Annotated in this window: 50 protein-coding genes, 2 tRNA genes, 3 rRNA genes, 1 pseudogene and 2 riboswitches (2 of these 58 only partly in view); of the genes and pseudogenes, 12 read left to right on the plus strand and 44 right to left on the minus strand. The window is 44.4% G+C overall.

Annotated features, from left to right (window positions below; all coding sequences use genetic code 11):
- The 20 genes from purF to mneS form a co-directional block, all read right to left on the minus strand.
- Positions 1-1035, minus strand: partial view of an amidophosphoribosyltransferase gene (gene purF / locus NST16_RS14655; protein WP_010333249.1) — the 5' portion only. Its footprint begins 396 nt before the window's first position; only the first 1035 of its 1431 coding nucleotides appear in the window; it begins with the start codon at positions 1033-1035; the stop codon falls past the left edge of the window.
- Positions 1011-3239 (minus strand): phosphoribosylformylglycinamidine synthase subunit PurL, encoded by a 2229-nt coding sequence (purL, locus tag NST16_RS14660; RefSeq protein WP_340887296.1) that lies wholly within the window; start codon positions 3237-3239, stop codon positions 1011-1013. Before purL ends, purF begins: the two co-directional genes overlap by 25 nt.
- Positions 3223-3906: a phosphoribosylformylglycinamidine synthase subunit PurQ gene (gene purQ / locus NST16_RS14665; protein WP_168747096.1), complete on the minus strand. Its 684-nt coding sequence runs from the start codon at positions 3904-3906 to the stop codon at positions 3223-3225. Before purQ ends, purL begins: the two co-directional genes overlap by 17 nt.
- Entirely contained in the window at positions 3903-4157 is a 255-nt protein-coding gene (gene purS / locus NST16_RS14670) for a phosphoribosylformylglycinamidine synthase subunit PurS (protein WP_010333246.1), read from the minus strand. The genes purQ and purS overlap by 4 nt, the downstream gene beginning before the upstream one ends.
- Complete coding sequence (purC, locus tag NST16_RS14675) at positions 4150-4875, minus strand: phosphoribosylaminoimidazolesuccinocarboxamide synthase (RefSeq protein WP_026014673.1); 726 nt, start codon at positions 4873-4875, stop codon at positions 4150-4152. The genes purS and purC overlap by 8 nt, the downstream gene beginning before the upstream one ends.
- A 73-nt stretch (positions 4876-4948) precedes the next feature.
- The gene (gene purB, locus NST16_RS14680; RefSeq protein WP_010333244.1) at positions 4949-6244 is read right to left on the minus strand and encodes an adenylosuccinate lyase; all 1296 of its coding nucleotides are present in this window, start codon (positions 6242-6244) and stop codon (positions 4949-4951) included.
- Positions 6241-7383, minus strand: a complete 1143-nt coding sequence (gene purK, locus NST16_RS14685; RefSeq protein ID WP_340887298.1) for a 5-(carboxyamino)imidazole ribonucleotide synthase — start codon at positions 7381-7383, stop codon at positions 6241-6243. The genes purB and purK overlap by 4 nt, the downstream gene beginning before the upstream one ends.
- Positions 7376-7864, minus strand: coding sequence for a 5-(carboxyamino)imidazole ribonucleotide mutase (purE, locus tag NST16_RS14690; protein WP_010333242.1), 489 nt, complete (start codon positions 7862-7864; stop codon positions 7376-7378). Before purE ends, purK begins: the two co-directional genes overlap by 8 nt.
- Before the next feature lie 140 nt (positions 7865-8004).
- Positions 8005-8106: riboswitch (purine riboswitch) on the minus strand.
- A 79-nt stretch (positions 8107-8185) separates the two neighbouring features.
- Complete coding sequence (locus tag NST16_RS14695) at positions 8186-8383, minus strand: NETI motif-containing protein (protein ID WP_010333241.1); 198 nt, start codon at positions 8381-8383, stop codon at positions 8186-8188.
- Entirely contained in the window at positions 8383-8937 is a 555-nt protein-coding gene (locus tag NST16_RS14700; RefSeq protein WP_010333240.1) for a DUF2179 domain-containing protein, read from the minus strand. Before NST16_RS14700 ends, NST16_RS14695 begins: the two co-directional genes overlap by 1 nt.
- 214 nt (positions 8938-9151) lie before the next feature.
- The gene (locus tag NST16_RS14705; RefSeq protein WP_340887302.1) at positions 9152-9319 is read right to left on the minus strand and encodes a Fur-regulated basic protein FbpA; all 168 of its coding nucleotides are present in this window, start codon (positions 9317-9319) and stop codon (positions 9152-9154) included.
- 128 nt (positions 9320-9447) lie between these two features.
- Positions 9448-10245 carry a hypothetical protein gene (locus NST16_RS14710; protein WP_326330283.1) on the minus strand — a complete coding sequence of 266 codons (798 nt, stop codon included), beginning with the start codon at positions 10243-10245 and terminating at the stop codon, positions 9448-9450.
- A 216-nt stretch (positions 10246-10461) separates the two neighbouring features.
- A complete protein-coding gene (gene pbuG, locus NST16_RS14715; protein ID WP_024120435.1) occupies positions 10462-11784 on the minus strand; it encodes a hypoxanthine/guanine permease PbuG in 1323 nt (440 codons plus the stop codon).
- 135 nt (positions 11785-11919) lie between these two features.
- A riboswitch (purine riboswitch) is annotated at positions 11920-12021 on the minus strand.
- Positions 12022-12143: 122 nt separating this feature from the next.
- Positions 12144-13634, minus strand: a complete 1491-nt coding sequence (locus NST16_RS14720; RefSeq protein WP_340887304.1) for a DUF4179 domain-containing protein — start codon at positions 13632-13634, stop codon at positions 12144-12146.
- Positions 13616-14149 carry a sigma-70 family RNA polymerase sigma factor gene (locus NST16_RS14725; RefSeq protein WP_340887305.1) on the minus strand — a complete coding sequence of 178 codons (534 nt, stop codon included), beginning with the start codon at positions 14147-14149 and terminating at the stop codon, positions 13616-13618. The genes NST16_RS14720 and NST16_RS14725 overlap by 19 nt, the downstream gene beginning before the upstream one ends.
- Before the next feature lie 107 nt (positions 14150-14256).
- On the minus strand, positions 14257-15798 hold the full coding sequence (gene guaA, locus NST16_RS14730) for a glutamine-hydrolyzing GMP synthase (RefSeq protein ID WP_168747092.1): 1542 nt from the start codon (positions 15796-15798) through the stop codon (positions 14257-14259).
- Between the two features lie 162 nt (positions 15799-15960).
- Positions 15961-18165 carry a DUF4129 domain-containing transglutaminase family protein gene (locus tag NST16_RS14735; protein WP_340887307.1) on the minus strand — a complete coding sequence of 735 codons (2205 nt, stop codon included), beginning with the start codon at positions 18163-18165 and terminating at the stop codon, positions 15961-15963.
- A gap of 20 nt (positions 18166-18185) precedes the next feature.
- Complete coding sequence (locus tag NST16_RS14740) at positions 18186-19385, minus strand: DUF58 domain-containing protein (RefSeq protein WP_340887309.1); 1200 nt, start codon at positions 19383-19385, stop codon at positions 18186-18188.
- The gene (locus NST16_RS14745; protein ID WP_340887310.1) at positions 19382-20347 is read right to left on the minus strand and encodes an AAA family ATPase; all 966 of its coding nucleotides are present in this window, start codon (positions 20345-20347) and stop codon (positions 19382-19384) included. The genes NST16_RS14740 and NST16_RS14745 overlap by 4 nt, the downstream gene beginning before the upstream one ends.
- 157 nt (positions 20348-20504) lie before the next feature.
- On the minus strand, positions 20505-21377 hold the full coding sequence (gene mneS / locus NST16_RS14750) for a manganese transporter MneS (RefSeq protein WP_268446509.1): 873 nt from the start codon (positions 21375-21377) through the stop codon (positions 20505-20507).
- A 413-nt stretch (positions 21378-21790) separates the two neighbouring features.
- On the opposite strand from mneS, the gene gabP reads away from it, so the two are divergent.
- The 6 genes from gabP (at position 21791) to NST16_RS14780 (ending at position 27383) form a co-directional block, all read left to right on the plus strand.
- Complete coding sequence (gene gabP, locus NST16_RS14755; RefSeq protein ID WP_010333231.1) at positions 21791-23200, plus strand: GABA permease; 1410 nt, start codon at positions 21791-21793, stop codon at positions 23198-23200.
- A gap of 86 nt (positions 23201-23286) precedes the next feature.
- Positions 23287-24828, plus strand: a complete 1542-nt coding sequence (gene cotA / locus NST16_RS14760; protein WP_340887312.1) for an outer spore coat copper-dependent laccase CotA — start codon at positions 23287-23289, stop codon at positions 24826-24828.
- A 103-nt stretch (positions 24829-24931) separates the two neighbouring features.
- Positions 24932-25918 carry a DUF4003 domain-containing protein gene (locus NST16_RS14765; RefSeq protein ID WP_340887314.1) on the plus strand — a complete coding sequence of 329 codons (987 nt, stop codon included), beginning with the start codon at positions 24932-24934 and terminating at the stop codon, positions 25916-25918.
- Between the two features lie 13 nt (positions 25919-25931).
- Positions 25932-26747 (plus strand): alpha/beta fold hydrolase, encoded by an 816-nt coding sequence (locus NST16_RS14770; protein WP_010333228.1) that lies wholly within the window; start codon positions 25932-25934, stop codon positions 26745-26747.
- Positions 26748-26828: 81 nt separating this feature from the next.
- Complete coding sequence (locus tag NST16_RS14775; RefSeq protein WP_010333227.1) at positions 26829-27038, plus strand: cold-shock protein; 210 nt, start codon at positions 26829-26831, stop codon at positions 27036-27038.
- A 186-nt stretch (positions 27039-27224) separates the two neighbouring features.
- Positions 27225-27383, plus strand: a complete 159-nt coding sequence (locus NST16_RS14780) for a hypothetical protein (RefSeq protein WP_268449313.1) — start codon at positions 27225-27227, stop codon at positions 27381-27383.
- 33 nt (positions 27384-27416) lie between these two features.
- Here the strand turns inward: NST16_RS14780 and NST16_RS14785 are convergent, their stop codons facing one another.
- Together NST16_RS14785 and walM are read right to left on the minus strand one after the other, a co-directional pair.
- A complete protein-coding gene (locus NST16_RS14785; RefSeq protein WP_268449312.1) occupies positions 27417-28463 on the minus strand; it encodes a hypothetical protein in 1047 nt (348 codons plus the stop codon).
- Positions 28464-28528: 65 nt separating this feature from the next.
- Complete coding sequence (walM, locus tag NST16_RS14790) at positions 28529-28900, minus strand: cell wall metabolism protein WalM (protein WP_081720753.1); 372 nt, start codon at positions 28898-28900, stop codon at positions 28529-28531.
- 441 nt (positions 28901-29341) lie between these two features.
- Here walM and bdhA point away from each other — a divergent pair, with 441 nt between their 5' ends.
- Complete coding sequence (gene bdhA, locus NST16_RS14795; protein ID WP_010333223.1) at positions 29342-30382, plus strand: (R,R)-butanediol dehydrogenase; 1041 nt, start codon at positions 29342-29344, stop codon at positions 30380-30382.
- A 48-nt stretch (positions 30383-30430) separates the two neighbouring features.
- Here the strand turns inward: bdhA and NST16_RS14800 are convergent, their stop codons facing one another.
- The gene (locus NST16_RS14800) at positions 30431-31852 is read right to left on the minus strand and encodes a sugar porter family MFS transporter (RefSeq protein WP_340887317.1); all 1422 of its coding nucleotides are present in this window, start codon (positions 31850-31852) and stop codon (positions 30431-30433) included.
- Between the two features lie 615 nt (positions 31853-32467).
- On the opposite strand from NST16_RS14800, the gene NST16_RS14805 reads away from it, so the two are divergent.
- Positions 32468-33463: a potassium channel family protein gene (locus tag NST16_RS14805; RefSeq protein ID WP_229148714.1), complete on the plus strand. Its 996-nt coding sequence runs from the start codon at positions 32468-32470 to the stop codon at positions 33461-33463.
- Between the two features lie 59 nt (positions 33464-33522).
- Here the strand turns inward: NST16_RS14805 and NST16_RS14810 are convergent, their stop codons facing one another.
- From NST16_RS14810 to gutB, 3 genes are all read right to left on the minus strand, one after another.
- A complete protein-coding gene (locus tag NST16_RS14810) occupies positions 33523-34485 on the minus strand; it encodes a carbohydrate kinase family protein (protein WP_340887320.1) in 963 nt (320 codons plus the stop codon).
- Between the two features lie 102 nt (positions 34486-34587).
- The gene (locus tag NST16_RS14815) at positions 34588-35979 is read right to left on the minus strand and encodes a glycoside-pentoside-hexuronide (GPH):cation symporter (protein ID WP_326204359.1); all 1392 of its coding nucleotides are present in this window, start codon (positions 35977-35979) and stop codon (positions 34588-34590) included.
- An 83-nt stretch (positions 35980-36062) separates the two neighbouring features.
- Positions 36063-37124 (minus strand): sorbitol dehydrogenase, encoded by a 1062-nt coding sequence (gutB, locus tag NST16_RS14820; RefSeq protein ID WP_340887321.1) that lies wholly within the window; start codon positions 37122-37124, stop codon positions 36063-36065.
- A 234-nt stretch (positions 37125-37358) separates the two neighbouring features.
- Here gutB and NST16_RS14825 point away from each other — a divergent pair, with 234 nt between their 5' ends.
- Entirely contained in the window at positions 37359-39857 is a 2499-nt protein-coding gene (locus NST16_RS14825; RefSeq protein WP_340887323.1) for a tetratricopeptide repeat protein, read from the plus strand.
- Between the two features lie 94 nt (positions 39858-39951).
- On the opposite strand, the gene NST16_RS14830 is transcribed toward NST16_RS14825, so the two are convergent.
- The 4 genes and pseudogenes from NST16_RS14830 to groES form a co-directional block, all read right to left on the minus strand.
- Entirely contained in the window at positions 39952-40641 is a 690-nt protein-coding gene (locus NST16_RS14830) for an alpha/beta hydrolase family protein (RefSeq protein WP_340888378.1), read from the minus strand.
- A 144-nt stretch (positions 40642-40785) separates the two neighbouring features.
- A pseudogene (locus NST16_RS14835) lies at positions 40786-41070 on the minus strand (abhydrolase domain-containing 18); the annotation flags it as partial.
- A 657-nt stretch (positions 41071-41727) separates the two neighbouring features.
- A complete protein-coding gene (gene groL, locus NST16_RS14840) occupies positions 41728-43362 on the minus strand; it encodes a chaperonin GroEL (RefSeq protein WP_010333214.1) in 1635 nt (544 codons plus the stop codon).
- Between the two features lie 46 nt (positions 43363-43408).
- Positions 43409-43693, minus strand: coding sequence for a co-chaperone GroES (gene groES / locus NST16_RS14845; protein ID WP_003155970.1), 285 nt, complete (start codon positions 43691-43693; stop codon positions 43409-43411).
- Between the two features lie 237 nt (positions 43694-43930).
- On the opposite strand from groES, the gene NST16_RS14850 reads away from it, so the two are divergent.
- Entirely contained in the window at positions 43931-44665 is a 735-nt protein-coding gene (locus NST16_RS14850) for a CPBP family intramembrane glutamic endopeptidase (protein ID WP_268446499.1), read from the plus strand.
- The gene (locus NST16_RS14855) at positions 44662-44853 is read left to right on the plus strand and encodes a YdiK family protein (protein WP_010333212.1); all 192 of its coding nucleotides are present in this window, start codon (positions 44662-44664) and stop codon (positions 44851-44853) included. Before NST16_RS14850 ends, NST16_RS14855 begins: the two co-directional genes overlap by 4 nt.
- A 45-nt stretch (positions 44854-44898) precedes the next feature.
- On the opposite strand, the gene tatC is transcribed toward NST16_RS14855, so the two are convergent.
- The 4 genes from tatC to moaC are packed head-to-tail and all read right to left on the minus strand — an operon-like array spanning position 44899 to position 47015.
- Positions 44899-45657, minus strand: coding sequence for a twin-arginine translocase subunit TatC (gene tatC, locus NST16_RS14860; protein ID WP_254518079.1), 759 nt, complete (start codon positions 45655-45657; stop codon positions 44899-44901).
- Positions 45658-45663: 6 nt separating this feature from the next.
- A complete protein-coding gene (tatAY, locus tag NST16_RS14865) occupies positions 45664-45837 on the minus strand; it encodes a sec-independent protein translocase protein TatAY (RefSeq protein ID WP_010333210.1) in 174 nt (57 codons plus the stop codon).
- Between the two features lie 21 nt (positions 45838-45858).
- Entirely contained in the window at positions 45859-46506 is a 648-nt protein-coding gene (locus tag NST16_RS14870) for a redox-sensing transcriptional repressor Rex (RefSeq protein ID WP_010333209.1), read from the minus strand.
- Positions 46503-47015, minus strand: coding sequence for a cyclic pyranopterin monophosphate synthase MoaC (gene moaC, locus NST16_RS14875; protein WP_010333208.1), 513 nt, complete (start codon positions 47013-47015; stop codon positions 46503-46505). Before moaC ends, NST16_RS14870 begins: the two co-directional genes overlap by 4 nt.
- A gap of 126 nt (positions 47016-47141) precedes the next feature.
- Here moaC and NST16_RS14880 point away from each other — a divergent pair, with 126 nt between their 5' ends.
- Positions 47142-49070, plus strand: a complete 1929-nt coding sequence (locus tag NST16_RS14880; RefSeq protein ID WP_268451000.1) for an ABC-F family ATP-binding cassette domain-containing protein — start codon at positions 47142-47144, stop codon at positions 49068-49070.
- A gap of 226 nt (positions 49071-49296) precedes the next feature.
- Here the strand turns inward: NST16_RS14880 and tsaD are convergent, their stop codons facing one another.
- The 10 genes from tsaD to NST16_RS14930 all read right to left on the minus strand — a co-directional run.
- On the minus strand, positions 49297-50337 hold the full coding sequence (tsaD, locus tag NST16_RS14885; RefSeq protein ID WP_268450997.1) for a tRNA (adenosine(37)-N6)-threonylcarbamoyltransferase complex transferase subunit TsaD: 1041 nt from the start codon (positions 50335-50337) through the stop codon (positions 49297-49299).
- Positions 50330-50785, minus strand: coding sequence for a ribosomal protein S18-alanine N-acetyltransferase (gene rimI / locus NST16_RS14890; RefSeq protein ID WP_268450994.1), 456 nt, complete (start codon positions 50783-50785; stop codon positions 50330-50332). The genes tsaD and rimI overlap by 8 nt, the downstream gene beginning before the upstream one ends.
- A gap of 9 nt (positions 50786-50794) precedes the next feature.
- Complete coding sequence (gene tsaB / locus NST16_RS14895; protein WP_268450991.1) at positions 50795-51484, minus strand: tRNA (adenosine(37)-N6)-threonylcarbamoyltransferase complex dimerization subunit type 1 TsaB; 690 nt, start codon at positions 51482-51484, stop codon at positions 50795-50797.
- Entirely contained in the window at positions 51465-51941 is a 477-nt protein-coding gene (gene tsaE / locus NST16_RS14900; RefSeq protein ID WP_010333203.1) for a tRNA (adenosine(37)-N6)-threonylcarbamoyltransferase complex ATPase subunit type 1 TsaE, read from the minus strand. The genes tsaB and tsaE overlap by 20 nt, the downstream gene beginning before the upstream one ends.
- 14 nt (positions 51942-51955) lie before the next feature.
- Positions 51956-52933 carry a thiamine-phosphate kinase gene (gene thiL, locus NST16_RS14905; protein WP_168747075.1) on the minus strand — a complete coding sequence of 326 codons (978 nt, stop codon included), beginning with the start codon at positions 52931-52933 and terminating at the stop codon, positions 51956-51958.
- Positions 52934-53114: 181 nt separating this feature from the next.
- Positions 53115-53191: transfer RNA gene (locus tag NST16_RS14910), tRNA-Asp, on the minus strand.
- Positions 53192-53246: 55 nt separating this feature from the next.
- Positions 53247-53323: transfer RNA gene (locus NST16_RS14915), tRNA-Met, on the minus strand.
- 22 nt (positions 53324-53345) lie between these two features.
- Positions 53346-53461 (minus strand): 5S ribosomal RNA (gene rrf, locus NST16_RS14920).
- A gap of 53 nt (positions 53462-53514) precedes the next feature.
- Positions 53515-56442 (minus strand): 23S ribosomal RNA (locus NST16_RS14925).
- A 169-nt stretch (positions 56443-56611) separates the two neighbouring features.
- Positions 56612-57671: ribosomal RNA gene (locus NST16_RS14930) — 16S ribosomal RNA — on the minus strand; it runs 490 nt beyond the window's last position.
- The 16S, 23S and 5S rRNA genes sit together here with 2 tRNA genes alongside, the layout of an rRNA operon.

The raw sequence follows: 57671 nt of genomic DNA on the forward strand, positions 1-57671 counted from the left end.
ACCGCGCACCGCAGAAAGCTTCATTCTGACACCCTGCTCACGCAGAGCCTGTGACGGCTGAATAAACGTTCTGCCCACATAACGGTTTTTGATTAACCCAAGCTCGTACGGGATGCCTGTTGCTTCCGCGTAGCCGATAGCCGCTGAAATACTGGAATCCGGAACGCCTGTCACCACATCAGCTTCAACCGCTGATTCCTGAGCAAGCATTTTTCCAAGGTTTTTACGCGCGCTGTGCACGTTAATGCCCTCAATATTGCTGTCAGGCCGTGAGAAATAGATGTATTCCATGCTGCAGATGGAACGGTTGATATTCATGGAGAAGCGCTCTGATTTCATGCCATCATCATTAATAATCAGCATTTCGCCCGGCTCCACCTCGCGAAGATACGTCGCGCCGACGACATCAAATGCACATGTTTCTGAAGCGACAACATAAGCGTCTCCCATCATGCCGATTGACAGCGGTCTAAGTCCGTTCGGGTCAAGCGCGACAATCATTTCTGTTTCAGTCATGATCAGGAACGCGTAGGCGCCTTTCAGCATGGAAAGCGAGTTTTTAATTTGATCCTTCAGCGTGAAGTGGCCGCTTCTTTTGATCAGGTGAGCCAAAACCTCAGTGTCCGAAGACGTCTGGAAGATGCTCCCTTGATTTTCAAGCTGCTGCTTCAGCTGAGTGGCATTCACCAAGTTCCCGTTATGGGCAAGCGCCAGGCTGCCGTTGTTTTGGGAGCGGAAGAGGAGCGGCTGAACATTTTCATATCCGCCGCCGCCGGCTGTTGCATACCGAACGTGCCCAATTGCGCCTTTCCCTTTCACTTTGCTGAGCTCACCGTTTTGAAATACTTCAGTGATCAGCCCTTGGCCTTTATGCGCCGTCAGCTGTTCACCGTCAGTCGCCACAATGCCCGCCCCCTCCTGTCCTCTGTGCTGGAGGCTGTGGAGGCCGTAATACGTAATTTGCGGGGCTTCTTCATGTCCCCAAATCCCAAAAACGCCGCATTCTTCATTTAAGCCTTTGATTTCAGCAAGCATGGGATAGCTCCTTTCCACGCGCGTTCAAGCTCTTTCGTCTGCGCGTGAATCAATTGTTGTCCGTCTTGATTTTGAATGCTCAGAAGTCCGTCAGCTGTTACCTCACCGATATGAACCGCATCTTGTACAGCTGCTTCAAACGCTGCTTGATGTTCTTTTTTCACAGAAACAACGAAGCGGGATTGAGATTCAGAGAATAATAATGCTGCTTCCCCTTCAACAGTCACGCTAGCGCCAAGGTTTTCCGTTGTCATGACACTTTCCGCAATTGCTACGCCTATGCCGCCTTCGGATACATCGTGCGCTGATTGAACATAGCCTTGTTTAATCGCGTCAAGCAGTGCCTTTTGGCGTGCCTGTTCTACATCAAGATCGATTTGCGGCGCTTTGCCGTAAATGCGGCCTTCTGTCATTTTTTGCAGCTCGCTTCCGGCAAACTCAGGTTTTGTTTCGCCGATGACGTACACAAGGTCGCCCGCTTGTTTGAAATGCTGCGTTGTAATGTGATCTGTATCTTCAATTAAACCGACCATGCCGATTACAGGTGTCGGGTAGATCGCCGTGCCGTTTGATTCGTTATAAAGCGATACGTTTCCGCCGATTACAGGTGTGCTAAGAACGTTGCACGCCTCACTGATGCCGTCAGCCGCCTTTTCAATCTGCCAAAAAATTTCCGGTTTTTCCGGGTTTCCGAAGTTCAGGTTATCTGTAACCGCAAGCGGTTCTGCACCGGAGCAAACGATGTTGCGCGCCGCTTCAGCGACAGCAATTTTTCCGCCGACCTCTGGATCAAGGTAGAGATAACGGGCGTTACAGTCAGTTGTCATTGCCAGCGCCTTTTTCGTTCCGCGGATTCTAAGAACACCCGCGTCAGATCCAGGTGCCACAACTGTATTCGTCCGCACCATGTAGTCATATTGATCGTAAACCCACTCTTTGCTTGCGATCGTCGGCTGCTGCAGGAGCGCCTTCAGTGTTTCATTCGCATCGTCAATTTGAGGAGCCGGGACATCCGTCTCTAAAAATTCACGGTAGTAAGCCGGCTCTTGAGAAGGCTTGTGGTAAACCGGCGCTTCTTCTGCCAAGGCATCAACAGGGAGCTCGCATACAACCTCACCTTTATGTGTCAGGCGCAGCATTTTATCATCTGTTACACGTCCGACAGAAACTGCTTCAAGATCATATTTGTCAAAGATATCGATGATTTCCTGTTCACGTCCGCGCTCAATAACAAGCAGCATCCGTTCCTGTGATTCAGAAAGCATCATTTCATAAGCGGTCATGCCTGTTTCACGCTGAGGGATCAAGTCAAGGTTCATTTTAATGCCAGAACCCGCTTTACTTGCCATTTCCGCGCTTGAGCTGGTCAGGCCGGCAGCTCCCATGTCCTGAATGCCGACTAAGGCGTCACATTGAATGACTTCCAGACACGCTTCAAGCAAAAGCTTCTCCATAAACGGATCGCCGACTTGAACCGCGGAGCGCTTTTCTTCAGAAGCATCAGACATTTCTTCAGACGCAAACGTAGCGCCGTGAATTCCGTCTCGCCCTGTTTTTGCGCCGACATACATGACCGTGTTGCCGACACCCTTTGCCTGGCCTTTTTTGATGTCTTCATGATTGATCAGTCCGACGCACATTGCGTTGACAAGCGGATTTCCTTCATAGCTGCTGTCAAATTGCACTTCGCCGCCGACTGTCGGAATTCCGATGCAGTTCCCATATCCGGCGATACCTGCTACTACTTCTTCAAACAAGTACTTCACGCGCGGTGAAGTCAGTTCACCAAATCGAAGAGAGTTTAATACAGCGATAGGACGCGCACCCATTGAAAAGACATCACGGATTATGCCGCCTACGCCAGTCGCAGCGCCTTGGTACGGTTCGATGGCTGATGGATGGTTATGCGATTCAATTTTGAACACAACCGCTTGGTTATCACCGATATCAACGATTCCGGCGCCTTCCCCCGGACCTTGCAGCACACGTTCGCCGCTCGTCGGGAATTTACGCAAAATCGGCTTTGAGTTCTTGTAGCTGCAATGCTCTGACCACATGACAGAAAAAATTCCGATTTCTGTGTAGTTCGGCAATCTTCCAAGAATGGATTCAATCAATGCAAACTCATCATCACTGACACCCATTTGCTGATATATTTTCTCTTCTTTTATTTGTTCTTTACTTGGTTCAAGCAGTAGTGACATGAGTTTCCCTCCAATTTTTCACGATAGACTGAAACAATTTAAGACCGTCGGCGCTTCCAAGCAGTTCATCGACCGCGCGCTCTGGATGAGGCATCATGCCTAACACATTTCCTTTTTCATTTACAACACCGGCAATATCGCTGACACTTCCGTTAATATCGGAACCGTATGTGAAAGCAATTTGATTGTTTTCTTTTAATGAAGCAAGCGTTTCGTCATCACAGTAGAAATTCCCTTCACCGTGGGCAACCGGAATTGTAATCGATTGGCCTTTTTCATAGGAAGAGGTGAATAAAGTTTCGTCGTTCTGCACGATTAATTCAACCGGACGGCAAATGAACTTCAAATCTTTGTTACGTCTCATTGCACCTGGCAAAAGGCCAAGCTCCTGTAAAATCTGAAATCCGTTGCAGACGCCGAGGACAGGTTTTCCTTCAGCCGCTGCCTGTTTTACAGCAGGCATAATATTCGCAAATCGGGCGATGGCGCCGCATCTCAAGTAATCTCCGTAAGAAAAACCTCCCGGGATTAACACACCGTCGAAGCCGTCAAGGCTTGTTTCCTCGTGCCAGACGTATTCCACATCATGGCCGAGTTCATCCTTTACAGCGTGATACATATCGATATCACAGTTAGAGCCGGGTAACACTATCACCGCAAATTTCACTGTGCGACTACCTCCTCAACCTCATATCTGTAATCTTCAATCACTGTATTCGCAAGAAGTTTTTCGCACATTTCTTTCACTAGCACGTCAAGATCACGGTCCGACTTTTCAATTGTTAGCTCCATGTATTTCCCGATGCGCACGTCGGCGACTTCCTTGTAAGACATACTGTGCAAGGCATGCTGGACAGCGCTCCCTTGTGGATCCAGTACACTTTCTTTTAAGCTGACATAAACTTTTACTTTATACATGATGAATGCCTCCCAGTCTTTTGAAAATCTCTTCGTATGCGTCGGTTAAGCTTCCCAGATTGCGTCTGAATAAATCTTTGTCCAGCTTTTCGTTCGTGTCTTTATCCCACAGACGGCATGTATCAGGTGAAATTTCATCCGCCAAAAGCACTTGCCCATCTGCATCTAAACCGAATTCAAGCTTGAAATCTATTAATCTGACATGACAATCGTCAAAAATGCTTTGAAGCTCCTCATTTACTGTTTTTGTAATGGACTTAATGGCTTCTACCTGCTCAGGAGTCGCCGCTTTCAAAAGCCAAATATGATCTTCTGTGATGAGCGGATCACCCAGCGCGTCATCCTTGTAGTAAAACTCGATAATCGGCTGTTCAAGCTCCGTGCCTTCTGGAATGCCGAGACGTTTGGACATGCTTCCTGCCACAACATTTCTGACGACGACTTCAAGCGGCACAATCGTTACCTTTTTAATGAGCTGCTCTGTTTCCGACATCCGCTCGATAAAGTGGTTATTAACTCCTTTTTTATGGAGGTGTTTGAAAATCAGGCTTGAAATCTCATTGTTTAAGCGCCCTTTGCCGCTAATTTCCGCCTTTTTTTCTCCGTTAAAGGCAGTGGCAGAATCTTTATACACCACATACAGCGTGTTTTCGTCATCGGTTTTGTAGATCTTTTTTGCTTTTCCTTCATATAAAAGTTCATTCTTCACAATATTCACAGAAGGCCTCCTAACCCGAATGTTGGGAATTTTCAAACTGTAGCGGCTTAGAAGAAGCCGCTAAAAGCTTCTTCTAAGCTAAACCTAAGCGTTCAAAGATCAGATCCACATTTTTCAGATGGTAATGATAATCAAAGCAGTCAGCAATTTTTTCCGGAGATAGACGGGACGTGATTTTCTCTTCCGCTTCCACAAGCTCACGGAACGGTACTTGCTTCTCCCATGCCTCCATTGCTTTCGGCTGCACTGTGTCATAAGCTTCTTCACGAGTCAGGCCTGTGTCAATCAATGCCAGCAGCACGCGCTGAGAGTAGATCAGCCCCAATGTGCGGTCCATGTTGCGCTTCATGTTTTCCGGGAAGACCGTTAAGTTCTTCACGATATTGGAGAAACGGTTCAGCATGTAATTCAGCGCGGTTGTCGCATCCGGAAGAATAATCCGTTCCGCTGAAGAATGAGAAATATCGCGCTCATGCCATAACGGAACATTTTCGTAAGCTGTCATCATGTAGCCGCGAATGACACGCGCTATACCTGTCATGTTTTCAGAACCGATCGGATTCCGTTTATGCGGCATAGCTGATGACCCTTTTTGCCCTTTCGCAAAAAATTCCTCGACCTCGCGTGTTTCACTTTTTTGCAGTCCGCGAATTTCAACCGCGAATTTCTCAATGCTTGTCGCAATCAAAGCAAGTGTCGCCATATAATCAGCATGGCGGTCACGCTGAAGCGTTTGTGTTGAAATCGGTGCGGCTTTCAGGCCGAGTTTCTCACAAACATATTGCTCAACAAACGGATCAATGTTCGCATATGTGCCGACAGCACCGGAAATCTTCCCAACCTCAATGCCTTCCTTCGCTTGTTTAAAGCGTTCAAGGTTGCGTTTCATTTCTTCGTGCCAAAGCGCAAGTTTTAAACCAAATGTTGTAGGCTCTGCGTGTACGCCGTGTGTACGGCCCATCATGACTGTGTATTTATGTTCTTTCGCTTTTTCTTTTATGATGTCAACAAATCTCTCAAGATCCTTGAGCAGAATGTCATTTGCCTGTTTTAATAAGTAAGAAAGAGCAGTATCTACGACGTCAGTTGACGTTAAGCCGTAATGCACCCATTTTCTTTCTTCGCCCAGTGATTCGGATACAGCGCGCGTAAAAGCAACTACGTCATGGCGCGTGTCCTGTTCGATTTCTAATATGCGGTTGATGTCAAATGACGCGTTTTCGCGCATCAGCTTTACGTCTTCTTTTGGGATAACGCCAAGCTCCGCCCACGCTTCACAGGCAAGAATTTCAACCTCTAACCATGCTTGAAATCTGTTTTCGTCCGTCCAAATCGCGGACATTTCAGGTCTTGAATAACGTTCGATCATTCTGCTTGTCCTCCGTCTCTATTTCTCCATTTATTTGTGATCTCCTGAATCCATTCGTCTTCAGGCTGCTTCATAAAAGTAATATGCCCCATTTTGCGGCCTTTTTTGATTTCATGTTTTCCGTATACATAAAGCTTTGCTTCTTTTAAAAGCTCCGGCTCTTCCTCTGGGATCTTGACTTCATCGCCGAGAAGATTCACCATCATGCCAGGCTTCAGCAGCTCCGTTTTTCCAAGCGGAAGGCCGCAAACCGCTCTGATATGCTGTTCAAACTGGCTTGTCTCGCAAAGATCCAGCGTGTAATGTCCTGAATTGTGCGGTCTTGGCGCCAGTTCATTAACCAAAAGCTCATCGCCCTCTGTCAGGAACATTTCAACAGCAAGCGGTCCGACAAGATTCAGCTCATCTGCGAGCTTAACGGCCAGCTCAGCAGCCTTTGCCTGAATCCTTTCTTCAACCCGTGCAGGCACGATGCTTTGGAACAGAATATTATTGTGGTGAATGTTTTCCGCTGCCGGGAACGTCGAAATTTCTCCGTTTACCGATCTGACAACGATGACCGACAGTTCCATTTTAAAAGAAACCCAGCTTTCGAGAATGCAAGTTCCTTGCTTTAAAAGAGCTGAAGCCTCTTCTATTTGTGACGCTTCCTTGATGACAAATTGGCCTTTGCCGTCATATCCGCCGCGGCATGTTTTCAGCACTGCGGGAAGCCCCAGCGACTGAACCGCCTCTTTCAGCTCATCCTTTGTTTTGACGATGCTGTAAGGGGCAACTTCACAGCCCGCGGATTGAATCGCTTTTTTCTCTGTTTCACGGTTTTGGGTAATGAGCAGCAGCTCACTTCCTTGCGGGAGATACGCATGATCTTTCAGCCAATGCAGCGCATCATAATCGATGTTTTCAAACTCATACGTGATAATATCGCTGATCTCAGCCAATTTCCGAATCGCTTCGCGGTCATTGTAAGAAGCGGTGATTTCGATATCCGCGACCTGCCCGCACGGCGAATCTTTCACCGGATCAACGACCGCGACTTTATACCCCATTTGTTTTGCGGAGACAGCCATCATTTTCCCAAGCTGTCCGCCGCCGATCATGCCGATGACGGCTCCTGGATAGATGATTTGATTAGACAAGCTGATCACTGCTTTCTAACACAGTTTGTTTTGTATTTTCTCTTCTTTCATCTAACGTTCTGGCTAGATCCTCGTCAAAAGCTGACAAAATTTGCGCCGCTAACAGACCTGCGTTCACAGCGCCCGCTTTTCCGATGGCTGTTGTTGCAACCGGAACGCCTCCAGGCATTTGCACGATGGAAAGAAGTGAATCGAGTCCGTTCAGAGCCTTAGACTGAACCGGAACACCGATAACCGGCAGCGTCGTTTTAGCAGCTGTCATCCCCGGCAAGTGCGCGGCTCCACCGGCACCTGCGATAATGACCTTAATGCCTCTTTCTCTGGCTGTTTCAGCGTACTCAAACATGAAATCAGGCGTCCGGTGAGCGGAAACCACCTTCTTTTCGTACGGCACTTCAAGTTCTTCAAGTATGTCGCATGCGTTTTTCATTGTCTCCCAATCGGAAGTGCTTCCCATGATGATTCCTACTAGCGGCTGCATTCTGTTCCCACCTTCTAATGCTTTAGTTTTCAGAAAATAAAAAATACCCGGCTTTGTATTGCATTATGAGGAAGCAATACAAACCGGGCATGGTGCATGTATCGGCAGTCGTTCGCTTCTGCGATATATCCATGTCAGTTTTATCGATCACTTTCCTGCATAGTCCGGCAATTTACGGTTGCCGGGTAGAAACTTATGGGCCATATTCCCAAGATTATATGAGGTCGTGTTTTGATTTCATGTTTATCTTAACAACGGACATGAATAATGTCAACGACATTATCGAACGATATAAAAATTCATTCTGCTAATGTTCGTGTTTTAGATCAATTTCCCTTCAAATACGATTTTTTTTCCGCACGGAACGATCTGAATTGACCCATCTTCCATCTTTTCCTTGAAGATCGGCTCTTCCATTCGACGTACAGGCATATACCCTTCTTCTTTCATTTGCTGAAGCACTGCTTCGATCGTTTGCTGTTCTGTCACTTCAAATTTTTTTTTCTTCGGTTTTGCCATTATTCTTTAATTCTCCTCTTCTTCACCGCTTTGACCCAGAAGCCGCCGTGGATCGTTTTTGGTTCATACGCAATAATAAAAGCTTTTGAATCAAGCGTTTTAATCGTCTCGTACAGCTGCAGCTCATATCTTCTCGGTGTCAAAATCTGCAGAGCTGTGCGGTCGCCTTCAAGTCCGCCGGCCACCCAGTTCGTCACGCCATAGCCTTTTTCACGAAGCTGCTTCGGAAGATCGAGGTCAAGCTCTTTTGTAATCACATTGACCATAATATAGCCAAGCGCCAGTTTTTCTTCGATTTTCATGCCGACAATCACGCCCAGACCATAGCCGAGTGCGTACGCAATCACGTTTTGAATCTGGTCTAAGTTATCGAGCACGAGGCTCAGCCCGGTCACATAAACCAAAATTTCAATCGTGCTGATTCCGGCCGCTAAATACCGCTGGCCTTTCAGTGTTAAAATCATTCTTATCGTAAAAAATGATACATAAACAACATTGATAATCAGAATAATGAGAACCATTGCTAATCCGTTTGATAATAAGGTTTGCATCATTTTATAAAACCCCCTTACTCATTCAACTTACGTAAAGCATTCATATTCTACTAGAGAAATGAACCCTTTACAATCAGCTATGGCCGTTATCGCAGACAAAATTTTTCGACACACTCTCTTCCTCACTCAGCAATAGTTTACCCTCTTTCTATCCTTTTCAAAATCCAAACAAAAAAGCCTGCTTTTCAGCAGACTCACATTTCTTTATTTATTGTCACATCTCTTTTTTCATTTTCCGAAGGGACTCATATTCTTTCTCAAGTTCACTCAGCGTATAATCAGCGAGCTGATCCCCTCTTCCGCGATAAAATTCTGAGAGCATTAATTTGGTTTTTAAAAATTCCTTCTTTTGATAAATCGCCTGACGAAGTAAATGGGCCATGTCCATCATCCTCCACAGCATTTTCCTCATCATACACGGATTAATCCTACAATTCAACTGTGTTTTTTAGATATATTTGTAAAAACTGTGACATCAAAAAACCGGCCTTTCCAGCCGGTTTTTTTACATTAAAGCGGGATAAGCGACGCCGTAAAATATTCAGAAATAAACGGCCATGTCACTGCCGCAAACAGCAGCGCAACGGCTAAAACAGCAAACACACAATAGATGTAGTCAATCGGTGCCTCACTTGCCGTCTGATACAGACGCTGTACATACAGCGCCATCATAAAGAAAAGCGAAAACAGGATTAAGACTGTGAAAAGGACAGTCAGCATCGGTACATTCACAATCGCAAATATCATCCAAATGATTGAAACGGCGATCACCGGTACAAGCAATGAGCCAAAACCAGCCGCAGCTTCCTTGAATGATACCTTTTGCTTCATCATATACCGAGACACGGCCCATATTGAGAAGACCATAACAGCAAAAAAGATGAGCATATACACAAGAACGACAAAAAACCCGTCATAAAACGCGTGATGGCGTTCTCCAAAACCGAGCGGCCTGTTCCAGCTCGCCTTTAACTGAAACCAGTTCCCGATTGAAAAAACGATACTGAATATGAGCATTGAAATAAGACCATATTTATAATGAGAGAAACCATCTGCCACAACCGTTTTCGCCGGAGATTTCAATATTGAAAAAGCAAATCCGCAATATCTGTTAATGGCTGCCCAAACAGAGGCTAGCTTTTCTTTCGCAGACGATTCTACGCGTTCCTTATGTTGTTTCTGCTTTTGTTTCTGCTTCTGCTTGCTTTGGCGGCTGGCCTTTCTCGACATCCGCGAAAGCGGCTCTTCATCTATTCCTTCATTCTGGTTAACTTCTTCTTCCAACGTTTCTTTTCTTTCTTCCGTCATGTTAGCAACTCCTATCAAAAATATACGGCGGAATACCATTCAGCAAGAAAATAAAACACTTATATAAGGTACCGAAGCCTTCCTGAACAGTCAAGTCATTTCCATTTCAGTAAACAATGGCGGCACATCTACATGACGGTATATGATATGAAATGGTTTTGCCTTTCGCAACAAAATAAAAAACCAGCCGCAAAAACTGCAGCTGGTTTTCAATCATTATTTCAAGAAAATAAAGTAAAGAATAAATACAACAAACAGTCCGTACATGATCGGATGAACCTCTTTGGCTTTCCCTTTGCACACCATTGTAATCGGGTAGAAAATAAATCCGATCGCAATTCCAGTCGCAATGCTGTACGTTAGCGGCATCATGATCATTGTAAGGAAAGCGGGAACCGCCACTTCAAACTTATCCCAAGCGATTTTGCCAAGCGGCGCTACCATTAATGCACCGACTATGATCAGTGCCGGAGCTGTTACATTTGACGTAACGACTGATAGAAGCGGCGAGAAAAACATAGCGAGTAAAAAGAGAAACCCAGTTACAATTGCCGCAAATCCGGAACGAGCGCCCGCAGCAACACCCGAGCTTGATTCCACATAAGACGTTGTCGTAGACGTCCCAAGCACGGAGCCGATAACGATGGAAGTTGAGTCAGCTAAAAGCGCACGGCCCGCACGCGGCAATTTGTTTTCCTTCATTAAACCAGCCTGTGTTGCCACAGCAACCAGTGTACCAGCCGTATCAAAAAATCCGACAAACAAGAATGTTAAAATGACGATCAGCATTTGCACAGAGAAAATATCCGGCAAGTGAATCCAAGCTTGTCCAAAGGTCGATTCAAGGCTCGGCACACTTCCGACGATTTGAGACGGAACCGGAACCAAACCGAAAATCATCCCGGCAATCGCCGTTAACAGCATCCCGATAAACACGCCAGCGTTTACGCGAAGCACCATCAAAATAACCGTTACGATGACACCGAAAATCGTTAACAGCACAGGACCGCTGTGAATGTTTCCGATTGTGACAAGGGTTGAAGGATTCGATGCAATAATTCCTGAGCCCTGCAAGCCGACAAATGTAATAAATAGGCCAATCCCTGCTCCGACTGCCAATTTCAGCTCAGGCGGAATGGCGTTAATGATTTTTTCACGAAAACCTGTTAAAGAAAGAGCAACAAAGATAAGTCCTGAAATGAAAACACCAGACAAAGCGGCCTGCCAGGAAATCCCCATACCCAGAACAACAGAAAACGCAAAAAACGCGTTCAGCCCCATACCGGGCGCAATGGCAATCGGATATCTCGCAATTAAGCCCATTAAAATACAGCCTGCTGCTGACGCCAAAGCTGTCGCCGTAAAGACCGCACCTTGATCTATTCTCAATGCTTCCGGAAAATCTTTTACACTTTCCAAAGCTAGCGTAATCGGATTGACGAACAGGATATACGCCATGGATAAAAAGGTCGTTAATCCGCCGATGATTTCGTTGCGATAGCTGGTGCCCAGCTCATCAAACTGAAAAAACTTTTTCAAGCTATTTGACTCCCTTCACTCTTTGCTATTTATCCTGCCCTGAAATCGCCAAATAAAAAACGCCCCAATATATTTTGGGACGCTTGACTACAGACGGATTCCAGTTTGAATAAATAAACGTGTTTTATTTATATCAAACGAAAGAAATGTTTACGTAGTCAAGCCATTTACGGTAGCTTGGTAGAGACTTGCGAGCCATATCCCCGCGATTATACGAATTCATCTTATTTGATTTCTGTGTCTATTGTACCAACTTCGATTTGAAATGACAATATAAATAACGAACATTACTTATTAAAAAAATTGGTTTATTCGTCTATTGACTAAATGGGCAACAATGATAAAAACCGTATGCACGACTACATACGGTTTTTCAACTTTTGATTATTTTTTTCGGCAGGCTGACTCACCTGATGCACTGGTACAGTAAACGAGAATGGCTTTAGTTGAATCAGGTGATTTAAAACACCGTTATCAATATACAGACCGTACTCACTAAACTCAAAATGCTTTAAAGACAGCTTATCATTATAATCATCATCCAGTTCAAAAGTAGATACCATTTCGGCTGTGTTCATATTTTTCACTTTAGCTATATTTGCTTTCAAATAATAACCTTCTTCATAATCACCCACTGGATCAGGCCAAGATTGCATTTTTTTCGTATCACCAAGGCCAATCGTTTCACCTATATTCACTAAATCATTTTCATTCATGCTTGAGGTATCAATTCCAGTGAAGCGGTAATGAACCATTACTTTCCTCCCTTTTGGGTTAATGTTATTGATTTCAATCCCTATGTTTTGATGGTTTGTTTCTGAAACATGAAATGGCATCTCTGCATTTAGCGGGACGATTTCACTGCCCTCTGCCTCAGATTTAATATTTGCTATTAATGTTAGCTTTTTCGCTTTTGGATTGATTGGTGATTCTAACAGTGTTTGTCCTTTTGCTCTTACCGTTCTCTCGTTTATTTTTTTGCGGTCTCCAAGTTCGATGTTTGACGCTGTCATCTCATATGTGTTTCCTAAATCATCTTTGACTTCGTTAATTTCAACCGTATCATGCTTTGCTATGCCTTGATAATCTATTGTAAATTGAAGGACAGAACCGAGCTTTCCGTTCTCTACTTGAATATTGGAAAATTGATAACGATTGTGATGCACTGATACCACTTTTGAGCTTTCTAAATAACTCGCATTCTTTTTGGTAATAGGCAGTTTGAAACTCCAATTCCCCGGTATTTCATTGATATGAGTAATCACAAAAGGCGTGGTATCCCCATTTTTTATTTCGGCTCCTTTTGTATAAAGCCTTAATTGACCAGCGTATTGTTTGTTATTTAATTTTTTGAGCATTAAGGAATCAAGATCGATTGAAAAATTATCGTTAAAACTCGCTTTGCTCACATTATAGCTGAGCTCTTTTTCATCAGACTGGAGGTTATCAACAGTAAAGTTATAGACAAGCTGTCCGGCATCGTAGTATGAACTGTTCACAGATATAGTAATGCCTCGCGACTCCGCTTTTTCATTCAGATTTGTGACCAAATTGCTTTTAAACAATGATAGGCCAACTTTATCTTGAAACTCCTTATAAATTTGGCCGACAATGGGTATGCTTCCCATCGCTTTGTTAACAGATGGCAGAAAAAGACCGGACGTTAAATACAGTATACCTACCACAGCAGCAACAGCCATTCCATTCGTAATGGTTCGTGCCCATTTAAAACGGCGCCTTGTGTTAGTTTCATTTTCAGCACGAACGACAGCTTGATGTATTGCTTTTTTGAGTGCTTTCTTTGGCACTTCTATGTCATCATACAACTGCTTTACTTGGTGTTTTTCCATATGTTTTTATCCTCCTTTTCCAGCTCCTGCTTAAGTGATTTTCTTGCTCTATGTAAATGTGTTTTAATTGTGCCTTCTGCCATTCCTGTTTGTTCAGCTATCATTGAAATCGAATAATCTTGAAAATAATAGAGCTGAATGGTTAACTGAACATGTTCATCAAGTGTATCTAGCGCATTACGCAAGTCTATATATTCTTCAATATTCCTTTGATCCGTGCCGGTGTCATGATGGCTTTCAAACGGAACCAAATCTCCCTTCTTTTTCTTCATTGCAAAAATTGAATTAATAAGAATTCGGGTGAGCCACGTTAAAAAGTACTTTGGCTCTTTTAGTTTTTCTATACCTATAAAAGCTTTATAAGCCGTTTCCTGTACAGCATCAAGTGCATCTTCTTTATTTCTCAAATAGAGATAGGCTGTTTTATATAGAGTTTCCTGATGTGCCAGCATAAGCTTTTCAAAGGCCCGAGAATTTCCTTTTCTCGCCTTTGTAATCAATCTTTCTTCCTTCACCTTATCCACCTCCTATGTTGTTAGATATAAGAACTGCCAAATCGGTTTCAAAAAGTTAACAAAAAAAACGCCCCTTTTATAAAGGGACGTTTTTCTTAGGTATTTACTTATTCCCACTCAATCGTCGCAGGCGGCTTACTTGTAATATCGTACACCACGCGGTTAATGTGCTTCACTTCATTTACGATACGTGTAGAAATCACTTCAAGCACATCCCATGGGATACGCGCCCAGTCAGAAGTCATGCCGTCAATTGAAGTAACGGCGCGAATTCCGATTGTGTAATCATATGTTCTCGCGTCACCCATAACACCAACGCTGCGGATGTCAGGAAGAACAGTGAAGTATTGCCAGATATCACGCTCTAACCCGTGATTTGCTACTTCTTCACGCAAAATCGCATCTGATTCACGAACGATTTCCAGTTTTTCTTCTGTTACTTCGCCAAGAACGCGGATGCCGAGGCCCGGTCCTGGGAAAGGCTGGCGCCATACGATTTCATCCGGAATGCCGAGCTCTGTGCCAAGCGCGCGCACTTCGTCTTTGAAGAGCGTGTTTAACGGCTCGATCAGTTCAAACTGCATGTCTTCAGGAAGCCCGCCGACATTATGGTGAGATTTGATCGTTTGCGCCGTTGCAGTACCGCTCTCGATGATATCAGTGTAAAGCGTTCCTTGTGCAAGGTAGTCGATGCCTTTGAGCTTGTCCGCTTCATCGTCGAACACATAAATGAATTCATTACCGATGATTTTGCGTTTTTGCTCAGGATCAGAAACGCCTTTCAGTTTATTTAAGAATCTGTCTTTTGCGTCTACTTTAATCACGTTCATGTTAAAGCCTTCGCTGAATGTTTTCATAACACCTTCAGCCTCGCCTTTACGGAGCAGGCCATGGTCTACAAAGATACAAGTCAGCTGGTCGCCGATCGCTTTATGAATCAAAACAGCAACAACAGAAGAATCAACGCCGCCGCTAAGCGCACAAAGAACCTGTTTGTCTCCGACCGTTTCACGGATTTTTTGCATTTCGATTTCGATAAAGTTCTCCATTGACCATTTGCCTTCACAATCGCAAACGCCGAATACAAAGTTTTTCAGAAGGTCATTGCCGTATTCAGAATGGCGCACTTCCGGGTGGAACTGAACGCCGTACCATTTTTTATCCGCTTTGCTCATTGCTGAGTTCGGACAGTGATGGCTTGTCGCATCAACAGTGAAACCTTCAGGCACTTCTACAACCAAGTCACCGTGGCTCATCCAAACCACTTGTTCATTCGGAAGATCTTTGAACAAATCAGGTGTTCCTTCGATGTGGATGTTCGCTTTACCGTATTCACGCTGGCTGGCCGCTTCTACTTTACCACCAAGGTAATGAGTCATCAGCTGCATGCCATAGCAAATTCCCAATACAGGAACATCTAATTCGAAGATTTTCTCGTCACAGCGGAAAGAGCCTTCATCATATACACTGTTCGGACCGCCGGATAAAATAATTCCTTTTGGATTCATTTCTTTAATTTCTTCAGCCGTCAATGTATGGGGATGCAGCTCACTGTATACACCAAATTCACGGATGCGGCGTGTAATCAGCTGATTGTACTGACTGCCGAAATCAAGGACAAGAATCATTTCATTCACTAACTTTGTCATGGTTGTCACCTAATCTCCTCTAAGTTTTTTGACACAGAAAAAAACGAGGACAGATATGAAACACGCTCCGCCCTCTTTTGGCAAGGCCGTTTGCCGGAGTCAGGCAACTCGCTCCCAGACTCCGATAATATTCACTAATTCTAACAACACGTCGATAAGCGGTCAAGACCATCTTCTTTTAATTAAATTTTCCCATAACTCTCTGGAATCATTCCAAAGCTTTGCCGCATCATCATTTCTGTACAGCGCCCGCTCATAGTTTGCTGTCAGCTTTAACATGTCTTCAGAATGATATGTTTCGTCAATTCGTTTTGCATATTCCCGCAGCGTTTCGCTGTCACGTTTGGGCAGGCCTCTTCTTTTCATCTGTTTCAGAAGCGCGCCGTATGCCTCAAAAAACACATGCTGATCACTGCGGCGCTTCAATTTTCTCACTGTGAAAACAGGTAGCCATAACGAACGGAATACATACAGCAACACAGCTGCCAAAAGTACCGCAGCAATGGCGACATACCAGCCTGTACTAACACTTGCATGCGCAGACGGCGTTTTTTTAGAAACGGCAGGCTCACGTTTTTCCTTTTGTTTTTCCTCTTTCTCCGGCTGTATTCTCTCTTCTTTCTGGTCCTCTTTAGCTTTCTCAGGCGGATTGCTGCTCTCGCTGCCGGAATCCTTTTTATCAGAGGAAGCAAACTCAGCCGGATTTGTGAATCCTTTTGTCGGCTCAAAAGTGACCCAGCCCTGCTCTGGAAAATACACTTCTACCCAAGAATGGGCGTTGTTATTTGTCACTTCATAGATGCTGCCTTTTTTGTTCCCCGCTTCTTTATATTCACCTGACGTATATCCCTTTACCCAGCGTGCCGGAATGCCAGCTGAACGCAGGAGCACCACCATCGAGGACGAAAAGTTATCACAATAGCCTACCTTTGTTTCAAACAGAAATTGATCCACATAATCTTCGTCATCTTTAGGGACGGTCACGTTTTCTGTTTCATAGGTGAACTCATTGGATCCTAAATAGTCCTCAATAGCTTTCACCTTATCAAACATATTATCCTGTCCCTCAGTCAGCTTTATCGCAAGGTTTTTCACCCGCTCAGGAAGTGTATCAGGCAGTTGCATATAGCGGTCGCTGAATGTGTACTCTTCACTGTTTTGTCTTACTTTCACCTTTTTCAGCTGATCCTGTTTATAGACCGGGGAATTGTACGTCACTGTATAACTGCCCATATTCCGAATATCACCGCTCTGCTCACTGATCGGAGTTATTTGTTCAGTGTTCCCGTTCATTTCAAGTGAGACGGCCTGCTTAGGCTTAATATTTTGCGCACCAATCGGATACATTACATGGTTATATCCATAATGCTCATCAACCTTTACGCGTACAGTGTTTCGCTCTGTGGAAACCTTATGATCAAACCACAGATTTTCCACATTGCCGCCGCTAAGCTGATACGACATGCCTGTATCTGTTTCAATCCAGCCTTTTCCCGTATACGTATCCTTCGTTTCCACCCGGAAATATGTGCGCTCTTTTCCCTGCCACGTAAAAACAGGGGTATCGTCCTGCTGAAACGGACCGCCAAGCGATTCATCGTGATTCCCGTATCCGATTTTACTTTCTCCTGCCGGCACCCGATCTTGATTGGTGACTTTTTTGAGAAAAGGAACGGGATCCGGCCACTTCGGATCTGATTTCGGCGCGGCAAGCCCAAATCCCACCGCGGCCAAAATCAGCACAGACAGGGGGAGAAACCATTTCAGAACAGACGCTTTCGGTAGTGTTATTCGTTCCATCAGCTTAATGCGTTCCAAATACAGAAGGCCCATCATAAAGAAACCAATCAGCACGATACGGATAACGGCGTAGGAAGCGTCATAAGGCGTAAATGTATCAAGAATCGTAATATATGCCACTGTCATCATAAAGAAAAATAAGATTCTCCTCTGGTAAATCACCCAGTAATGGAGGAGGTAGACCAGCAGCCACAGCAGCACAAAAAACAGCAGGGTCCGAAAAGAAGGAATCATATCATTCCATTGTCCTGTCTGAATAAATGTGATATTCAAATAGACGTCCTGTAAAAAAGAGCTGATCCAGCTCAAGTCAAATATAGACCCTTCGTAAAACAATATGTGTATCGAAATGAACGTAAATAAGACACAAAAAGGAATGGTGACAAACCACCTCATCCTGAAAAAAGTCAGCAGAAACGTCAAGCCGATAAAGACAATAAAAAAGCCCGTATGCTTCGTGTCAGTAAAATGATCCAGCGGCCTTAGCCACTCCCACAGCAATAAAAAAGCCAGAAAATAAAATAACAGCAAGCTCAAACGGCTTCCCTTCTGATCATCAAGCGGCATGTACACCGTCACCTCTCTTTCTAAACAACACGCGAAGCTACTCGCCCGCCTCTCATGATTTGAACTCTGATTTGGTGTTTCAGCAAGCGTTCGATCATCATATACTCACCCTGAGAAAGATCGGTGTCTTTCTCTTTTGCGAGTATAATGGTAACCGGGCTGATCCCTGCTTCTGGCATTCTCATCAAATCCTCAGTGATCCGCCCCGTGACAATCACTTTATCAGCCTGGCGAACAGACGGCTTCCCAAGCTCCTCACGTGCATAGCGGCTTACGCGGTCAGCAGCATTACAATCGCAAACGGCTAAATGATGCAGCATGTGTTTAAAATGCTGCTCTCCCTCCTGAATCGGAAAAATGGACCTTTCCTTACCGATTGAAGCCAGACCTGCTCCTGCGTTATTTTTTAAAACAGAATGAAGAATTGAAGCTGTCACGGAAACAACCTCTTCGAATCCGTCAGAGCTAAAACGGTCCATCAGAAGAAACAGGTTTTTGCTTTTCGACGGTTCAAATTCCTTCGTCATCAGCTGGCTCCTTCTTGCCGAAGTCTTCCAGTCTAACGCCGCAAAACGGTCTCCCGGCTGATAGTGCCTTACACTCGCTGCGACTGAAGACTGGTGCTGATGAACAGGCGATGCCCCGCTTACGCCATCTTCCTGATAACGCTCATTCAGCTGATACTGAAGAGACTGAAAGGACGGATAAACAAACACCGCATCATCAGCTCCATAAAACGCCGTTTTTTCAATCAGGCCGAGAACATCCCCGGCCCGCACCCTGACGGCATGAAAATGATGTTCTCCACGCGGTACTGGCGCTATTTGATATGACATCGTGATGCTCCGTTTGAACCACGGAAACACCAGCTGTTTGGCCAAAGCTTCATCTCCGTTTAATGGCTCTAACCCTGACGGCAGACAATCTTCAATCACCATATACATCAGGGGAAACGGCAGTTTTCTTTTAAGCGTAATCGAAGCTTCAAGCCTGTCTCCCGCATGGAATTGCGTTTTGACGATATGCCGCGACACCTGAAAAGAGCGGAGAGGGTACATCGCCAGCAGCCCGGCGTATACAACAAAAGGGAGAAATGCATAAAACAAAAACCAGCTGACAAAGCCGCCCTGAAACATTGCATAAGAGAAAACAGCACCCGTCAATAACGTTAATGCGAGCAGTTTCCACCCGTACATCAACCATTGAAATGTCTTTTTCATCGGCGGACCGACGACCTTTGAACCGGAACTTTCACGTTTGACATGATCTCCCGTACGATTGTTTCTGCCTGAACCCCTTCGAATTTTGCTTCCGGCTGCAGAAGCATCCGGTGCGGCAGCGTATAAGGAGCTAGATATTGAATATCATCCGGAATGACATAATCGCGGCCATGAAGCAGCGCAAAGGCCTGGGCCGCTTTCATAAGTCCGATGGATCCGCGCGGACTGACGCCTAAGTGAACTGAAGCATGCTGTCTCGTCTTCTGCACGATTTCGACAATATATTCCTTCATGCTGTCATCGGCACGGACATCCTGCACTTCTCTTTGCAGGCGAATGAATTCTTCTTTTGAAATCACAGGCTCAAGTGTCTCAATCGGATGGCTTTTTTCCTGAAGAGATAAGACATCGAATTCCTCTTCAAAGGACGGATAGCCCATGCGAAGTTTAAATAAAAAACGGTCAAGCTGGGCTTCCGGCAAAGGATATGTCCCTTCATATTCCACTGGATTTTGTGTTGCCATGACAAAAAACGGGGCGGCAAGCGGCATTGTATTGCCATCAACTGTGACGCTTCCCTCTTCCATCGCTTCAAGCAAGGCAGACTGTGTCTTAGGAGATGTTCGGTTGATTTCGTCAGCCAGCACAATATTCCCCATAATCGGGCCCGGCCGGTATTCGAACTCCATTGATTTCGTATTATAGATAGAAACACCCGTTACATCGGAGGGCAGCAAATCCGGTGTGAATTGAATTCGTTTAAAATCTGCGCCGATTGATTTCGCCAGAGCGCGAACCATCATCGTTTTCCCTACGCCCGGCACATCTTCAAGCAGCACATGTCCTTTGGCAAGAATAGCTGCTAAGCTGAGTTTTGCGATGTCTCGTTTTCCAACCATTACTTTATCGATATGTTCAACTGCTTTCCCCAGCAAAGGATGCAGGTCTTCTTGGTATGACATTCTCTTCCTCCTAGTCATCTACAAAATTCATCATATAGTAACCTAACTTTACCACAAAAAACGACCTGTATAAAAAAACGATTCTAGCAAATTGTTACCAATACATACAGGCCAATCAAACAAAAAAAGCTTCCCATGACAGGAAGCTCCTTACCAGTTATTTGTTTTCCAAAGGTTCCATATGAACATGCGAATAATCAATCGCATGCTCCTCCTTCATTCTCCGCTCAATTTCATTCGCGATATCATGGCTCTCTGTAATATTTAACTCTGAGGACACTTCAACCACCACATCTACGTGAACAGAGCTGCCTAAATATCTCGCCTTGATGTCTTTTAAACGGCTGACACCGGAGATTTTTTCAATCGTCTGTTTATAATCGGACATGTCCTTTACGTCAAAGCCATCCGTCAATGAATGCGATGATTCTTTGAAAATATCCCATGCCGTTTTGCAAATGAGAAGGCCAATGACAAACGCTGTCACTGTATCAATCCATGCCAGATGGAATTGCGCGGCCAAAATACCGATAAACGTGCCGACACTGACGAACGCGTCCGACTTATTATCAGCAGCTGCCGCAAGCAGCGCTTGGCTGTTCACCTTTTTAGCAAGCTTTTTGTTGTACTGATAGACAATCAGCATCATGACTGCCCCGCCTGCAGCCGTCCAAGCCGCAATGATGTCCGGTGTCTCTTCTTTCACAGAAAAAATAGATTCACCGGCGCTGAAAAGCACTTGCAGGCCGACAACCATCATAATAAACGATGCGATAAGGGATGCAATTGTTTCCGCCCGAAAGTGGCCGTAAGGATGATCTTCATCAGGAGGCTTTTGAGAGATGCGGAGACCGATCAGCACAGCAACAGAAGCAATAATGTCGGTTGTGTTATTTAACCCGTCTGCCGTAAGAGCTTCCGAGTGGAATACATAACCGATGATCAGCTTAATCGCGGACAGCACAAGATACGCGGCAATACTGACCAGCGCCCCGGATTCTCCCTTTTTCAATTCATCATATCTCTCCATAAAAAAACCTCCTTTCCGCTCACGTTTTCCTATCATTATGATACAAAGCTGAACAGCAGTGGGTCTATAGAAACATGATTCACTCACCACAGAAAAATAGTGACGGTAGAACTCTTTTTACTTAACACAACAAATTTTCATTTATAAAAAGTGTTTCAAACCCAATCATGCCAATACTTCTAGCCAATCAACACTTTTTCAAAAATATAACAAATCGAAAAAACGAATAATTGACGGAAAATTTTTTCTTTTATTTCGAACGTACGTACTCCAAAACCAGCAAACAAAACCCGACAAATTTGAAATAAACTGTTATATTTTCTGACATAAATTTTCGACAAAATGTATATTTATGTTACAGTTTCAATTATCATAATATTCAGTAACAACTCTATTCTTCAAGGAGGTAACATATGAACCAGTCTCAATCAGGATTAAAAAAAGAATTAAAGACCCGACATATGACGATGATTTCTATCGCCGGCGTCATCGGAGCCGGACTATTTGTTGGCAGCGGTTCAGTAATTCACTCGACCGGGCCCGGTGCCATTGTCTCCTATGCATTAGCCGGATTACTGGTCATCTTTATCATGCGAATGCTTGGTGAAATGTCGGCCGTAAACCCGACAAGCGGATCATTTTCCCAATACGCTCATGACGCTATCGGACCGTGGGCCGGATTTGCAATCGGCTGGCTCTATTGGTTTTTCTGGGTTATTGTCATCGCTATTGAAGCAATCGCGGGAGCCGGCATTATCCAATACTGGTTCCACGATATTCCTCTGTGGATGACGAGCCTAATTTTGACGATTTTACTCACTCTGACAAACATCTACTCTGTTAAATCGTTTGGTGAGTTTGAATATTGGTTCTCCCTCATTAAAGTTGTTACAATCATCGCATTCTTAATCGTTGGTTTTGCATTTATTTTTGGCTTCGCCCCAGGCAGTGATCCAGTCGGTTTCGCAAATATTACGGGCCAAGGCGGATTTTTCCCTGAAGGCATAGGCTCTGTATTGCTCGGAATTGTTGTCGTAATCTTCTCCTTTATGGGAACGGAGATTGTTGCGATTGCTGCCGGTGAAACATCAAACCCGGTTCAATCCGTAACAAAAGCGACCCGATCCGTTGTGTGGCGCATCATTGTCTTTTACGTTGGTTCAATCGCCGTTGTCGTTGCGCTTCTGCCTTGGAACTCAGCTAATATTTTAGAAAGCCCTTTCGTCGCTGTTCTTGAGCATATTGGAGTGCCGGCAGCCGCGCAGATTATGAACTTTATCGTCCTCACAGCTGTACTTTCTTGCCTGAATTCAGGTTTGTACACCACATCCAGAATGCTGTATTCACTTGCAGAAAGAAACGAAGCGCCGCGCCGCTTTATGAAACTGAGCAAAAAAGGAGTTCCCGTACAAGCAATTGTTGCCGGAACATTTTTCTCTTATATTGCGGTCGTAATGAACTACTTCTCACCTGACACCGTCTTTTTATTCTTAGTTAACTCATCAGGCGCAATTGCCCTGCTCGTCTATCTTGTCATCGCTGTTTCCCAGCTGAGAATGCGAAAAAGTCTCGAAAAAACAAACCCGGAAGCATTGAAGATCAAGATGTGGTTCTTCCCGTTCTTAACCTACGTGACCATTATTGCCATCTGCGGTATTTTAGTATCCATGGCATTTATTGAATCGATGAGAGATGAACTGCTGCTGACAGGCTTTATCACAGGCATCGTGTTGCTTTCTTATCTTGTGTTCAGAAAACGCAAGGTGTCTGAAAAAGCCTCAGCCAAACAGGTTACTCAGCAACAGCCCGATATCCTGCCTTAACGGTAGGATTTTTTTTGTCACCTTCACGTCCATAGTGTCATTAACTATAGTACCAATTAGGAAAATTTAAATAAGGACAGATGAAAATGACACTTGAAAAATTTGCGGATGCTCTCCCAATCCCAGATACACTAAAGCCGGTACAGCAGTCAAAAGATAGCACATACTACGAAGTAACCATGGAGGAATGCTACCATCAGCTTCACCGCGATCTCCCTCCAACCCGCCTGTGGGGCTATAATGGTTTATTTCCCGGTCCTACCATTGAAGCCAACAGAAATGAAAACGTTTATGTGAAATGGATGAATAACCTTCCTTCAGAGCATTTCCTACCGATTGATCACACCATTCATCACAGTGACAGCCAGCATGCCGAACCCGAGGTAAAAACCGTCGTTCATTTACACGGTGGCGTCACTCCTGATGATAGTGACGGTTATCCGGAGGCGTGGTTTTCTAAAGACTTTGAACAAACAGGACCTTATTTTAAACGTGAGGTTTACCATTATCCAAATCAGCAGCGCGGAGCTATTTTGTGGTATCACGATCATGCCATGGCACTGACGAGGCTGAATGTGTATGCCGGGCTCATCGGCGCTTATATCATTCATGATCCAAAGGAAAAACGCCTAAAGCTTCCATCAGGTGAATACGATGTGCCGCTTTTAATCACGGACCGTACGATTAATGAAGATGGCTCTTTATTTTATCCGAGCGGACCGGAAAACCCTTCACCGTCACTGCCTAATCCGTCAATCGTTCCAGCCTTTTGCGGAGATACAATTCTCGTCAACGGAAAGGCATGGCCATACATGGAGGTCGAACCGAGAAAATACCGCTTCCGCGTCATCAATGCCTCTAATACGAGAACATATAACCTGTCACTTGATAATGGCGGAGAATTTATCCAGATCGGTTCTGACGGCGGACTTTTGCCGCGCTCCGTCAAGCTAAACTCTTTCAGTATCGCGCCGGCTGAGCGCTTTGATATTCTCATTGACTTCGCCGCGTTTGAAGGACAATCGATCATTTTAGCAAACAGCGAGGGCTGCGGAGGCGACGTTAATCCGGAAACAGACGCAAACATCATGCAATTCAGGGTCACAAAACCGTTAGCCCAAAAAGACGAAAGCAGAAAGCCAAAATACCTGGCGTCTTACCCTTCAGTGCAGCACGAAAGAATACAAAACCTCCGAACATTGAAGCTGGCAGGAACTCAAGATCAATACGGCAGACCCGTCCTTCTTCTTAACAACAAACGCTGGCACGATCCTGTCACTGAAGCACCGAAAGTCGGTTCTACCGAAGTATGGTCGATCATCAATCCGACACGCGGAACACATCCCATCCATCTTCATTTGGTCTCCTTCCGTGTATTAGACCGGCGCCCGTTTGATACAGCCCGCTTTGAAGAGCGCGGAGAACTGTTCTACACCGGACCCGCCGTTCCGCCGCCACCAAGTGAAAAAGGCTGGAAAGACACGGTTCAGTCCCACGCCGGTGAAGTCCTGAGAATCGCCGTAACATTCGGGCCATACACTGGGCGGTACGTATGGCATTGCCACATTCTTGAGCATGAAGACTATGACATGATGAGACCGATGGATGTGATTGACCCCCATAAATAAGGCCCAAAAAACTTGCCTGCTGCAGGCAGGTTTTTTTATCTATGAAACTTTTTCTTCCATAAATCGTATAACTTAGAAACAGCGAAAAAAGGAGCTGCTTACTATGCTGACAAACGATCTCAAAAATAAAACAACTCAATACATTTCAATTTATGACGAATTAAAATCAAAATTAAGATGGAAAGTTGCTCATAATCAGATATTAATGCTCATCTCCTCTGCATATATTGTGAATAAAAGAGATTTTGATTTTCAGCGCTTTTATGATTTGAGCAGCTATATAAAATCAAACATCGGCAGCTTTTCAACACTCAATTCTCACCACCGATTTACTGTCGCATCAATTCTGGATATTCATTTTCAGCATGAGGCGGAACAAGCGTTTCTTACGTTTATCGATGTATACAACCAAATGGTGAGGCTTGGTTATAAACGGGATATTTTCACGTACATTTCCGCTCTGATCTTGCTCACCGGCAAGACCGAAACGATAAACCAAAGAGAACAGATGAACATGGGGCTCTCTGTTTATCAGCAGATGAAGAAAAATCACTATTTCCTCACTTCAACTCAAAATGTTCCGCTTGCTGTATTGCTTGCCCAAAACGGAAGAGGGTTGCAGGCGCTGAACAAGGCAGAAACATGTTACCAGCTGCTGTCCGCTAACGGCTTTAAAAAAGGCCAATACTTACAACACGTCAGCCATATTCTTGCTCTGCAAAGTGAAAAAGACCCTGAAATCCTTGTATCCCAATGCAAACATATCTTTCAATCCATTACTGAATCTCATAAAAAGCCAAAAGATTTTCATTATCCCGATCTCTCCCTCCTCACATTCTTGGAAGAGCCGGATATCAAAACCGTTTTGGGCATTGCGCATGAGCTGAACCAAGAAAAAGCATTTAAATGGGAAAAGGATATGAATTTCAAAATTGCTGTCAGTTTATATCTCAGCGAGTATATGGAGAAAAATCTGCTGATGGAATCAGGGCTGTACACAGCTATTGAAACAGCCATCCAAGCACAGCAAGCAGCCGCGACAGCTGTGATCATCAGTTCATCAGCCATTCATTCGCATGACGGAAACTAAAGGAGGAGAAAACATGCCATACATCACATTAGAAGATCAGACCCGACTATACTACGAAACTCACGGCAGCGGGACACCAATCCTATTTATACACGGCGTGCTTATGAGCGGACAATTTTTCCACAAACAACTTTCAGCGCTATCTGCCAATTATCAATGTATTCGTCTCGATCTTAGAGGGCACGGCGAATCCGACAAAGTTCTTCATGGACACACCATTTCCCAATACGCCCGTGATATTAAGGAATTTATGTGTGCGATGGAGCTTGATCCTGCCGTCCTTGTCGGCTGGTCAATGGGCGCTTTCGTGGTATGGGATTATATCAATCAATTTGGGAATGATAACATTCGAGCCGCTGTGATCGTCGATCAATCGGCTTCCGACTACCAATGGGACGGCTGGGGACACGGCCCGTTTGACTTTGACGGCTTGAAAACAGCGATGCACGCTATTCAAACTGACCCGCTTCCATTCTACAAAAGCTTCATCAATAATATGTTCGCAGAGCCGCCTGCATCAACAGAAACAGAATGGATGCTTGCCGAAATGTTGAAACAGCCGGCAGCCATTTCAAGCACGATTTTATTTAATCAAACGGCAGCTGATTATCGCGAATCCATTCAAAACGTTCATGTGCCGACATTGTTATGCTTCGGAGAAGACCGCAAATTTTTCTCAATAGAAGCCGGAGAACACCTGTGTGAACATATTCCAAACTCAAAGCTCGTTACATTTTCTAAGAGCAGCCATTGTCCGTTTTTAGAAGAACCGGATGCTTTCAACAGAACGCTTCTGTCCTTTTTAGATGAGCGGATTGGAAAGTCATAAAGAAAAAGGAATTAGGAGATTAGGGCAAAGTATGAGACAATAAGAATGTGCAGTAAAATACATGAGGGAAGAAGTGACTTTATGTCTTACTATAATAAACGAAATCAAGAACCGCTGCCAAAGGAAGATGTGAGTACTTGGGAATGCACAAAAGAAGACTGCAACGGCTGGACCAGAAAAAACTTCGCCAGCAGTGACACGCCATTGTGCCCTTTGTGCGGAAGTAAAATGGTCGAAGGCATTCGTTCATTAGTGAATCTCCAAAACAACAGCCAAACGAAAACAAGTTAGCTCTTCCCTTTTTTTAAAAAGCAGTCTCTATCAGCGAACAATCCTCGATCAGAGAAGCAAATCTTATATCCAATAGCAAGGCCTCCCGGTTTGACGAGAGGCCAAGATAATGAAGCCCAAAACTGTAAACGTTTCGGGCTTTTTCACTTTTGATCATGGTATAATATGGATATGAGGGGTGATGATGTGATCAAAAACCAACAGCAGGCTGACCTGGAGAAACGAGCTTCAGACAAAAAGTTGAACTTGGCTATAAACTTATGTGCGGAACTTATGAATTGGTCAATACCAATTATTCGTTTCTTTAAATGGCTCGGATCATTTGCCCTGCACCTCGTCCATTAAAAAATCACTCAGCATTTGCTGAGTGATTTTTTTTCAGTTGATGACAGAAAAACTATTGATGATGCCATTCGGATTTTCCCATACTTTTTTGAACGTCTTCGTGTCAAGGTCATAAGAATAAATTGTCCGAACCTTGGCTTCACGCCCTGTTTCGTCCTTCAGCTTTTTAGCCCCTTTGGCTTCGGCAAGGAAATAAATTTTCTTTCCATCCTTGGAGAACTGCGGCTGCGCGTCAATTAACAGCTTATATGTTTTCTGATTTGAAATGATTTTTTCATAGGTTTTCGTGTCTGCATTCAGCATTTGAATAGAAGCCGTTTGCTCCGTGCCTTTTTGTGTATATGACGTAAACAAAATCCGTTTATCGTCATCAGAAACAGCAATATCACTGATAAACTGCTCCAGGCTCTTAAGCTCATGAAGGCCGCTTTCATGACCGGCTGAAAAATGAATCTTTGTCGGCTCAGGATCGATTCCCTTCTCATTGGCTTCATCCGTTTTTTTGTAGTCTTCTTCTACAGAATAATGAAGCAAAGCAAATGAATCTGTTTTTTGGTTATAAAAGAAGCTGCTGACGCTGTCATCCTGGTCATTAGCGGCAGGATACAGGTTTTTGTACTTCTTCGTTTTCAAATCAAAGGATGCGATACGGAAATTGCTTTCGTCCGCTTTTCCTAAACGGAAATAAATTTTTGAGCGATCCTTTGATAAAAACAAGCTGTCCGCGCTTTCCGGACCTTTATAAAGCATAGTTTTCTTATCAGACTTAAGATCAAGCTTAAAAAGCCTCATCTCATTTTGATCGTTATTGCTTGTATAATAGAGCGCCTGCTGCTCTTGATCCAAGGCAAACGCCGGATAGCTGGTCAGCTTCTCCTCATGGATCACCTTATCATTTTCATAATACTTCGTCAGAAGATCGGTATCGGTAATCGAAACCAGAAGCTTCTCATTGTTCTCCGTGCTCACGGAAACATCGGCCGCACTCTCACTGCCTTTATCTTTAAAAGAATAAAACATAAAACCCGCAGCTGCCGCCAAAACAACGACGATTGCCGTTAAAACGATTCCTTTTTTCATCTCTTATCTCCACCAATAGAAAAAGCAAGAATGCGACTTCTTGCTTTACAGATTTAAACTATGTATTAATAGCTGTAATGCCCCGATACTTTTCCTTTGCTTAATGGGTATCCCAGCGCTTTAAACGCTTTAGGGCTTACATCCAGCACTGCATTAGGCATTCTGCCAACATCATTTTTATAAACCGTAATGACCTTTTTAGGTTTCGCTTTTGCATAAGCTCTGATTTTTGTCCCATTTCTAGGTACGTCAAATCCGATCTTTGTCGCACAGTCCCAATGTCCAAGTTTTTTACCTGAAGAGCCTTTTTTCCCAACTCCGTTATACCAAGTAATATTTCCGTTCACATGTTTCGCACTGGCATCTGCCGAAAAACTGAAAGCTCCCAAAGTACTTCCTACTAAGATAAAAGCGGCTAAAATGACTTTCTTCAACATTTCGTCCCCCTGTTTATTAACATCTAGGAAAAATTATACACGATCAACCAGGGATTTTTTATTTCAATATCCTTACAGTAATGTTACAAAGTCAAAAAAATGTCCTCTGCTAAAATAAACCATGGAAGATTATCCTATTATAATTGCAGTGTTAGCGTTATAATTGTTGATAGAGTAGTTGACGCATTCAATATGAACGAACCATTACCGTATTGTTCAAGCCAAATTCATAGTTATGTAAACGATTCTTACTCTCTCATCGTAAAGAAAAAAGAGTGTGCGAGACTCTTTTTTCTTCAAAGTTTCTTTTTTCAAAAAAACGTAGTCTATATTATATATAAGTTTTATCTTTTTTTGGTATTTAAAAATGGCGATTTTGTGAACAGTTCATATTGATCGGTGCGGAATTACTCATATCAAAAGATATAGGAGTGGTAATCCATGAAGGCAGCTAGATGGCATAACCAAAAGGATATCCGTATTGAAAATATTGAAGAGCCAAAAGTGGAACCGGGAAAAGTCAAGATCAAAGTCAAATGGTGCGGCATCTGCGGCAGTGATTTACACGAGTATTTAGGAGGCCCGATTTTTATCCCGGTGGACAAACCCCATCCTTTAACAAAAGAAACAGCACCTGTCACAATGGGGCATGAATTCTCCGGTGAAGTTGTTGAAGTCGGGGAAGGTGTTGAAAACTATAAAGTCGGAGACCGAGTCGTTGTGGAACCGATTTTTGCAACACATGGACATCAGGGTGCGTACAACCTTGATGAACAAATGGGGTTCCTCGGCTTAGCCGGAGGCGGCGGCGGATTCTCCGAATATGTCTCTGTAGATGAAGAGCTGTTATTCAAACTTCCTGAGGAATTATCATATGAACAAGGCGCACTCGTTGAACCTTCTGCGGTCGCTTTATACGCTGTCCGCTCAAGCAAAATCAAAGCTGGTGACAAAGCGGCTGTATTCGGCTGCGGCCCGATCGGACTACTTGTCATTGAAGCGCTGAAAGCTGCCGGCGCTACTGAAATTTACGCTGTTGAACTCTCACCTGAGCGCCAGCAAAAAGCTGAGGAGCTTGGCGCCATTATCGTGGATCCGTCCAAAACAGACGATGTAGTGGCCCATATCACAGACCTTACAGGTGGCGGCGTTGACGTAGCCTTTGAAGTAACCGGGGTTCCAGTCGTTTTACGCCAAGCTATCCAATCTACAACAATTGCCGGTGAGACAGTGATCGTCAGCATCTGGGAAAAAGGCGCTGAAATTCATCCGAATGATATCGTAATCAAAGAACGCACAGTGAAAGGAATCATCGGGTACCGTGACGTATTTCCAGCTGTATTGTCATTAATGAAAGAAGGCTATTTCTCGGCCGATAAACTCGTTACGAAAAAAATCGTGTTAGACGATTTAATCGAAGAAGGCTTCGGATCTCTGATCAAAGAGAAAAACCAAGTGAAAATCCTTGTCAGACCAAACTAAACATACTAAAAAAGAATCCGCATTCAAGTGCGGATTCTTTTATTCCTCTTAGCCAATCACTTCAGCGCCGGCCTCTTCTTTAGCCTCACTGCGATCGTGAGCACGGAAGCTTTCCTCAAGCTGCTCAAGCGAAAGACCTTTTGTTTCCGGTAAAAACTTGTTCACAAACAGAATCGAGCAAATTCCCAGCGCAACGAAGATGAAAAACGTTGTTGATAACCCAATGCCTGCCATCAAAATAGGGAATGTCAGACTGACTGCGAAATTGACCATCCACAAGCAGAATACCGTAACACCCATTCCCAGACCGCGAAGGCGCAACGGGAAAATTTCTGAAAGCATCAGCCACGTCACTGGTGAAATCGCGCCCTGCTGAAATGCCAGGAACGAAACCGTTAACGACAGAACCACATATGGAAGTGCAGGCGATCCTTCCAGCACAAGTGAAAATATTCCGATCAGCAGCAATGCCGATGTCGTTCCGATCAGCCCTGTAATCAGCATCGGCCGGCGACCGACTTTTCCGAGCAGCCAAATTCCGACAAACGTAGCCAGAACGGAGATCACACCATTAGCAATATTTCCGATCAGCGCTGCTTCCGTTTGGAACCCGGAATCTCTTAAAATTTCAGTGCCGTAATACATGATGGAGTTTACACCCGTAATTTGCTGTACAATCGCAATTCCGATTCCTATGAAGACAATCCGGCGTACCCACGGCACTGCGAGATCTTTAAACGTAGCTTTCTCAAGCTTATCCTCTTTTCTGAAAGCGGATTCAATTTCAGCCAGCTCAGATGCAGCGCGTTTTTCGTCTCTGATTTTCTTCAAAACCCCTAAAGCATCTTCATTCCTTCCTTTTGAAACAAGCCAGCGAGGACTCTCAGGCATTCTGATCATTCCAAAGAACAGGAATACGGCCGGAAGAGACGCGATCACGAGCATAAATCTCCATACATTGGAGCTGTCCCCCATTGTCGTCCCGAGGATGGCATTAAAAACAAAGGCCAACAGCTGCCCGGATACAATCATTAATTCATTCTGGGTCACCATCCGTCCCCTGCTTTCCATAGGTGACATTTCCGCTAAATAAGCAGGCACCGTCACTGATGCGCCCCCGACGGCTATCCCTAGCACAAAACGAGAAATGATCATGATTGTTACGTTGGGAGCCAGTGTACATCCAATCGTTGAGATAAAAAATATAATGGCAAGGAAAAGAATATTTTTGCGGCGTCCGTTAAAATCAGACATCCTTCCGCCAAGCACAGCTCCAAGTGCAGCTCCAAAAAGAAGAGAACTGGTGACGAGACCCTCTGTGATAGCATTGAGATTAAGCTGATCAGGCTCACCCATATATGGTAAAGCCCCATTTAATACTCCGGTATCATAACCGAAGAGAAGCCCGCCGAAAGTCGAAACTAAAATAATTGTGCGTAAAAATGACATTTGACTGCCTTTTGTATTCATACCGTTTCCCCCAGTCTTTTTCAAAATCGATCACTGCGTATTTTAAAAACGTATTCTAGGGCTGCAACTTTTCTCAAATGCCGAGAAAAAAGTTCAAAATGTCTCTTATCACTGGCTATATAACCTTCCCTTCTTTTCAGCATGCGTTGACGTCAATTATTTCGGAAGCGATTTCATTATTGCTAAACAACAGTGGGTATATTTTTGGTGTCTGACTTAACGAGTTGTCATCTTATAGTTACTTTGTAGTGTTGTTATAGTAATATTGTAGTTATATATTTGTTACTTCTGCTAATATCATAATTATAAAAACGCTTTCAGTCAATATAAATTTCTGAACTTTTTTTCACTTCAAGTCGGTAAAATGACCACTTCATAGGGGAATTGAACTTTTTTCTTGCCGAAAATGTGGAATCATTATGTATGTTATGCGACATTTCTGTCATCCTCATTATGAGTAAGTGTTGGTTAACTTCTCCTATATAAATCTTCTCTGCATGATTCACTGCTCACACATTCAAATGATTGTTTCATATTCAAGACAAAAGGAAATAGAAAAGAAACATAAAGATGGCTAAATGGCTGGCTCTAATTGAATAGGAGGAGGCAATAAAATTGAATGAGATTTATATCATTGCAGGAATTTTATTGTTGGCAGCGGGGATGATTGATTTTATATGGACAACATTATGGCTCGAGAGCGGAGCCGGTCCGATCACAAGATGTTTATCTGCATGGCTGTGGAAAGGCTTCCGTAAGATCAGCGGAGATCACGCAAAGGTTCTCAGTACGGCAGGGCCCCTGCTGTTATGCATGACATTATTGGTGTGGATCGGTTTATTTTGGAGCGGCTGGACGTTTATCTTCTCAAGTGACCCTCATTCTCTTGTTGTTACTCAAAGTAAAGAACCAGCCTCCTGGTCAGATCGAGCTTATTTTTCTGGATATGTGATGTTTACATTAGGAAATGGCGACCTTACACCGAACGGAGCCCTTTGGAAGCTTGTGACAGTCGGTGCTACAGCTGAAGGTCTGCTTACAATTACTTTTTCTGTCACGTATTTAATTTCTGTCTTGAGCGCAGTTAATCAAAAGCGCTCATTCGCCCAGAGTGTACTGAGTCTTGGGCATAACGGAACAGAGATTGTCCAAACTGCGTGGAACGGGAGACATTTTCACGACATGGATCTACTTCTCGCTACATTTTCTTCAGAGCTGGGAAAGCTGACCGCTCAGCATAACGCCTTCCCCATTCTTCATTTTTACCATAGCACACAGCGTGAGGAATCTTCCGTGATTGCAGTCACTGTACTGGATGAAGCGTTAACCATTTTGACATATGGCATTCCAAAGCAGTATCTTCCGAATCAGCTGCACATAAAAGAAGCGCGCTCAAGTGTTAAAAACTACTTAGACACCGTTCATACAGCATATATCCATCCGGCTGAACAAGAACCGCCGGAGCCCAACCTTATGAAGCTAAGGGAATGCGGCATACCAACCCTATCAGAACAAACCTTTCGAACAGCGATTAAATCTATAAAAGAACGGCGGCAATTGCTTTTGGGCATTGTTCAAGCGGGTGCGCGTAAGTGGCCTGTCCAAAAGTAAAGTAAAAAAGAGGATGCCTCCCCAAAAGTCCAAAGACTTTCAAGAAACATCCTCGATGTTTATTGAGAAAATTCAATTTCTTTCATGCTGGGCAGTGCATCTATCGCTCCAATTTTGGTGCAGACAAGCGCTCCCACCTTATTGGCAAAAGATACGATATCACGCAGCTTCTCAAACTCAGTTTCTACCGATTGAATCTTATCTGTACCAGCTAATTTGAATAAGGCTGCACCGACAAAAGCGTCTCCCGCTCCTGTAGAATCAATCGAAGTGACAGGAATACTCGGAATGATTTCATGTTTCTTGCCATTAGACAGCATTGTTCCGTTTTTCCCAAGAGTCACAGCAACCATCTTGGCTCCGATGCCATGGAGGATATTGACACCCTCTTCATGATCCTTCGCACCGGTGATGATCTCCAGCTCCTCGTCACTCACCTTAACAAAATCACTTAAAGCAATGGCTCTTTTTGCAGCACTAACAAACTCAGAGACTCTTCCCTTCCATAAATCCCCTCGATAATTAGGATCAAATGAAAGAAATTGCCCGTTATCCTTCGCAATGGACATAAGCCGTAAATAGGCTGTACAAAATGGATCAGATAATAATGCCGTCGCTGAGCCAAAATGAAGGATTTTTGCTTGATTCATTTTATCCTGATCGACATCTTCGATCGTAAACAGGGCATCCGCGCCCCTATTGAAAACAAAATCACGCTCTCCGTTATTCTTTAATGAAACAAAAGCAAGCGTTGTAGGGGCTTTCTCATCCATCACCAGCATAGAGGAATCAACATGAACAGCATCTAACGTTTGCTTCAGAAAATACCCAAAGGGATCCTTCCCTACTTTTCCTGCGAAAGCAGCGTTCCCTCCCAGCTTGGCAATAGCGGCTGACACATTTGCCGGGGCGCCCCCGGCACTTTTTAAGAAATGGCGCCCTTCCATTAAATCAACATCAACATCGGTACAAAAGAAATCGATCAATAATTCCCCAATACAAACAACAGACTGACTTCGCATGTTATCACACTCTTTTTACATATTCTAGATTACAGTCTCAGTATATTACTTTCAGTCATAAATACAACCTTTTACATCGAATATTGGAAATATTAAATATATTCACTTACCTGGAGTTCTTCTCAGCTCGGTGATGATCTGTTTATATCTTTTTTCAGTTAAAGGATAAAAGGCTATGATGATGATAGAGAGTAAAATAAATAGTCCCGGTATTAAAGCATTCATATGTTTAATCGCATTCAGTGACGTTACGGTTTGATCAGTATTCGCCACATATCCTGCGATTCCTAAATAGATCGCAGAAAACGAACCGGCCAGTGCAACACCTAACTTATTGATAAAACTCATACTGGAAATCACCACTCCGTCGGCACGAACCCCTGTCTTCCATTCCGCATAATCAACACAATCGGCAACCATTCCCCATGCAAGCGTATTTAAAGGGGTTGTAAAGAACCCTGAAGCAAATAGCCAGATGAAAATGAGCGTCACCGAAGAATACGCCGTAAAATGCAGACCTGCATACGAAATCAGTGACAAAGCGGCCGATATGATCATCACATTTTTCCTGCCCCACTTCTCAGAAAAGTATGGAATAAACAAGTTACTGATGAGGGCTGCGCCAAAAAATAAAACGGTTCCAAAGAACACCAGTTCCTTATGATTCACGTTATACGTAAAGTAGTACACCATTGTACTGATTTTAATATTAAACCCGATTGCAAATGCTAAAAATGATGACGTTAGAATCAGCAAAGGTTTGTTTTGAAACAAAACAGATAACGTCTTTTTCATTCCCTGTTTCTTTGTTTTCTTAGGCGCAATCCGCTCACGCACAGTAAAGAAACTAAAGAGGTTCAAAGCGATGCTAACAATGGCATAGACGAGAGCTGTCATTTGAAACCCAAATGCCTGGTTCTCTCCTCCCAAAGCTGCTGCAAGCGGTGTTGCGCAGGAGATGGATAGAAGGATTCCGACATAAACCAAGATCATACGAGTCGTTGTTAATACCGTTCTTTCTTTTACAGAATTCGTCATCCTTCCCGTTAAGCTGTTCACCGGAATCGTTTGCATACTAAAGGACATGCCGAGCAGAATATAGGTAATATACGCATAGACGATGTTTCCCGTTGCTCCAAAGTGAGGCGTGGTGAAACACAGGACAGTAAATAATGCGAAAGGAAATGCAACCCACAGCAGATAAGGCCTTGCCTTTCCCCACCTTGTGTTTGTTTTATCTAAGATAACCCCCATAATCGGGTCAAAAATAGCATCCAGCACCCGCACAACAAGAAATAATGTGGCGATGACCGCAGGCTGTATGCCGCCGATGTCCGTATAATAAAACAGCAGGTATGCGTTTACAAATTGAAACACAATATTATACGACATATCACCAAAGCCGTATCCGATTCGTTCAAGCCAGGACAAACCGGCACTGGATTTTGTTTGATGTTTCGCCTTCATTACCGTTGCTTTTTCTGTTTCGATCATCTTTCCCACCCCAAGAATCCGTTTTCATTATTGAGTAAAAATCCAGTAAATAAGAGGGAGAATACGAGATTCTCCCTGTTCACTCAGCTATTCGGATAAACCATCACTTTTAAACATTCATTCTTAAATTGAAGCGCCCGCTCCATCGCCTCTTGCGTCTGTTCCAGCGAATATTGGTCCGTTACAAGATGCTTCGTGTCGACAATGCCTGAAGCGAGAAATTCGATTCCCTTCGGATACGTATTGGCATAACGGAAGATCCCGTAAATATCAATCTCATTGTCCGCAATAAACGGCACATTAAGCGGGATCTCGTTCTGAGAAGGCAAACCAACAATCGCCAGTTTCCCGCCCCGGCGCACAGAAGCCAGTGCGGATTGCAATGCTGCTGGATTCCCCGCTGTTTCCCAAGCAACATCAACGCCTCTATCATTCGTGATCGTTTTAATCTCTTCAAGCGCGGCCTGTTCACGGATATTAATAATATGAGTCGCTCCCATTTTTTTCGCAGCTTCTAACCGCAGCGGCTCTAAGTCGGTCACGATAATTGTGCTTGCCCCAAACGCTTTAGCTGCCGCAACAGCCATTAATCCAACAGGGCCCATCCCCATAATCGCAATCGTTGATCCGGGCTGAAGCTTCGTTCTCGCCGCTGCATGGATACCGACAGAAAACGGTTCAATCAAGGCAGCATCCTCATAAGAAAGTGAATCTGGAATAGAGAAAACAAAGTCCTGTCTGATTTTGATATATTGTACAAACGCGCCGTCTACCGGTGGTGTGGCCAAAAACTGTACATCCGGACAAAGGTTATAACGCCCTTCCTTGCACGCTTCACAGCGTCCGCACGTAACACCCGGCTCAACAGCGACGCGGTCACCTACTTTAAATTGATCAACAGACGAGCCGACAGCCGCGATTTCTCCCGCGCACTCATGTCCGAGGATAAATGGCTTCTCCACTACATAATTGCCTATTCTGCCGTTTGTATAGTAATGCAAATCAGATCCGCAAATCCCGACAGCCATCACTTTTATCAACACTTCATCCTGGCTGATGTCAGGTACAGGCAATGTTTCAATTTTGATCTCTCTTGTGTTGTGCATAATAGCTGCTTTCATGGTTTTAGGTACTGTGTGAGTCATTACGGCAAATTCCTTTCTTTATGAACACTATTAACGGCATTTAAGCCGCTTCATCAAGAAATGTAAGTGCATACATTTTTGCATTTTCTGTTACTGCCCTCATTTTATCTGCTTTTCAACATGTTCAACAGCTTTTCATGCTGTATAAAAGGACAGCCGCACTGTACTTTTTGATTTTTCATATACAAAACAAGCAGGATTGATAAAATAGTACTAATAGGAGGTGCAGGTTTTATGGCTGAACTGGAAGATCGAAAACAATTTGCAGAATTGCTGGCACCTGGCGTAAAGTCATTAAAACTTCATCCAGATTATAAAGTCAGAAGAAATAAGAACGAAAAAACAGGACAGTCTTATTTAGACAACATTTCACACCAGCTGGGAGTTTCCCCAAACACGATTAAAAGCTGGATCGGACAGATGGGTGTGAACTATGTTCCCGGAAGAATTGAAGACGGAAAACTGTTCGGAATGATCTGGATCATTCTTGAAAAAACCGATATGAATATACAGTGGTTTACCGACCTGCTTGAGACCACCACTATACCGGTAATCAAACCTGCACTGCCTGTATGGGCGGCCTCATGTCTTAAAAAAGCGAAAATAGTACGGCAGGACAATTCATTCGGAGCACCGCTTGATCAAGATATTGAAAAAACAGTCAAGCGTTTATTTCCTGATGTTCTCGACCATAAAACGAATGCGCTTACAGAACAGATCCCTTTGACACACAACTTACCGTCACGCTGGTCGGGTCACTTTATAGGACGAAGATTTGACATCGAGGCGATACGGCAATGGATGCTTTCCCCATCACCCGTCTGTTTAATTACCGGATGGGCAGGCATGGGGAAAACGACTACTGCTCTTGAGGCAGCCTATTCCTGTATCGGCGATTCCTCAGATTGGCCGGCATTCAACAACATCATCTGGCTCAGTGCTGATTGGAAGGGATTAAGCTTTAGTGATTTTTTAAATACGATTGCCTATCTGCTCGGTCGAACGGAACAAATCGATAAATCCATAAACGAAAAACGATTTGTCGTCCGCAATGCTCTTGCCAATTATACTAGAGAAAAACCGGTCCTGCTGATCGTGGACAGCATAGACACTGCCGAAAGAGACATTCACGAATTTATCACCAGCCTGCCTCAAGGTGTGAAAGTCCTCCTCACAGCACGTGAAAACTTGAAGCAAACCTATCGGGAAGGCTTCGGTGAAATGGTAACCATCCAGCTGAGCGGACTTGAACAAACAGATGCCCTGGAATATTTTCATCAAGAAGTGAACCGCTGCCTGCAAATGTGCAACGATCCAACTAAACGAGAAAAGCTAGCGCAGCTGCTGGAACTATCCCCAGAACTGAAGAGCGGGTTCATTTCAGCAACAGCCGGAAACCCGAAAGCCATGGCACTCAGCATCGCCTATATGTCAGACGATGACATGCCCGCTCAGCAGCTGATTCATGAGCTCGGAAAAGCAGGCTACTCACTATTAGATCTGTTTGATTTTCTATTTGGGCGCACATGGCACAGATGCAATGAAGATACATGGAAGCTATGGCAGGTGCTATGCTTTTTCAGCAAGCCGCCAGATGAAAAAAGCCTGGCGGCAGCGGCCGGATTAGACGCTCGCCGTTTTCATTACGCAGTTGAACAAATGCGGTCTTTTGCTCTGATTCAGCCCGAACGAAGCAAAGGAAGTACACAGTACTTAGCCCACCAAACCGTTGTCGCCTACGGAGAACAGCACTTATCCGAAAATCAGCAATATGAAACAGAAGCCCGCAGCCGCTGGGCGCACTATTATATTCATTATGCGGAAACCCATTTAAAGCGGGAACAGCCCAACTCTATCTATTGGAGCTATCTCCTGGGACGTGATTTAGACCAAATCAAAAAAGAATGGCCAAACATCCTAAAGGTGATCAAATGGTCAAGCGAAACCGATCAAAAAGAAATTCTAATCGAACTCATCACCCGCATCAGCCATTTTCTAAGCAGAATCAACCTGCCCTTACGAATCGAATACGGCCGTAAAGCCGCCGATGCCGCCCATCAATTAGGCCAAAACACACGAGAAGCCTTCTTCAGAATCGACACAGCAGGCTGGGCACTGATGGAAGTCAATAATTTAGACGGGGCCCTTCAGCAAATTGAAGCCGGCCTGAAAACGCTGGAACAATCAGACACTGAAGAGCAAGACGTTCACGATCTAAAGGTATGGGGACTCGCACTGCAATCGAGGCTGTTTTTAAAAGGCGGAAGTCATGAAAAAGCGGAAGCGATTTTAACCGAAATCAAAGATAAACCGATTTCCCCTGCGATTCAGCACAGAGTTCTATTGGTTCGCGGAGATCTGAGCTTTGTGAAAGGTCATAATGAAGAAGCCATTCAATTATACGAAGCGGCAAATCAAATCAGCTCCACGTATGGAGGCGAAAAAACGATAGAAGCCTATTTTAATTTAGGTGTGGCTTACGTGAAGTATGGTCAGTTTGAGAAAGCGGAAGAAGCTTTTGAGCAGATGCTCTATGACAAACATAACGCCAATCAGGTTGAACTGATCTACTATCACTACGGAATGGCGCAGCTGTTGTACCGTAAAGGAGAGAAAACGAAAGCGATGGAAGCTAATCAGAAGGCGCTTCGTTTGATTGATTCGTGGGAGCCTGCGATTGGGATTCGGGGAGAGGTAGAACAATTGGCAATGGTGATCAAAGAAAACGACTAGTACGTAGTTCTGTCAGGAATCTCACTCAGTTTCTTTATTATAAATAGAAAAGGCCAACTGAAGTCGCAGTTGGCCTTTCGTTTCTTATTAATGTCTACAAATGTACTGAACGAGATTTTCCCGTATGTATTCTTTCTCGTATAAAGGAAAGCGTATCATTTGCCAGCTTTTTGCGGCAAAGAACAATGCCGGAATGACCACAATTATAGACATATCTTTTCGGTTTCCCCCAACTTTCCCATAAAGAATCTGCATCTTTTAAGTCAATATACTGATCATGTTTAGCAGAAATCAGCAGAATGTTATCTTTATTAACTTTCGGCAAGGCTTGACTAGGATCTGTGATATTCCAATATTTTATTAAATCTTCATAGGTCACACCATTTTGTTCTAATTCTTCTCTTATGAATTTACCTGGGATCGTGTTCCATATTGAATAAGAAAGGCGATTGGCATAAAAGATTGATACCACTACATCAATTTGGGATTCTAGGGTAGCAATTAGATTCGTAACCCATCCCCCTAAGCTTACTCCCATTATGATAACAGGCCCTTTTTTATTTGCTTTTATCCAGTGAATTAAGGCTCGTAAATCTACAACGGCCTGTCTTGACGATTCAATTGTACGATCAATATTTGCACTAATCATCAATTCGCCACTATACAATGAATTTTCCGGTTCTCTTTCAAAATGGTATGGAAGAGAATAATAATACATGTTCCAGCCTAAATCGTTCATTATACGTTTATGAAATATGTTTTTGATTCTATTGTACGAATCCATGCGCCAGCCATGTGCAAAGATAACATTGGGTTGATCTATATCATTTTCATTTAAAAAAACCTCCCCTTTTAAAGTATCATTAACAGGATTCCCAGATTGAATTAAAGATTCATAGCTAAAGGTTCCAATCTTATAATTTTTTCCTGATTCATTCAAATCAATTGAAACATCAGCTATATTAGCACTGTAAAATTCTTCTCTATCATTTATATTGGCTGTAAAAGCAACAGAAAAATGTTTATCTTTGCTTCTTTTTCTGTGTAAATCATATAATGCCAAGCGATCTATCATTTCTGAGAAATGCACGATTAAGTCCTCCTTGATAATCAAAAAACGAATATTAGAGTTAATAATTGGATTGTTTATCTCCATAGAGTCGGAACGGATTTTATCAAGATGTTGGTGAAAGGATCTATCTCCATCGACAGTTTCTCTTTATACTTAACAAAAAAGACGAGTTCCTTATTGCAAGGAAAACATCGTCTTTTAGTAGCAAAAAAAGCAGCAAAAATAGACATTTTAATAGGATTTCTCTTTGACAGTGCTTTCCCGGGGAAACCGTTTAAGAGTGTTGGTGGCACTATTTATCTAGATAACTGGGTCTTTTTTTGTCATATGAGAGTATACCAATATTGTCTCCTGTCTGCAATAGAGAGAAAGGGTCCAAAGGTTGGTTTCTGGCTACATCCCAAGAAATGCCTCGTGTTATTTTTCGAGAAGAAGGAATTCAACTCACTTCTGGTTTTCAGCAGTCGAAGACGAGGTCCGTCCTGCGAGTCCTTAAAAAGCACAAAGTAAACCAAAATAAAGTCAAGATGCAAATAAAGCACGGATTGTATGATAGAATTTTGTATTTTGATCGATTGAATAGTCCATACCGGTGTTATCTACCGATATCAAAACTATTGAAAATCGATATAAAACAGTGCTGAAAAAATCAAACCACAAAAAACAGAAAAAAGAAGCCTCTCACAAGTTCGGTGAACTCATGAGAAGCCTCGAAAATCTAAAAATTGCATCAAAAGGGCATCAAAAATGACGTCCGTTACCGACAAACCCTTGTAAATCAAGGGTTTTTTGTCGGTGTTACATCATTCCACCCATACCGCCCATGCCGCCCATGTCAGGCATTCCTGCGCCGCCGGCATTTTCTTCCGGTTTGTCAGCGACAACAGCTTCAGTTGTTAAGAGCATTGCTGCTACAGAAGCTGCGTTTTGCAGTGCAGAGCGTGTTACTTTCGTTGGGTCAACGATACCTTTTTCGATCATGTTTACCCATTCGCCAGTTGCAGCGTTGAAGCCTACGCCGATTTCTTCGTTTTTGAGGCGCTCAACGATGACAGATCCTTCAAGACCTGCATTGTGCGCGATTTGACGAATTGGCTCTTCAAGCGCGCGAAGCACGATGTTGATACCTGTTTGCGCATCACCTTCAGCTTCAACGGCAGCCACTTTGTTATATACGTTGACAAGCGCTGTACCACCGCCGGATACGATGCCTTCTTCAACAGCTGCGCGAGTTGAGTTCAGGGCGTCTTCGATGCGAAGTTTACGCTCTTTCAGCTCAGTTTCAGTCGCAGCGCCGACTTTGATGACAGCTACGCCGCCAGCAAGTTTAGCAAGACGCTCTTGTAATTTTTCTCTGTCGAACTCAGAAGTTGTTTCTTCCACTTGTGCGCGGATTTGAGTGACGCGTGCAGAAATTTTATCTGTTTCGCCAGCGCCTTCAACGATTGTTGTGTTTTCTTTTGTAACCACAACTTTAGAAGCGCGTCCCAATTGTCCGATTTCAGTAGATTTCAGGTCAAGGCCAAGATCTTCTGTGATGACTTCTCCGCCAGTAAGGACAGCGATGTCTTCAAGCATTGCTTTACGGCGGTCACCGAATCCAGGAGCTTTAACAGCCACTGCGTTGAAAGTACCGCGAAGTTTGTTCACAACAAGTGTTGCAAGAGCTTCACCTTCAACATCCTCAGCGATTAGAAGCAATGGTTTGCCTTGCTGAACAACCTGCTCAAGCACAGGAAGGATTTCTTGAATGTTTGTGATTTTTTTGTCTGTGATTAAGATGTAAGGATTGTCAAGAACCGCTTCCATCTTATCAGAATCAGTTACCATGTAAGGAGACGCATATCCGCGGTCGAATTGCATACCTTCAACAACTTCAAGCTCAGTTGTGAAGCCTTTAGACTCTTCGATTGTGATAACGCCGTCGTTGCCTACGCGCTCCATTGCTTCAGCGATAAGGCTTCCGACTTCCTCATCAGCAGCAGAGATCGCAGCAACCTGAGCGATAGATTCTTTGCCTTCGATTGGCTTAGAAATTTCTTTCAGGTTCTCGATCGCAACGTTTACAGCTTGTTCCATACCTTTACGCACGCCTACAGGGTTAGCGCCTGCTGTTACGTTTTTAAGGCCTTCGCGGATCATTGCTTGCGCAAGAACTGTCGCAGTTGTTGTACCGTCACCGGCAACGTCGTTTGTTTTGCTGGCTACTTCAGCTACAAGCTTAGCACCCATGTTTTCAAACGCGTCTTCAAGTTCGATTTCTTTAGCGATTGTTACACCGTCATTTGTGATTAACGGAGAACCGAATTTTTTCTCTAGAACCACGTTGCGTCCTTTTGGTCCTAAAGTTACTTTTACAGCATCAGCAAGTGCATCAACACCGCGAAGCATTGCGCGGCGAGCTTCTTCACTAAACTTAATATCTTTTGCCATGTGTACGAAACCTCCTCGAATTTTTAAGTAGTTGTTTATTTAAGAATTAGCCGATAACAGCTAAAATGTCGCTTTCACGTAAGATTAAGTATTCAGTACCTTCGTATTTCACTTCAGTACCTGCGTATTTTGAGAAGATAATGCGGTCGCCCTCTTTTACTTCTAAAGCAACGCGCTCTCCGCTTTCTAACACGCGACCTGAACCAGCTGCCACGATTTTGCCTTCTTGCGGCTTTTCTTTTGCAGAATCCGGTAACACAATTCCGCTGGCAGTTTTTTCTTCAGATTCTACGAGTTCAATGACAACGCGATCACCTAATGGCTTTAACAATGTAATAACCTCCTCAATAGTATGAATATGTAATTTTAGCACTCAGCACTAAAGAGTGCTAACACAACTCTTATAATAAAGAATCTGACTTCCAATTTCAAGTGATAAGATAAAAAATTTTTCACGCTTACATCATTCTTTTCAGCTCTGATATCCCTTGGTTTTTTCACCCCCGTTCAATTATGTTACAATAGCTGTAGACAAAAGAAACCCACTTAACAAAGGAGTACATACCATTTGAGAAAACAGTATTGGTTTATTATTTTGACATATATCATCATGCAGTTTTCAGCAGTAATCGGGATTCCCTTGTTATTTAAATTCGGTTATGCGGGAGGACAGCCCACAAAAGAAAATCTGCTGCACGCGCAGGGATTATGGTCCGTCATCAGTTTTATGGCCTGTCTGATTGTTGTATTGCTCATTCTCAGAACTGTGCCTAAGACTACGTTGCGAAACGAAAAGAAAGACTCTGTCGGACTATCGATCCTTTGGGCGATAGCCGGTTTTTTCATAGCCCTTTTCTCTCAAGGAATAGCCGGTTCTATTGAATATTATGTATTTGGCATCGGAAGAGAATCAGAAAATACAAAAGCCATCCTGGATGTGATTCAGGCAGTCCCGCTTATGATTATCGTTTCTTCTATCATCGGGCCCATATTAGAAGAAATCATCTTCAGAAAAATCATTTTCGGCGCGCTGTACGAAAAAACCAATTTCTTTATTGCCGGACTGATCAGCTCCATTATTTTCGGAATTGTTCATGCCGATTTAACGCACCTTCTGCTGTATACGGCAATGGGCTTTACCTTTGCATTTCTATATGCGAGAACCAAACGGATTTGGGTGCCGATTTTCGCCCATGTAATGATGAATACATTCGTCGTCATTATGCAGCTTGAGCCTGTTCAGAAATACCTTGAACAGCAAAGCACACAAATGCAATTGATTATTGGAGGATTACTTTCATGAGAAACCCGATAGTGTGGGGAATGATCTACTTTGCCGTAGGGTGCATCTTTACTTATCTCGCCGCAAGCTCACCAGGCAGCATGTGGTCATTTTACTCCATCCTGCTGATGGTGTTCGCTGCATACAACATCAGCATTTCTTTTAAGATGTTCGCCTTTTCATTTAAAACAAAGAAAAACCAGAAATAAAGAAAATCCATTTCTCTTCTATGAGAAATGGATTTTTTATGATGGTTAAGAAGAAACGTCCTGATCGGCAGCACTGCTTTTCTGCGCTTTCCGATAGGCAGCCTTCGATATTAAAATACTGATTTCATACAAAATCAAGAGCGGAACAGTCACCATCATATGAGACAATAGCTCAGGTGGTGTAATCAGAGCAGCAATCACAAGCAGCGTAAAGTACGCATACTTTCTGATTTTCGCTAAAAACATCGGTGTCACAATTCCAAGCCTTGTCAAAAACATAAGGATGACCGGCATTTGAAACAACAGTCCAAACGGAATCGTCAGCTGCAGAAGAAAATGAAAATATTCATTAATTCCAATTACCTGAGTGACATTCAAATCCTGAGAGATCCGTTTCATAAAATCGACAACAAAAGGAAATAAAATATAATAGGAAAAAGATAAACCCGCTAAAAAAAGCAAAATAGAGATCGGAATGTAGCTGAGCGTTACTTTGCGTTCCCTTTCATAGAGACCCGGGCTCACAAAAGCCCAAAGCTGGTAAAGAATAACCGGCGAAGTCAGGACAATCCCGATGATAAACGCAAACTGCATAAACACATAAAGCGGGTCTGTCAGATTAAACGCATTGAGCGTGAGCTCCTTCGCTTCATCCGTTTCTTGCAGATACACTATAATCGGCTTCGCTAAAAAAAATCCCGCGATAAAGAAAACGACAAACGCCAGCGCCACAACCAGCAATCGTTTTCGAAGCTCCGCAATATGCTCCAGCAGCGACATTTGATTCACTTTCATTTGTGTCATCCTAACTTACTGATTCTCTTTCTTTTTTTCCTCATCATCACTCGCTAATCCTTTAGTAGCGTTTTTGAATTCACGAAGTGTGTCTCCAGCCGCTTTTCCCAACTCAGGCAGCTTTTTGGGACCAAAGATAATCAGAGCAACGATTGCGATAACAGCAAGGCTTCCAGGACCGATCGGCATATTTGGGCTCCTCCTTTCCGGTTACTCGATTTCCTCTAAAACAGAATAATGCTTCAAGAAATAAACCAGTGACTGAAGCTCTACAGCTAAATCTATATGATGAATTCGAATGTGTTCCGGCACATTCAAACGGGCCGGCGTAAAATTAAGAATACCCTTAATCCCTAACGCAACCAATCTGTCGGTAATCGATTGGGCCGCAACTGCGGGCACTGTCAGAATGGCAACTGATTCGCCTTTTACATGTTTTTCAAGATCATCGAGGTTAAAGACGGGCACACCGCCTACCTCAGTTCCTATTTTACTCTCATTTATATCAAAAGCCATAGAAATTTTCGTGTTATTATTTTTTGTGAAATTATAGTGAAGAAATGCTGTTCCTAAGTTCCCGACACCAATCAAGATAACGTCTGTCATTTCATCCTGATCAAGTGTTTTTCGGAAAAATGACAGCAAATAATCAACATTATATCCGTATCCTTTTTTGCCAAGAGCTCCAAAATAGGAAAAATCCCTGCGAATCGTGGCAGAATCAACCTTTACGGCATCACTGAGTTCAGCAGATGATACACGCTGTTTTCCTGACGCATGCAGATTCTTTAAAAAGCGATAATAAAGCGGCAGCCGTTTTGCCGTCGCCTGCGGAATTTTTGATTGATCCTTATTCATTTTTGGTCCTCCAAATTATACTCGGATAGTTCTCTTTTAAAGTCACCGTTTTTCCCGCCTGTCTTTTCCAGCAAGCAGGTAGGGCCGATGACCATCCCCTTATCAAGCGCCTTGCACATATCGTAAACAGTAAGGGCACACACCGATGCAGAAGTTAGCGCTTCCATTTCCACACCTGTACTCCCTTTCGTTTTGACCTGTGCTTTTATATGAAGTATAACTTCTGTTTCTTTTATTTTCCAGTCAAACGAAATATCGACCCCGCTCAAGGATAGCGGATGGCACATCGGAATGATATTTGATGTTTGCTTCGCAGCCATAATGCCCGCCACCTGAGCGACAGCAAGTACATCTCCTTTGCCGATATCATGGCTTTTTATTTTCTCGTACACTTCACTCTTCATGTGTACGCTTGATACAGCCGCCGCAGTACGGACAGTCGAAGATTTTTCGCTGATATCCACCATCTGGGCTCTGCCCTGTTCATTAAAATGAGAAAATCCATTCATAGTAAAAACTCTCCTTAAACAGATCATACACTATTTTCTTCTCTATGTCTTATCCGGCCAATGTATTGTTTGCTGAGTTCTGGTTCATAAGCTACACTTAACTTATTATAGCAGAGGTGAAATAATATGATGATCTTACAAATTAATCAGCTTTCCAAGTCATTTGGTGCTGATACTATTTTAAACAATATAAAGCTGGAAGTCAGAAACCGTGATCGCGTCGCAATTGTCGGAAGAAACGGCGCGGGGAAATCTACACTCCTTAAAATTATCGCAGGTCACCTTTCATATGAAAAGGGTGAAGTTATCAAGCCGAAAGATATCACAATGGGCTACTTAGCCCAGCATACCGGCTTGGATTCTAAGCTTACCATAAAAGAAGAGCTGCTGACTGTTTTTGATCACTTAAAAGCAATGGAAAAAGAAATGCGTACCATAGAAGAAAAAATGGCGGCAGCTGACCCAGGTGAACTGGAAAGCATCATGAAAACCTACGACCGCCTTCAGCAGGAATTTAAAGATAAAGGCGGCTATCAATATGAAGCAGATGTCAGATCTGTGCTGCACGGTCTCGGCTTCAGTCATTTTGACGATTCAACGCAGGTGCAAAGCCTGAGCGGTGGTCAGAAAACAAGACTGGCCTTGGGTAAGCTTTTGTTAACACAGCCTGACCTTCTCATTCTAGATGAGCCGACCAACCATCTGGACATTAATACGCTGACCTGGCTTGAACATTATTTGCAAGGCTATTCAGGCGCCATTCTGATTGTTTCTCACGACCGCTACTTTTTGGATAAAGTGGTGAATCAGGTGTACGAGGTATCTAGATCAGAAAGCAAAAAGTATCACGGCAACTACAGCGCTTATCTCGATCAGAAAGCTGCCCAATATGAAAAGGATCTTAAGCTGTATGAAAAACAGCAGGATGAAATCGCTAAGCTGCAGGACTTTGTAGACCGAAATCTGGCGAGAGCCTCAACGACAAAAAGAGCACAAAGCCGGCGGAAACAGCTTGAACGGATGGACGTCATGTCAAAACCGCTCGGCGACGAAAAATCAGCAAATTTTCATTTTGATATTACAAAACAGAGCGGGAACGAGGTCCTGCGGGTTCAGGATCTGACCATCAGCTATGAAAACCAGCCACCGCTTCTGACAGATGTTTCGTTTAGGCTGACAAGAGGAGAAAGCGCCGCTCTTGTAGGTCCCAACGGAATCGGAAAATCAACCTTGCTGAAAACATTAATAAACACACTGAAGCCAGATCAGGGAACAATAGCGTACGGCTCAAATGTCAGTATCGGTTACTATGACCAAGAACAAGCTGAGCTGACCTCCTCTAAACGCGTCATTGATGAGCTGTGGGACGAGTATCCGGAGCTTCAAGAGAAAGAAATCAGAACGTGCCTCGGAAATTTCTTATTCTCCGGGGATGATGTGCTTAAACCCGTCCATTCCCTAAGCGGGGGCGAAAAAGCAAGAGTGGCCCTGGCCAAGCTGATGCTGCAAAAAGCTAACTTTCTCATTCTTGATGAGCCGACAAACCATCTTGATTTAGACAGCAAAGAAGTTCTCGAAAACGCCTTGATCGATTATCCGGGCACATTGTTATTTGTCTCACATGACAGATATTTTATTAACAGAATCGCAACAAGGGTATATGAGCTTTCTCCAAACCATATTGAAGAATATCTCGGAGATTACGATTATTATACAGAGAAAAAAACACAGCAGCTGGAATTGGAGAAAATGAAGCAGCAAGAGGAAACTGAAAAAGCCACGGCTGCAATGAAATCCGACTCTAAACGTTCTTATGAGGAAGAAAAAGAATGGAAAAAGAAAGAACGACAACGACTCAGACGCATAGAAGAAATTGAAACGACAGTTCAAACCATAGAAGAAAACATCAGTCACAATGATGAATTACTTTGTGATCCGGAAGTATATCAGGACCACGAAAAGGTACAAGCCATCCACGCTGACAACGAGAAACTTAATCAAGAATTGGAAAACCTATTATCAGAATGGGAAGAACTATCCACAGAAGAAGATTAATAAAGTCAAGCACCTCTTTTTTAGAGGTGCTTTTTATCCACAGAAAATATCCTTATAAGCAAACGAAGAAAGCGGTTTATACACATTATCCACAAAATATTCTGAATTTATCCACTTTATTAACAGCCTCTCAACCCCTTTATCCATCTATATCTCCAGAACGACTCATAGATATGTGGATAAATTGAGAATTATCTGTTAATAACAATAAAAAAGCCTCACGTCATTATATCGTGAGACCTTGATAAGAAGTCAGTTCAAGACCAGGCTGGCCATTCATATCATATGATCCGCGAATCCCTTTTTCAAAAGCAATAGTACCGGCCGCAGCAATCATTGCAGCATTATCTGTACATAAGGATAGCGGAGGAATGATGAGCGCTGTCCCCTCATGCTGGGAGAATTCCTTCTGTAACGCCGCTCTGAGCCCTCTGTTTGCAGCAACTCCGCCGGCTAAAAGAACCTGTTTGACACCATATTCTTTTGCAGCGCGTGCCGTTTTTGTCACTAAGACATCAATGACGCTATTCTGAAAACTGGCAGAAAGATCTTCCGGCGCAATGACCTGTCCTTTTTGAGCCGCGTTATGAAGCGTATTGATCACAGCGGATTTCAGCCCGCTGAAGCTGAAATGATAAGAACCTTCTTCAAGCCATGCGCGAGGCAGAGGAATAGTGTCATTCCCTGATTCCGCAAGCTTGTCAATCTGCGGTCCGCCTGGATACGGGAGCCCCATCGTTCTTGCCACTTTGTCATAAGCTTCCCCTGCTGCGTCATCGAGTGTTTCCCCGATCACTTCAAATGAACCGTGCTCTTTCATATAAACCAATTCCGTATGGCCGCCGGAAACGACCAATGCAAGCGCTGGAAAAACGATCTCTTCTACCAGACGGTTTGCGTATATATGGCCCGCTATATGATGGACTCCAACTAACGGAATATGATGCGCAAAGCTCAATGCTTTAGCGGCGTTTACCCCGATTAGCAGTGCTCCCACCAATCCCGGGCCTTCAGTAACTGCAATCGCATCTATATCACGATATGTCATGTCTGCTTTACGGAAAGCCTCTTCGATCACTAAAGTGATTTGCTCCACATGATGTCTTGATGCAATTTCCGGCACAACCCCACCGAATCGTTTATGGCTTTCAATTTGAGAGGCCACAACGTTCGAGACGATTTCTGTTCCGTTTTTTACAATCGCTGCTGCCGTTTCATCGCAGCTCGTTTCGATTCCTAATATATAAAGATCTTTTTGCTCATTCATTTATCGTCACCCACATAATTAACGCATCTTCCCCGTTATCAGTATAATAGTTCTTCCTTATTCCACCGGGCTGCATCCCGAACTTTTTATATAAGCTTTGAGCAGGGTGATTGGAAACCCTCACTTCAAGCGAAAGCCGCCTCGCCTCTTTTTCTTTACAAAACTCGAGAGCTGAACGAAAAAGTGCTTCTCCTAAAGACTGGCCTCTATACTCTGGTTTAATCGCTATATTTGTGATTTGGGCGTCATCCATCACAATCCAAATTCCGCAATAACCCGCGATACAATCGTCCTTTTCAATCACGAGATAGTGGGCATATGGATTTTCAAGCAATTCATGATAAAACGAATCCTTCGTCCAGGGAGACGTAAAGGAGGATGTTTCAATATCGTATACGTGATCAACATCATTAAGCTGCATTTTTCTGACTGCTGCTTTTGTTTTCATCCTATCACCCTACTTTTGACTTTCAATCCATTTCGCTTCTGCTTCTGCAAGCCGTAAATAATCCGGCACAAGCCCGTGAATATCAAGAGCTTCCCTATCCGCACCTGCGTAAGCCAATTCTGAAGGGCGGGGATTATGCTGAGCCGCAGGCCCTATGACTCCTTTTGTTCCTAATACATCCAGTATCGTCTCCTTGTGTATGGATGTATCATGACCTAAAAACAAAACAGGGCGATCCTTCTCTTTTAGCATCTCCAGCCACTCTGTCAGCATCACGTTTTGATCCGGAACAGCCTGCTCTAAAAGCCCGTTTTTATATTCATAAAGACCTGTATACACCTGTCCGCGTCTCGCATCAAATATAGGGCTGATCAGACCATCAAAGTGACGTCCATTTGCCGCCAGCGCTTCAAGACTTGATACAGCAGAAATCGGAATGTTTAAAGACCATGCAAGTGTTTTGGCAATTGTTACACCGATTCTCACCCCTGTGTACGAGCCTGGACCTTTTGCAACAACAATTTTAGAAAGATCCTGCGGGGTTAGATCACAATCATTCAGCAAAGAATGAACCGCAGGCATCGCCCTTACAGAATGATTCTTTTTTAAATATGTGATGTATTCTGCTATGACAGTGTTGTCCCGAAGCAGCGCTATGCCTAAAGTATAATTCGATGTATCAATCGCTAATATTGTCATGTCTACTTATCTCCTCACAAAGCATTTCATACCGATTCCCCACCGCTGTAAAGGTGATCTCTCTTTCATCATCACCAGCTCTTTTAATGACAATTTGCAGTCGCTCCTGCGGAAGCTGCTCTTCAATTAAATGTGCCCACTCCACTAAGCAGACACCTTGTCCGTGAAAATATTCATCAAGTCCCAAGTCTTCACTCTCGTCTTCCATTCTGTATACATCCATATGATAAAGAGGAAGTGAACCATCGTTATATTCCTTTATGATTGTAAACGTCGGACTGTTTACAACACGTGTAATTCCGAGCCCTTCAGCAAAACCTTTTGTAAAGGTTGTTTTTCCAGCTCCTAAATCGCCCTCTAATGTCAGGACGTCCCCAGGCTTTGAAAACGATGCAGTCAGCTTCGCAATCGCTTTTGTTTCTTCAGGATTTTCAGTTCTCCATTTTAATTGCTTCACACGAGTCACCCGTCTTATTTAAAATGATTATATCCTTTTTTCTCTAAAGTCATTGTTTCTTCTTCTGTCTTTAATATGACATTGGATTCTGTCTTTTCCCGGACACATCCAATCTTTTTAATTGGCAGTTGAAGTCTGCAGCACTCCTGCTCTAACACATCCCAGTCTTCCTTTGAGATCGTCCCAGTCAGTTCAAAATCCTCTCCGCCAAACAAAGCCCATTCCTTCCATTTGGAATTCAGCTTAGGCAAGTCTGGATGAACTGGAAGTAGGCTCTCGTCAATTTCTATTGAAACGGAGCTGGATTCTGCAATTTCATGCAGTTCACTTGCCAATCCGTCACTAATATCATTAAGAGCCACACGCTGAGCGTTCGAGCATAGTCTGCCAACACTCACTCTTGGCTGAGGCCGCTTATGCCTATTGATAAAGTAATTTGTTTCAAATGATGTTTCCGGATGGGAAGACTCTTTTAGCAGCAATGAAAGTCCTGCGGCAGAAGAACCGATTTCACCAGTGACAAAGACAATATCATTCGGCTTTGCCAAACTGCGCAAACAGGCACGTCCCTTTTCAACTTCCCCAATCACAGTCACTGTGACGACTAGTTTATCGGAAGTCGAAACTGTATCACCGCCAATCAGATCCATACAATATAGTTTCGCCAGTTCATTCATTCCTTCATACATTGCTTTGATTTCTGATTCCGTCCATTTTAAAGGCACTGCAAGTGACACTAAATAAAACTTAGGAATACCTCCCATAGCGGCAATATCACTTATATTTATGGCTAACGCCTTATACCCAATGTCCTCCGGCGAAGAATAGCTCAATTTAAAATGCACGTCCTCTACCATTGTATCGACACATACAATTTCCTGCACACCGTTTTTCGCTGTGTAAAGAGCGGCATCGTCTCCAATTCCTACATCAACGGAAGAATGGTGAATGGTCCGAGGAGTAATACTATTAATTAAATCAAACTCATCCATTAACCAAACCTCCTTTTGGCCTGACCATGTTTTATATGTACTGTATCTAGTGTATCGGATTATGCTGAAATATCCAAGATGTTGCTGATATAAAGAAAGCTTGGCTATCATACCAAGCAAAAGACGCAATAAAAGAAAACACAAAAAAAAACGAAAACATGATCGTTTCGTTTACAATAAATGGCGGTCCGGACGGGACTCGAACCCGCGACCTCCTGCGTGACAGGCAGGCATTCTAACCAACTGAACTACCGGACCATTTTAATTTGGTTGCACCCTTTGGGCACTCCTTATTTAAAAGGATAGATTTTTTTGGTTGCGGGGGCAGGATTTGAACCTGCGACCTTCGGGTTATGAGCCCGACGAGCTACCGAACTGCTCCACCCCGCGATGATATAATTAAGATAAAACAGCTTGGCGGCGTCCTACTCTCACAGGGGGAAACCCCCGACTACCATCGGCGCTGAAGAGCTTAACTTCCGTGTTCGGCATGGGAACGGGTGTGACCTCTTCGCTATCGCCACCAAACAATTGAGAGTGTTCTCTCAAAACTAGATAACAGGTGTGACATCATTAGAAATTAGGTTAAGTCCTCGATCGATTAGTATCTGTCAGCTCCATGTGTCGCCACACTTCCACCTCAGACCTATCAACCTGATCATCTTTCAGGGATCTTACTTCCTTGCGGAATGGGAAATCTCATCTTGAGGGGGGCTTCATGCTTAGATGCTTTCAGCACTTATCCCGTCCGCACATAGCTACCCAGCGATGCCCTTGGCAGAACAACTGGTACACCAGCGGTGCGTCCATCCCGGTCCTCTCGTACTAAGGACAGCTCCTCTCAAATTTCCTGCGCCCGCGACGGATAGGGACCGAACTGTCTCACGACGTTCTGAACCCAGCTCGCGTACCGCTTTAATGGGCGAACAGCCCAACCCTTGGGACCGACTACAGCCCCAGGATGCGATGAGCCGACATCGAGGTGCCAAACCTCCCCGTCGATGTGGACTCTTGGGGGAGATAAGCCTGTTATCCCCGGGGTAGCTTTTATCCGTTGAGCGATGGCCCTTCCATGCGGAACCACCGGATCACTAAGCCCGACTTTCGTCCCTGCTCGACTTGTAGGTCTCGCAGTCAAGCTCCCTTGTGCCTTTACACTCTGCGAATGATTTCCAACCATTCTGAGGGAACCTTTGGGCGCCTCCGTTACCTTTTAGGAGGCGACCGCCCCAGTCAAACTGCCCACCTGACACTGTCTCCCCGCCCGATAAGGGCGGCGGGTTAGAAGGTCAATACAGCCAGGGTAGTATCCCACCGATGCCTCCACCGAAGCTGGCGCTCCGGTTTCCAAGGCTCCTACCTATCCTGTACAAGCTGTACCAACATTCAATATCAGGCTGCAGTAAAGCTCCACGGGGTCTTTCCGTCCTGTCGCGGGTAACCTGCATCTTCACAGGTACTATAATTTCACCGAGTCTCTCGTTGAGACAGTGCCCAGATCGTTGCGCCTTTCGTGCGGGTCGGAACTTACCCGACAAGGAATTTCGCTACCTTAGGACCGTTATAGTTACGGCCGCCGTTTACTGGGGCTTCAATTCGCACCTTCGCTTACGCTAAGCGCTCCTCTTAACCTTCCAGCACCGGGCAGGCGTCAGCCCCTATACTTCGCCTTACGGCTTCGCAGAGACCTGTGTTTTTGCTAAACAGTCGCCTGGGCCTATTCACTGCGGCTCTCTCGGGCTTTCACCCTAACAGAGCACCCCTTCTCCCGAAGTTACGGGGTCATTTTGCCGAGTTCCTTAACGAGAGTTCTCTCGATCACCTTAGGATTCTCTCCTCGCCTACCTGTGTCGGTTTGCGGTACGGGCACCTCTCACCTCGCTAGAGGCTTTTCTTGGCAGTGTGGAATCAGGAACTTCGCTACTAAATTTCGCTCGCCATCACAGCTCAGCCTTATGGGAAACGGATTTGCCTATTTCCCAGCCTAACTGCTTGGACGCGGATATCCAATACCGCGCTTACCCTATCCTCCTGCGTCCCCCCATTGCTCAAATGGTGAGGAGGTGGTACAGGAATATCAACCTGTTGTCCATCGCCTACGCCTTTCGGCCTCGGCTTAGGTCCCGACTAACCCTGAGCGGACGAGCCTTCCTCAGGAAACCTTAGGCATTCGGTGGAGGGGATTCTCACCCCTCTTTCGCTACTCATACCGGCATTCTCACTTCTAAGCGCTCCACCAGTCCTTCCGGTCTGGCTTCACAGCCCTTAGAACGCTCTCCTACCACTGTTCGAAGAACAGTCCGCAGCTTCGGTGATACGTTTAGCCCCGGTACATTTTCGGCGCAGAGTCACTCGACCAGTGAGCTATTACGCACTCTTTAAATGGTGGCTGCTTCTAAGCCAACATCCTGGTTGTCTAAGCAACTCCACATCCTTTTCCACTTAACGTATACTTTGGGACCTTAGCTGGCGGTCTGGGCTGTTTCCCTTTCGACTACGGATCTTATCACTCGCAGTCTGACTCCCAAGGATAAGTCATTGGCATTCGGAGTTTGACTGAATTCGGTAACCCGGTAGGGGCCCCTAGTCCAATCAGTGCTCTACCTCCAAGACTCTTACCTTGAGGCTAGCCCTAAAGCTATTTCGGAGAGAACCAGCTATCTCCAGGTTCGATTGGCATTTCACCCCTACCCACACCTCATCCCCGCACTTTTCAACGTGCGTGGGTTCGGGCCTCCATTCAGTGTTACCTGAACTTCACCCTGGACATGGGTAGATCACCTGGTTTCGGGTCTACGACCACGTACTCATGCGCCCTATTCAGACTCGCTTTCGCTGCGGCTCCGCATCTTCTGCTTAACCTTGCACGGGATCGTAACTCGCCGGTTCATTCTACAAAAGGCACGCCATCACCCGTTAACGGGCTCTGACTACTTGTAGGCACACGGTTTCAGGATCTCTTTCACTCCCCTTCCGGGGTGCTTTTCACCTTTCCCTCACGGTACTGGTTCACTATCGGTCACTAGGGAGTATTTAGCCTTGGGAGATGGTCCTCCCGGATTCCGACGGAATTTCACGTGTTCCGCCGTACTCAGGATCCACTCTGGAGAGAACGAAGTTTTGACTACAGGGCTGTTACCTTCTATGGCGGGCCTTTCCAGACCTCTTCATCTACCTCGTTCCTTTGTAACTCCGTATAGAGTGTCCTACAACCCCAAGAGGCAAGCCTCTTGGTTTGGGCTAATCCCGTTTCGCTCGCCGCTACTCAGGGAATCGCATTTGCTTTCTCTTCCTCCGGGTACTTAGATGTTTCAGTTCCCCGGGTCTGCCTTCTCATATCCTATGAATTCAGATATGGATACCACTCCATTACGAGTGGTGGGTTTCCCCATTCGGAAATCTCCGGATCAAAGCTTGCTTACAGCTCCCCGAAGCATATCGGTGTTCGTCCCGTCCTTCATCGGCTCCTAGTGCCAAGGCATCCACCGTGCGCCCTTTCTAACTTAACCGTTAAAAAGAATCACTATGTGATATCTTGTGTTACTAATTGAATGTGATGTCTACTGTTATCTAGTTTTCAAAGAACACGTTTCGAAGGAATGATCCTTCAAAACTAAACAAGACAGGGAACGTTCTGTTTATAAGACCCAAGGTCTTATATTCCGTAAATATCCTTAGAAAGGAGGTGATCCAGCCGCACCTTCCGATACGGCTACCTTGTTACGACTTCACCCCAATCATCTGTCCCACCTTCGGCGGCTGGCTCCATAAAGGTTACCTCACCGACTTCGGGTGTTACAAACTCTCGTGGTGTGACGGGCGGTGTGTACAAGGCCCGGGAACGTATTCACCGCGGCATGCTGATCCGCGATTACTAGCGATTCCAGCTTCACGCAGTCGAGTTGCAGACTGCGATCCGAACTGAGAACAGATTTGTGGGATTGGCTTAACCTCGCGGTTTTGCTGCCCTTTGTTCTGTCCATTGTAGCACGTGTGTAGCCCAGGTCATAAGGGGCATGATGATTTGACGTCATCCCCACCTTCCTCCGGTTTGTCACCGGCAGTCACCTTAGAGTGCCCAACTGAATGCTGGCAACTAAGATCAAGGGTTGCGCTCGTTGCGGGACTTAACCCAACATCTCACGACACGAGCTGACGACAACCATGCACCACCTGTCACTCTGCCCCCGAAGGGGACGTCCTATCTCTAGGATTGTCAGAGGATGTCAAGACCTGGTAAGGTTCTTCGCGTTGCTTCGAATTAAACCACATGCTCCACCGCTTGTGCGGGCCCCCGTCAATTCCTTTGAGTTTCAGTCTTGCGACCGTACTCCCCAGGCGGAGTGCTTAATGCGTTAGCTGCAGCACTAAGGGGCGGAAACCCCCTAACACTTAGCACTCATCGTTTACGGCGTGGACTACCAGGGTATCTAATCCTGTTCGCTCCCCACGCTTTCGCTCCTCAGCGTCAGTTACAGACCAGAGAGTCGCCTTCGCCACTGGTGTTCCTCCACATCTCTACGCATTTCACCGCTACACGTGGAATTCCACTCTCCTCTTCTGCACTCAAGTTCCCCAGTTTCCAATGACCCTCCCCGGTTGAGCCGGGGGCTTTCACATCAGACTTAAGGAACCGCCTGCGAGCCCTTTACGCCCAATAATTCCGGACAACGCTTGCCACCTACGTATTACCGCGGCTGCTGGCACGTAGTTAGCCGTGGCTTTCTGGTTAGGTACC

The organism is Bacillus sp. FSL K6-1005 (assembly GCF_038000225.1).
Taxonomy (GTDB): domain Bacteria; phylum Bacillota; class Bacilli; order Bacillales; family Bacillaceae; genus Bacillus; species Bacillus mojavensis.

Bases quoted from the DNA above. Each gene is read 5' to 3' on its own strand.
- purL (WP_340887296.1), bottom strand. From the start codon at position 3,239: ATGTCACTACTGCTTGAACCAAGTAAAGAACAAATAAAAGAAGAGAAA.
- purS (WP_010333246.1), bottom strand. From the start codon at position 4,157: ATGTATAAAGTAAAAGTTTATGTCAGCTTAAAAGAAAGTGTACTGGAT.
- purB (WP_010333244.1), bottom strand. From the start codon at position 6,244: ATGATCGAACGTTATTCAAGACCTGAAATGTCCGCGATTTGGACGGAC.
- purE (WP_010333242.1), bottom strand. From the start codon at position 7,864: ATGCAGCCGCTAGTAGGAATCATCATGGGAAGCACTTCCGATTGGGAG.
- NST16_RS14695 (WP_010333241.1), bottom strand. From the start codon at position 8,383: ATGGCAAAACCGAAGAAAAAAAAATTTGAAGTGACAGAACAGCAAACG.
- NST16_RS14700 (WP_010333240.1), bottom strand. From the start codon at position 8,937: ATGATGCAAACCTTATTATCAAACGGATTAGCAATGGTTCTCATTATT.
- NST16_RS14705 (WP_340887302.1), bottom strand. From the start codon at position 9,319: ATGGCCCATTTACTTCGTCAGGCGATTTATCAAAAGAAGGAATTTTTA.
- NST16_RS14710 (WP_326330283.1), bottom strand. From the start codon at position 10,245: ATGACGGAAGAAAGAAAAGAAACGTTGGAAGAAGAAGTTAACCAGAAT.
- NST16_RS14720 (WP_340887304.1), bottom strand. From the start codon at position 13,634: ATGGAAAAACACCAAGTAAAGCAGTTGTATGATGACATAGAAGTGCCA.
- guaA (WP_168747092.1), bottom strand. From the start codon at position 15,798: ATGACAAAGTTAGTGAATGAAATGATTCTTGTCCTTGATTTCGGCAGT.
- NST16_RS14735 (WP_340887307.1), bottom strand. From the start codon at position 18,165: ATGCCGCTTGATGATCAGAAGGGAAGCCGTTTGAGCTTGCTGTTATTT.
- NST16_RS14740 (WP_340887309.1), bottom strand. From the start codon at position 19,385: ATGAAAAAGACATTTCAATGGTTGATGTACGGGTGGAAACTGCTCGCA.
- NST16_RS14745 (WP_340887310.1), bottom strand. From the start codon at position 20,347: ATGTCATACCAAGAAGACCTGCATCCTTTGCTGGGGAAAGCAGTTGAA.
- mneS (WP_268446509.1), bottom strand. From the start codon at position 21,377: ATGGAGAGATATGATGAATTGAAAAAGGGAGAATCCGGGGCGCTGGTC.
- gabP (WP_010333231.1), top strand. From the start codon at position 21,791: ATGAACCAGTCTCAATCAGGATTAAAAAAAGAATTAAAGACCCGACAT.
- cotA (WP_340887312.1), top strand. From the start codon at position 23,287: ATGACACTTGAAAAATTTGCGGATGCTCTCCCAATCCCAGATACACTA.
- NST16_RS14765 (WP_340887314.1), top strand. From the start codon at position 24,932: ATGCTGACAAACGATCTCAAAAATAAAACAACTCAATACATTTCAATT.
- NST16_RS14770 (WP_010333228.1), top strand. From the start codon at position 25,932: ATGCCATACATCACATTAGAAGATCAGACCCGACTATACTACGAAACT.
- NST16_RS14775 (WP_010333227.1), top strand. From the start codon at position 26,829: ATGTCTTACTATAATAAACGAAATCAAGAACCGCTGCCAAAGGAAGAT.
- NST16_RS14785 (WP_268449312.1), bottom strand. From the start codon at position 28,463: ATGAAAAAAGGAATCGTTTTAACGGCAATCGTCGTTGTTTTGGCGGCA.
- walM (WP_081720753.1), bottom strand. From the start codon at position 28,900: ATGTTGAAGAAAGTCATTTTAGCCGCTTTTATCTTAGTAGGAAGTACT.
- bdhA (WP_010333223.1), top strand. From the start codon at position 29,342: ATGAAGGCAGCTAGATGGCATAACCAAAAGGATATCCGTATTGAAAAT.
- NST16_RS14800 (WP_340887317.1), bottom strand. From the start codon at position 31,852: ATGAATACAAAAGGCAGTCAAATGTCATTTTTACGCACAATTATTTTA.
- NST16_RS14810 (WP_340887320.1), bottom strand. From the start codon at position 34,485: ATGCGAAGTCAGTCTGTTGTTTGTATTGGGGAATTATTGATCGATTTC.
- NST16_RS14815 (WP_326204359.1), bottom strand. From the start codon at position 35,979: ATGATCGAAACAGAAAAAGCAACGGTAATGAAGGCGAAACATCAAACA.
- gutB (WP_340887321.1), bottom strand. From the start codon at position 37,124: ATGACTCACACAGTACCTAAAACCATGAAAGCAGCTATTATGCACAAC.
- NST16_RS14825 (WP_340887323.1), top strand. From the start codon at position 37,359: ATGGCTGAACTGGAAGATCGAAAACAATTTGCAGAATTGCTGGCACCT.
- NST16_RS14830 (WP_340888378.1), bottom strand. From the start codon at position 40,641: ATGGATTCGTACAATAGAATCAAAAACATATTTCATAAACGTATAATG.
- groL (WP_010333214.1), bottom strand. From the start codon at position 43,362: ATGGCAAAAGATATTAAGTTTAGTGAAGAAGCTCGCCGCGCAATGCTT.
- NST16_RS14855 (WP_010333212.1), top strand. From the start codon at position 44,662: ATGAGAAACCCGATAGTGTGGGGAATGATCTACTTTGCCGTAGGGTGC.
- tatC (WP_254518079.1), bottom strand. From the start codon at position 45,657: ATGACACAAATGAAAGTGAATCAAATGTCGCTGCTGGAGCATATTGCG.
- tatAY (WP_010333210.1), bottom strand. From the start codon at position 45,837: ATGCCGATCGGTCCTGGAAGCCTTGCTGTTATCGCAATCGTTGCTCTG.
- NST16_RS14870 (WP_010333209.1), bottom strand. From the start codon at position 46,506: ATGAATAAGGATCAATCAAAAATTCCGCAGGCGACGGCAAAACGGCTG.
- moaC (WP_010333208.1), bottom strand. From the start codon at position 47,015: ATGAATGGATTTTCTCATTTTAATGAACAGGGCAGAGCCCAGATGGTG.
- NST16_RS14880 (WP_268451000.1), top strand. From the start codon at position 47,142: ATGATGATCTTACAAATTAATCAGCTTTCCAAGTCATTTGGTGCTGAT.
- tsaD (WP_268450997.1), bottom strand. From the start codon at position 50,337: ATGAATGAGCAAAAAGATCTTTATATATTAGGAATCGAAACGAGCTGC.
- rimI (WP_268450994.1), bottom strand. From the start codon at position 50,785: ATGAAAACAAAAGCAGCAGTCAGAAAAATGCAGCTTAATGATGTTGAT.
- tsaB (WP_268450991.1), bottom strand. From the start codon at position 51,484: ATGACAATATTAGCGATTGATACATCGAATTATACTTTAGGCATAGCG.
- thiL (WP_168747075.1), bottom strand. From the start codon at position 52,933: ATGGATGAGTTTGATTTAATTAATAGTATTACTCCTCGGACCATTCAC.